We start from the raw sequence: 57,134 nt of genomic DNA, 5'->3' as shown, positions 1-57,134 counted from the left end.
GCTTGGTCACTCCGATGTTGCACCCCGCCGCAAGCTCGATCCGGGCGAAAGATTTCCCTGGAATGACCTCTATGAGGCGGGTATTGGCCATTGGGTCGAGCCTACGCCGATTACCGGTGGACGATTTTTCCAACGCGGGGATCAGGGCCAGCCGGTCGAGGCGCTGCAGTCGATGCTCTCGCTCTATGGCTACGGAACGGAAATTACTGGCGAATTCTCTGACAAGATGGCAGGGGAGCTGGAGGCGTTCCAGCGTCATTTCCGTCCTGAAAAGGTCGATGGGATCGCCGATTTTTCGACGATCGACACCCTTCATCGCCTGCTTGCGACGCTCCCGCGATACGCGTCATAAGGCGGATCTCGCGGTCGGCAACGAATCCCCAGATTTTTGGCGTTTGCTGCGCTGCCACATGATTTCCCTATTATCTCCTCATTGCGATGGTCTAACCCCGGTCGCTGAACGGCGCCAGTTGCTTTGTTTGGGGTAATGGACTGGCGTCAATTGAAACAAAAAAGAATGTCTGTCGTGATCTTTTGTATTCACGCTGATTTTTGCTGGGCCTTTACTTATTTTCGCACCCAGTAATTCTTTTGGTCGGAGTAATTAGACTGAATGAGAAAGATTATTTCTGCTGTGGTGTGCGTGGGCACACTGCTGATGGGATTCAATTGCGCCTTTGCGGGCGAAGCGGGCAATGAGCCGGAAAAGACCGTTCCTCTGAAGACGGTCGATCGCACCAGCGGCTTTGCAATGCCGGTTATCACAACCTCGCAATACTCCGCCATCATCATAAAATACGCCAACGAGTATAATGTTCCCATCGAGCTCGCTCATGCGGTCGTTCGCGTCGAAAGCAACTTCAATCCCAATGCGCGCGGCAGTGCTGGCGAAGTTGGCCTTATGCAGATCAAGCCGGCAACTGCCCGGATGATGGGCTATTCCGGTACCCGCCAGGGCCTGTTCGATCCTGAGACGAACATCAAATACGGCATGAAATACCTTGCTGCGGCGCATGAGCTCGGCGGCGGCGAAACCTGCGGGACCATCTTGAAGTACAACGCAGGGCATGCAGCAACCCGGATGAACCCGGTCTCCAAGGCCTATTGCGGTAAAGTGCTGGCAATGCTCGACTGATTGCCACTAAGTGCTTGTTCTCAAATGTCCTGGAATGTGCACTTAACAATATGATTCAACTTGGCGATCATGCTATCTGGCTTCGAAACGAGGTGAGATATGGCAGTCGATTTCAAGGTGATCGTGATCGGGCGCGGAATGATGGGCGCGGCTGCGGCCCGCCACCTTTCCGCGATGATCGAAGGTGTAGCACTGATCGGTCCGCGTGAACCGGCCGAGCGCAAAAGCCACCATGGCGTATTCGCGAGCCACTATGACGAGGCTCGCATTACGCGAACATTCGACGACAATGTGGTCTGGGCAACACTGGCTGCCCGCTCACTGGATCGATACGCCGAGATCGAGGCGAAGAGCGGCATCTCCTTCTTCACGGAGGCAGGATGCCTGTTCGCCGGCCCGCCTCCGCAATCCGGACAATGCTATCTCGGACGTGCACTGAATATCGCCGCAACGCTGAATGTCGGCGTTGAAACGCTGGAGCCATACGCGTTGCGCGAACGGTTTCCGCAGTTTTCTCTCAACGGATCCTTCAAGGGTTATTTCGAGGAACGCCGAGCCGGCCACGTCAACCCCCGCGCCTTGGTGCTGGCCCAGGTGGCGCTCGCCGAGACCGGCGGCGTTACGGTCCTCGATGCGACCGTCACCGGGGTGAGAGATGCGGGTGCTCATGTCGAGGTAAGCGTTGAAGGCAGGGTCTACACCGCCGAGCGAGTGCTGGTCGCCGCAGGCGGGTTCACGAACTTCAATGGGCTTCTTCCCTCGCCGGTCGACATTCGCGTGGCGGCCCGCACGGTTGTTTTCTACGAGCTCGGTGAGCGCGAAATGGCGCTGTTTGCCGATATGCCGGCGAGCATCGTCTTCGGCGACCGGGACGAGGATCACGTCTACATCCTGCCGCCCGTGCTTTATCCCGATGGAAAAACGTACCTCAAGCTTGGCGGAGACACCGAGGTTGGCGTTTTCGACAGGCTGGAGGATGCAGGCGCCTGGTTCCGGTCGGATGGCGATCCCACCGAGCGCGATCAGCTTGTGACCATTGCCTCCGCACTGATGCCGGCGCTTTCTGGATGCCCGGTTACCGCGGCGCCTTGCGTCGCGACCTTCACGCAGACTGCCTATCCCTACGCAGGCTTTACCGATTCGCCGCGCATCGCGGTGTTGACCGGCGGCAACTTCGTCGCCGCGAAGTCTTCTGACGAACTCGGCCGTCTCGGTGCCGTCGTGATGACGCAAGGCTGGCTCGGCGAAGAGGATTTTGGCCGGGAACTGACGCCGGTTTTCCGATGAGGGTCAAGCAGTGAACAGGGATTTCAAATACATCGTGGTCGGCAGAGGCCTTATGGGTGCTGCGGCTGCAAGGCATCTGGCGCGCGAGACGGATGGCGTTGCGGTGATCGGGCCGGACGAGCCGGTCGACAAGAAGACCCATACGGGCGTTTTCGCCAGCCATTATGACGAGGGTCGCATCACGCGAACAATCGACCCCGATCGTGACTGGGCGCTGCTCGCCAATCGATCGATCGCCCGCTATCGCGAGATCGAGCAAGAGAGCGGCATTTCATTCTACACGTCAGCGGGTTGCCTTGTCGTCGGGCCGGCGCGAGGAGGCGCGGACGATTATGTCGAGCGGACCGTAAACGCTGCCGCATCGCTCGGAGCCGATTCGGCGCTTGTTGACGATGCGGACTTGAAGCGCCGGTTCCCCTACTTCTCTTTTCCCGCGGGCAGCGAAGGTGTCCATGAGGCGACCGGTGCCGGCTATATCAGCCCCCGCAATCTCGTGCGGGCGCAATCATCGGCAGCCGAGAAAGCCGGAGCCGCGATCATCGGCGATGTGGCCGTGTCCATCCGCGAGGAAAGCGGCGTCGTGGCCGTCGAGACAGCGAGCGGCAGCACCTATCGGGGCGAGAAGGTGTTGCTTGCCGCGGGTGGTTTTTCCATTGCGGAGAATCTGCTGCCGCAGCCTGTCGACATGACGGTCTATGCCCGGACGGTCGCCTTTTACGAGGTCGGGGAAGAGACGGCTGAGGCTTTTGCCGGAATGCCATCGTTGATCGTACAAGGGTCGGGCGGGGTCGACGGCATCTATATGCTGCCTCCGATCCGCTATCCCGACGGCAGGCTGTACATGAAGATCGGTGGCGATCCGGATGATGTGAGGCTCGCCAGCGAGCCGGAATTGCGGTGCTGGTTCAGGGCGGACGGGCGACAGGCGGCTCAAGAACACCTGACCCGATTGATGTCGCGCCTGGTCCTTGGGCTGCGGCCGCTTTCGACCTCGAGCGGTTCATGCGTGGTCTCGTTTTCGCCGAGCGGTTATCCGATGGTCGGATATACGTCTTCTCCTCGCATTGCCGTGCTCACCGGCGGCTGCGGTACCGCTGCCAAGAGTTCCGACGAGATCGGGCGGCTTGGTGCAGAGCTGATGCTCGCAGGTCGAATCAAGGAACAGGACTACGCGACGGATTTCAAACCTTATTTCCGTTAGCGGCGATCACATATTTCGATGGTATTCGTCGGCGCTCTCGGTTAATGGAGCCATGCCAGTTGGCCGGGCAGCCGCGCTTTACCAATGCCGAAAGGCGGTAGGGTGAGGAAAGTCCGGGCTCCACGGAAACACGGTGCCGGATAACGTCCGGCGAGGGCGACCTCAGGGAAAGTGCCACAGAAAGCAAACCGCCTGCCTCGGCAGGTAAGGGTGAAAGGGTGGGGTAAGAGCCCACCGCATCTCCGGCAACGGCGATGGCAAGGTAAACCCCACCGGGAGCAAGACCGAATAGGGATGACGTGGGTGGCGCAAGCCATCCGGCCGGTTTCCAGGTCAGTCATCCGGGTGGGTTGCGTGAGGCAGCGCGCGAGCGCTGTCCCAGAGGAATGGCTGCCACGTTCCGGTTTCGGCCGGAGCCATACAGAACCCGGCTTACAGGCCAACTGGCGACTATCTCCATGCGAGCGGCGCGGCCTTGGCTAAACTGCACGCGCTGTCTCAGTGCGAGGTGCGCGGCTCTGCCATGCACTCGTCGCAAACCGTGGTGCTGGACGACAGAACGGACCAGCGCTTGAAGACCGCCCCGCAGGTGAGGCACCGTATGTCTGCCGTCATCCCCTTTTGAGCGGCTGACAGTCCGCTGTCCTGAATTTTTCTGCCGTACAGTATTCCCTTCAACGTGAAGCTCGACATCGTGGACCCCATATCCCGTTAGTGTTCGACCGGAATATGGCTTCGATTCTATATATTTCAATTAGCTAAAATACGCTGTTTGAATGCTCAGCCCATCCGAAAGGGTTCGTCGCGGCTCATCCAAACGGGGAATGTCTTTTCCAGACGATTTTCACAGTGCAGATGATCTCTACGGGATCGCCCAAATGATGGCCCGAACGCGCGACGGGTATGTGACCCGCATTGTCATTCCAGGCCAGTGTTTCGGATCGGGTTCTTGACCGCTGGACGGGCCGGCGGACGTCAATCTGAAGGCGGAGCAGCGTTTAGCCTGATGGTTTCATGTCGTTTATCACGGATGCCGACGTGTTTTCGGATGCCGGCGAGAGCGGACATGTGCCATGCGGGCGCCGGCGATCCTAACTCTTTGTTAAACTTAACAGCTTATAAATTTCCGATACTGCGCTCATCGTGAGACGGGCGTTTCCCATTGACGCCCATATGGTCCCATGCTATCCCATTCATGCACTGCGCAAGGGCAATCAGGTGCCCACCCATCGCAAAGTAAGAGCGTCTTCCTTCTTGGAGGCGTCGAATGGAATTTGCTTCATTCGGCTTGCGAAGCTGTGTCTGAATTTCAGGGTTCCGGGCATTCGATTTTCGCCGGGGCTCTTTCGGGAACGGATGTTTCGTGTCATGAGCCGCTTCCTTTCAAATGCGACCAACCGGATCGATTCCAAGGGCAGGGTTTCCGTGCCGGCGGCATTTCGTTCCGTGCTGGCGCAGCGCAATGTTCAGGAGTTGTATTGCTTCCAGGACTTTGTGTTTCCGGCGATCAGCATCGGCGGCTTGGATCTTCTCGAAAGGTTCGAACGGCAGATTGCTGCGGCAGATCCGTTTTCGCCGGATGCGAACGAGATGTCGCTCCTCATTCACGGGGGCGGCGTCTTCATGAAGCTCGACGCCGAGGGGCGGCTGATGGTCACGGATTTCATTCGCGACTTCACCGGAATCTTGGACGAGGTGACCTTCGTCGGTCGGGCGGATCATTTTCAGCTGTGGCAGCCGCAGGCATTTCAGGCAGCGCAGATGCAGGCACGAGGGGAACGCAGGCTGGCGGGCAGGCGTTCCGAATAGAACGAGGGAACGGAATGGTGGCGAATCCTGGCGGAGGTTCAACTGATGCCGGTGGCGGACCGGTCCGCCACATTCCGGTTCTTCTCCATGAGGTCCTTGCGGCACTTGAGCCGTCTGCGGGCAAGATCGTCCTCGACGGTACCTTCGGCGCCGGCGGCTATACGTCGGCCATTCTCGCAGCTGGTGCCGACGTGATTGCGCTCGACCGCGATCCGACGGCAATCGAAGCCGGTCAGGATCTGGTTGCGGCCCACGGGGGCCACCTCACGCTTGTGCATTCCCAGTTTTCCAGTTTGGCCGATCATGCGCCGGCTGGTGGTCTTGATGGCGTCGTTCTCGATATCGGCGTGTCGTCGATGCAGATCGACGAGGCCGAGCGCGGCTTCTCCTTTCAGAAGAACGGTCCGCTTGATATGCGCATGTCCGCCGCAGGCGTTTCTGCCGCAGACGTGATCAATCGCGCCAAGGTCGCCGAGCTTATCCGTATCTTTCACTATCTGGGTGAAGAAAGCCAAGCGCCGCGCATCGCGCATGCGATCGAAAAGCGCCGCGCCGAAAAACCGTTCGAGACGACGCGTGACCTTGCCGGACTGATCGAGATCGTGACCCCACGCAAGATGAAGGACAAGATCCATCCTGCAACGCGGGTTTTCCAGGCGTTGCGTATTTTCGTCAACGACGAACTGGGCGAGCTGGCACAGGCTCTGTTTGCCGCCGAACGCGCGCTGAAGCCGGGCGGCCGGCTTGTCGTCGTGACGTTTCATTCCCTGGAAGACCGTATCGTCAAGACGTTCTTTTCCGATCGCGCCGGCAAGGCTGTCGGTTCGCGCCACCTGCCTGTTGCGCATGAGCGTGCCGCCACCTTCGAGCGGCTCGGCAAGCCGATGATTTCTGCCAGCGAAGCCGAAGCCGAAGCAAATCCGCGGGCGCGTTCGGCGAAACTGCGCGCCGGTTTGAGAACTCACGCTCCCGTTGAGCCCGCGGATCTATCGATCTTCGGGCTGCCAAATCTTGCAAGTCTCGGAAAGCTCGGAGCCTGATATGCTGAGAACCTTCGACCTCGTGCTTGTGGGTGTCATGACTGCCGCTGCGGCTGTCACCTACACGATCAAGCATCGTGCCGAGCTGAAGCTGGAAGAGGTTCATCGCCTCGAGGCCGAGATAAAACTGGAAAAAGATACCATCGACCTTTTGAAAGCCGACTGGGCATTGCAGTCGCAGCCGAACCGGCTCGAGCGGCTCGTCAACAACTACAATGGCGAGCTTCAATTGCAGCCGACGTCGTCGACCTCGCTGGTTCATGCCAGGGAACTGCCGATGTTGAAGTCGCAGGTTCCCGTGCCCGATGTTACCGTGGCGAAAGCGGGGAGTGGTGCGAAGACCAAGCCGAAGGCTGCCTCAGCTGCACCTGCGGCTGATGAAGACGACATGGCAACGGGATCTGTGGAGTAGAGATGTCGTTTCTTTCACGCATCATGGTTTCGAAGAGCCAGGCACATTTTTCTTCCGGCGTGTACAATCGTTTCGGCGGCCCGTCGGGCAACTCGCCCATCGAGGGCTCGCGAAAGAAGCGGGCGGGTCAGGCAACGAGCCGCGTCGGCCTTTTGATCGTCGGATTCGTCAGCGTCTACTGCGTGATCGCAGGCCGTCTCGTCGAATATGCGGTCCGCGATCCGGATGTCGTTTCCAGCATCTTGCCGGCTGACAGGCTGATGGCGTCGCGTCCCGACATTCTCGATCGGAACGGCGAAGTGCTGGCAACCGACATCCGTACCGTTTCTCTCTTCGCCGAGCCGAACAAGGTCGTCGATGCCGATGAAGCTGTTGAAAGGCTGACCACGGTTTTGCCCGACCTCGACATGAAGGGCACCTACAAGAAGCTCGCAAACCGGACCTCCCACTTTGCGTGGCTGCGCCGCCAGTTGACGCCGAAGCAGCAGAGCCAGATCCTGGCACTCGGCATTCCCGGCATCGGTTTCCGGCCCGAGAAGCGCCGTTTCTATCCCGGCGGCGCGACCGCCGCGCACATCCTGGGCTACGTCAACATCGACAACCGCGGCGTTGCCGGCATGGAGAAGTATATCGACGACCAGGGGCTCGCCGATCTTGCCTCCGTCGGCATGACCAGCGACCAGCCGCTGGAGCCGGTGCGGCTGTCGGTCGATATCCGCGTCCAGAACATCGTTCGCGACGTCGTGGCCAATGCGGTGACGAATTATGAAGCCAAGGGGGCCGGCGCGGTTGTGCTGGACATTCATACAGGCGAGGTGCTGGCGATGGCGTCGGCGCCTGATTTCGACCCCAACAATCCCCTGGAAGGCGCCAAGGAAGGCTGGCTGAACCGCATGTCGAACGGTACGTTCGAGATGGGTTCCACCTTCAAGACGTTCTCGCTGGCGATGGCGCTCGATACCGGCAAGGTCAAGCTCAGCGACAGCTTCGATGCGACCCAGCCGATCCATATCGGCGGCTTCACCATTCACGATTTCCACGGCCAGCGCCGCTGGCTGACGCTGCCGGAAGTGTTCCAGTATTCTTCGAACGTCGGTACGGCCCGCATCATCGATATCGTCGGCATGGAGGCGCAGAAGGATTACCTGACCAAGCTCGGCCTGCTGACAAAGATGCAGACGGAGCTTCCGGAAGTGAAGATGCCGAGCCAGCCGAAAGTCTGGAAGAAGATCAACTCGGTGACCATCTCGTTCGGCCACGGTGTCTCCACGACGCCGCTGCAGACGGCGGTGGCCGGTGCTGCGCTCGTCAACGGTGGCAAACTCATCGAGCCGACCTTCCTGCCACGCTCGCGCGCACAAGCCGACGATGTCGCCGAGCTCGTCGTCAAGAAGAGCACGAGCGACGACGTGCGCTATCTGTTCAAGCTGAACGGCATCAAGGGGTCCGGCCGCAACGCCGATGTGCCCGGGTTCCACGTCGGCGGCAAGACCGGTACTGCCGACAAGGTCGTCAACGGACGCTATGCCTCGAACCTGAACTTCAATGCCTTCCTGGCTGCATTTCCGATTGACGATCCGAAATACGTGGTGCTCACCTTCTGCGACGAGCCGCACAACGGTGAGAAGGGCCAGAATATCGCGGCCTACACGGCAGCGCCGATGGTCAAGAACATCATCGCCCGCGCAGCGCCAATCCTCGGTGTGGAACCTAAGTTCGGTGACGACGGATCGGCCATGTTGGTGTCTTATTGAGTCTGAATGAATGTCGAGGCCGATTCGCCATGGGGGCGCGGTGGCTCGAGAGAGAAATATGCGTTCGATGAAATTGCGAGACATCGCCGGAAATGCGTTTCCGGAACTCAAGGCACAGATGGATGGGCCGGTAGGCGGACTGGAGATTTCCGGCCTTTCTTCCGACAGCAGGAAGATTGCGCCCGGCATGGCGTTCGTGGCCGTCGCCGGCACGAAGGCCGATGGTGCCGGCTTCGTGGCAGACGCTGCGGCAAAGGGTGCGACCGTTGCCGTTGCCGCGCATGCCGTGGATGCTTCCATTCCTGTTCTTGTGGTCAACGAGCCGCGCCGTTTCCTGTCGATCGTCGCTTCACGCCTTTCCGGCAAGCAGCCGGAAACGATGGTTGCCGTCACCGGTACCGCCGGCAAGACATCCGTTGCCTCCTTCACCCGGCAGATCTGGGCCCACGCCGGTCATCCGGCGGCGATGATCGGTACGACAGGCGTCGTCTCGCCGACCCGCAACGAATATGGCTCCCTGACGACGCCAGATCCTGTTTCCCTGCATGCGCTTCTGGCCGAGCTTGCGGACGAGGGTGTCACGCACGCGTCGATGGAGGCTTCCAGCCATGGTCTCGACCAGTGCCGGCTCGATGGCGTCAAGCTCGCGGCCGCCGCCTTCACCAATCTCGGCCGCGACCACATGGACTATCATCCGACCATCGAAAGCTACATGGCCGCGAAAATGCGGCTTTTCGATACGCTGCTGCCGAAGGGATCGCCTGCCGTGATCTTTGCGGATGATCCGTGGTCGGATCAGGCGATCAAGGCTGCGCGTGGTGCAGGCCATGATGTCCGCACAGTCGGGCGCAAGGGTGACTATCTGACTTTGAAGCGTGTCGAGCACTTCCGACACAAGCAGGTTGCCGAAGTTCACTCTGCTGGCGAGATCTTCGAGGTCGATATTCCGCTTGCGGGCGATTTCCAGGTTGCGAACGCGCTGGTGGCCGCCGGACTTGCCATGTCGACCGGGGTTTCGGCCAAGGTTGCCATGGCGGCGTTGGAGAAGCTTCAGGGCGCCTCCGGCCGCCTCGAACTCGTCGGCCATACCAAGGATGGCGCGCTGGCTTATGTCGACTATGCACACAAGCCCGATGCGCTCGCCAATGTGCTGGAATCCGTGCGCCCCTTCACCACCGGCCGGGTGATCGTGGTCTTCGGTTGCGGTGGCGACCGCGACCGCGGCAAGCGTCCCATCATGGGCGAGATCGCCTGCCGGCTGGCGGATGTGGTGATCGTGACCGACGACAATCCGCGTTCCGAAGAGCCGGTGTCGATCCGCGCCGAGATCATGGCGGCGGCAGGCTGCGCGTCTGAAATCGGCGATCGCGCCAAGGCGATCCGCGAGGCGGTCGCGATGCTGGCATCAGGCGATACGCTGATCGTTGCCGGCAAGGGGCACGAGGAAGGGCAGACGATCGGGAGTGTGACCCTGCCTTTTTCGGATCACGCCGAATTGCGCAAGGCTTTGGAGGAGCTGAAATCGTGAACTGGCTTTGGACGACGGAAGACATGATCGCCGCCATGGCGGGCCGGCCGTTCGGCACGCTGCCTGACGGAATCACCGGTATTTCGATCGACAGCCGCTCCATCGGTCCGGGCGAGGTCTTCTTCGCGATCAAGGGCGATCGCGTCGACGGTCATGACTTCGCGTCGATGGCGATGGCCAACGGGGCAGCTCTTCTGGTCGTCAGTGAATCTCGTCTTCCCGCCATGGGACGGCTGACGGTTCCGATGATCGTCGTCGACGACGTGCTGGCCGCGCTCGGCAGGCTAGGGTTGGCCGCACGGGCGCGTTCGCGCGCTCAGATCATCGCCGTGACGGGTTCGGTCGGAAAGACGACCACCAAGGAAATGCTGCGGCGCATGCTGTCGCCGTCCGGCAAGGTGCATGCCTCGGTCGCGTCCTTCAACAATCACTGGGGTGTGCCGCTGACGCTCGCGCGCATGCCGCTCGACACGTATTTCGGTGTTTTCGAAGTGGGCATGAACCATCCGGACGAAATTCGACCGCTGGTCAAGATGATCGAGCCGCATGTTGCGGTCGTCACCACCGTCGCGCCTGCACACCTCGGCAATTTCAAGAGCATCAAGGAAATCGCCACGGCGAAGGCAGAGATTTTCGAAGGCGTGGTGCCCGGCGGGCATGTCGTGCTCAACCGCGACAACGACCAATTCAATTTCCTGGACCGAACTGCGCAATCGTTCGCAATCCAGCATATTCACTCGTTTGGCCAGCATGCGAAGGCGGAGTACCGCCTTGCGGAGTTCAACGGATCGGACCAAAGCTCGACGCTGTGGATCACCATCGACGGCGAGACCAAGGAAGTCGCGATCGGCGCGCCCGGCCGTCATATCGCCGAGAATGCACTCGCCGCGCTCGGTGTCGTGAAGATCGTCGGCGCCGACATGGAACAGGCGATCGCAGCGCTTGCGACGCTGCAGCCGGAAAAGGGCAGGGGCCGCCGTCACAAGCTTTCGATCGCACGCGGGGCCTTTACCGTGGTCGATGAGAGCTACAACGCCAACCCGGCGTCCATGCGGGCGGCGATCGCTGTTCTGGCGAGCGCGGTACCGACCGGATCCGGCCGGCGCGTCGCCGTTCTCGGCGACATGCTGGAGATGGGCGATTACTCGCACAGGGTCCATTCGGATCTCGCCGGACCGATCTTGGCGGCCGGCATCGAACATGTCTGGCTTGCCGGCCCCGAGATGATCGCACTCAAGGGTTCGCTTCCCGAGAGCGTGCATGTCGAGCACCGCGAGACGACGGAAGAACTTATCGAATTCGTATTGAACTCGGTCGCCGCTGGCGACGTGCTGATGGTAAAGTCGTCATTGGGCCTCGGTTTCGGCAAGATCGTTGCCGCGCTCCTTGACAAATTCCCACCATTTGCCGACACGCAACGCGAATTTTGACCGCGTAAACAAGGGGCCCTGAATGCTGATTTGGCTAGTCGAACTGTCGGAACACCTGAAGTTTCTGAATCTCTTCAGGTACATTACTTTCCGCACGGGCGCCTCCCTGTTCACCTCCGCGCTGATCGTTTTCCTGTTCGGGCCGATGATCATCAACTCGCTGCGCATTCGCCAGGGCAGGGGTCAGCCGATCCGCGCCGACGGACCGCAGACGCACTTCAAGAAGGCCGGGACGCCGACCATGGGCGGGCTGATGATCCTGGCCGGCATCGTGGGCTCGTCGCTGCTCTGGGCCGATCTTTCCAACGTCTATGTCGTGGCGACGTTGCTCGTGACCCTCGGCTTCGGGGCAATCGGCTTTTATGACGACTATCTGAAGGTCAGCAAGCAGAGTCACAAGGGCTTCTCCGGCAAGGCCCGCCTCGCCATCGAGTTCGTGATCGCCGGCATCGCGGTGTTTTTCATGATGCGCGCGGCACTTGCCTCCGGTGCTGCCGGTTCGACGTTCGGGTCGTCGGTCGCGTTTCCGTTCGTCAAGGACTTCATGCTCAATCTTGGCATCATGTTCGTCGTATTCGGCGGTTTCGTCATCGTCAGCGCCGGCAATGCGGTCAACCTGACGGATGGCCTCGATGGTCTTGCTATCGTGCCTGTCATGATCGCTGCGGCCTCGTTCGGTGTGATCGCCTACCTGGCGGGCAACGCGGTTTTTGCAAATTACCTGCAGATCAACTTCGTGCCTGGTACGGGCGAACTCTCTGTCGTGCTTGGCGCCGTCATCGGTGCGGGTCTCGGTTTCCTGTGGTTCAATGCGCCGCCGGCGGCTATCTTCATGGGTGACACCGGTTCGCTGGCGCTCGGTGGTACGATCGGCACGGTTGCCGTTGCCACCAAGCACGAGATCGTCATGGCCATCATCGGCGGTCTGTTCGTCATGGAAACGCTGTCGGTGATCATCCAGGTCGGATTTTTCAAGCTCACCGGTCGCCGCGTCTTCCTGATGGCGCCGATCCATCACCATTTCGAGAAGAAGGGTTGGACGGAAAGCCAGGTCGTGATCCGGTTCTGGATCATCGCCGTCGGCCTGGCTCTGCTCGGCCTTTCAACCCTGAAGCTGCGGTGAGACAGTCATGATCCCGGTCACGACGCTTGCAGGAAAGAAGGTGGCGCTCTTTGGGCTTGGCGGTTCGGGCTTTGCCACGGCGCGCGCGCTGATCCTGGGCGGCGCCGATGTCACGGCCTGGGACGACAATCCTGACAGTGTCACAAAGGCGGCCGCCGAGGGAATCCACACGGCCGATCTGAGGACCGTCGATTGGGGCGTCCACTCTCTCCTCGTGCTTTCCCCGGGCGTGCCTCTCACCCATCCGAAGCCGCATTGGACGGTCGAACTGGCGCGTGCCGCAGGCATTGACATCGTCGGCGACGTGGAGCTTTTCGTTCGCGAGCGCCGGGCGCACGCGCCTGATTGCGCCTTCATCGCGATTACCGGCACCAACGGCAAATCGACGACGACGGCGCTGATTGCCCATATCCTGAAGTCGAGCGGGCGAGACACCCAGCTGGGCGGCAATATCGGCACGGCGGTTTTGACGCTGGAGCCGCCGAAGGCGGGGCGTTTTTATGTTGTCGAATGCTCGTCGTATCAGATCGATCTTGCGCCTACGCTCGATCCGTCCGCGGGCATTCTGCTCAATCTGACGCCGGATCATCTCGATCGGCACGGGACGATGCAGCATTATGCCGACGTCAAGGAGCGGCTGGTTGCTGGCAGCGCCGTTGCCGTCATCGGTGTCGACGACAGCCATTGCGAGATGATTGCCGATCGCGTCGAGCGGGCCGGCGGTAAAGTCACGCGCATTTCCACGCGTCATCCGCTTGCCAACGGCATCTATGCGGAAGGGACGAAGCTCGTTCAGGCATCGGAAGGCGCGGCCTTGCCGATCGTGGATCTCGACGGCATCCAGACGCTGCGCGGCAGTCACAATGCGCAGAACGCTGCTGCGGCCGTCGCCGCGTGCCTTGCGGTCGGTGTCGCAGTTGACGACATCCGCGCCGGTCTTGCCTCCTTTCCCGGTCTCAAGCACCGCATGCAACCGGTCGGGCGTCACGGCAACGTCGTTTTCGTCAACGATTCGAAGGCGACCAATGCCGATGCGGCAGCGCCCGCGCTGTCGAGTTATGAGCGGATCTACTGGATTGCAGGCGGCTTGCCGAAGGCGGGCGGCATCTCGACGCTGACGCCGTTCTTCCCGCGTATCGCCAAAGCCTACCTGATCGGCGAGGCGGCAGCCGAATTTGCTGCTACGCTTGGCGGTTCGGTAACCTACGAGATTTCCGGGACATTGGAACGGGCTGTCGCGCATGCGGCTGCGGATGCAGAAAAGAATGAAAGCGGCCCTTCTGCCGTTTTGCTTTCCCCAGCTTGCGCAAGCTTCGACCAATATAAGAATTTTGAAGTCAGGGGCGATGCATTTGTCAGCCATGTGGCAGCGCTAGACGGAATCACCATGCTGATCAGTTCGGCAACAGGAGATAAATGACATGGTAAGCCGCGCGGAACGTGGGCCTCTGGCCGATTGGTTTTGGACGATCGACCGCTTTTTTCTGGCGATGTTCATCTTCCTGATGGGGATCGGCTTCATGCTATCGTTTGCCGCGTCGCCCGCGGTTGCAGAGCGTATCGGGCTGGAGCCGTTCCACTTCGTCAAGCGCCATGCGGCGTTCATGATCCCGTCGATCTCCGTCATGATCGGGCTATCGTTCCTGACGCCGCGGCAGGTGCGCCGAACGGCGATCCTTCTCCTGATCGTCGCCCTGGCAATGATGCTTTTGGCGCTGTTCTTCGGCGTCGAGGTCAAGGGATCGCGGCGCTGGGTCACGCTCGCCGGCATTTCCATCCAGCCCTCGGAGTTCATGAAGCCTGCCTTCGTCGTCGTTTGCGCCTGGCTCTTTGCCGAGCATGCGCGGCAGCCGGAAATTCCGGGCAATCTTTTCGCCATCATTCTCTTCGGCATCGTCGCAGCTCTTCTCGTGGCACAGCCCGACCTCGGTCAGACGATCCTGACAACGGCCGTGTGGGGCGGCATGTTCTTCATGGCCGGCATGCCGTGGCTGTGGATCATTGTCCTCGGAGCGCTCGGCGCCGGCGGTCTTGTCAGCGCCTACTACATCTTCCCGCACGTGGCATTGCGTATCGACAAGTTCATGACCGGGGAAGGCGATACCTTCCAGATCGATACCGCCCGCGAGGCCATCATTCGCGGCGACTGGTTCGGCCAGGGGCCGGGTGAGGGGATCGTCAAGCGCATCATTCCGGACGCGCATACCGATTTCATCTTCTCGGTTGCAGCCGAGGAGTTCGGCGTCGTCTTCTGCATGGCGCTGGTCGCGCTCTTCTCCGTTCTCGTGCTGCGTGGGCTCTCACATGCCTACAAGGAGCGGAACGACTTCAACCGTTTTGCCGTTGCTGGCCTCGTGCTGCAGATCGGCATACAGTCGATCATCAATGTGGGCGTCAACCTCGAACTGTTGCCGGCGAAGGGCATGACCCTGCCGCTGATTTCCTATGGCGGTTCGTCGATGGTGGCCATCTGCGTCACGGCCGGGTTCATTCTCGCCCTGACGCGTCACAGGCCGGAGAAGCGCGCGCAGGACCGGAGCCTGTTCCGTGTCGCGCATGGCATGCCGGCGGAGTAAGGTTTATGAACAAAGGCATCGTCCTGCTCGCCGCCGGCGGAACCGGCGGCCATGTGTTTCCGGCGGAGGCCCTGGCCTACAAGCTGAAGGAGCGCGGCTATTCCGTGCACCTCGTGACCGACAGCCGGGCGGAGCGCTATGCGGGTAAATTCCCGGCCGACGAGATCCATGTCGTGCCTTCCGCGACAATCGCCTCGAAGAATCCCGTCGCGGTGGCGCGCTCGCTGTGGACGCTCTGGAGGGGTATGCGCGCCGCGAAAAAACTGATTGCGCGGCTGAAGCCGGTGGTGGTTGTGGGCTTCGGGGGGTATCCGACCGTGCCGCCCTTGCTTGCTGCAACGCGACTTGGCGTGCCTGCGATGATCCACGAACAGAACGCGGTGATGGGACGCGCCAACAAGGCGCTGGCGAGCCGCGTGCAGGCGATAGCGGGCGGCTTCCTGCCGGAGGACGGCGGTGCGTTTGCCGATAAGACCGTGACGACAGGCAATCCGGTTCGCCCAGCGATCATCGCGGCTGCGAACACGCCCTATACGCCCTCGCATGCCGGCGAACCGTTCAATCTGGTCGTCTTCGGCGGAAGCCAGGGCGCGCAGTTTTTCTCCAAGGCAATGCCGACGGCGATAAGCCTGCTCGACGACGCCCTGCGTTCGCGGCTGCGCATCACGCAGCAGGTTCGCCCGGAAGATATGGAGATGGTCGGCGATTGCGTCGCCAGGCTCGATATGGGCGCAGATATCGCGCCATTCTTCACCGACATGGCAGAACGCCTTGCCAGGGCGCATCTCGTCATCTGCCGCTCCGGGGCGTCCACCGTTTCGGAAATCTCGGTGATCGGACGACCGGCGATCCTCGTGCCCTATCCGCATGCGCTGGACCATGATCAGGCGGCGAACGCGGCCGCGCTGGCGGCGACCGGCGGCGCCAAGGTGATCGCCCAGGCCGAACTCTCCTCCGAGAAGATCGCGGCGATCCTGACCAAGGTGATGAACGACCCGGAAAAGCTCGCCCGGATGGCGGCTGCCGCCAGGCAGGCGGGAAAACCGGACGCTGCGAACTTGCTTGCCGACATGGTTGAGGCTATTGCGGCCCGACGTACAATTGCAGAGTTCAAGGGGAAACGCGCATGAAAATGCCGAAGGCCATCGGCCTCGTCCATTTCATCGGTATCGGCGGCATCGGCATGAGCGGCATCGCCGAGGTATTGCACAACCTCGGCCATCGCGTCCAGGGATCGGATCAGGCCGACAGTGCCAACGTCCAGCGCCTGCGCGACAAGGGCATCGAGGTCTTCGTCGGGCACACGGCGGAAAACCTGGGTGACGCCGAAGTCGTCGTCGTTTCGACCGCGATCAAGAAGAGCAATCCGGAGCTTGTCGCTGCGCGCGAGAAGCTCCTGCCGGTGGTGCGCCGCGCCGAAATGCTGGCCGAGCTGATGCGCTTCCGCAACGCGATCGCGATCGGCGGCACGCATGGCAAGACGACGACCACGTCGCTCGTGGCGACGCTCCTGGAAGCCGGCGGCCTGGATCCGACCGTCATCAACGGCGGCATCATCAATGCCTACGGCACCAATGCACGCATGGGCGCGGGCGAGTGGATGGTGGTCGAAGCCGACGAGTCTGACGGCACCTTCCTCAAGCTTCCGGCCGATGTCGCTGTCATTACGAACATCGACCCCGAGCACCTCGATCACTACGGCAACTTCGATGCCGTGCGTGCGGCATTCCGCCAGTTCGTCGAGAACGTGCCGTTTTATGGTTTCGGCGTCCTGTGCCTCGACCATCCGGAAGTGCAGGCGCTGGTCGGCCGCATCGAGGACCGCAAGATCGTTACCTACGGCGAAAACCCGCAGGCCGACGTCCGCTTCATGAACGTCCGCATCGACGGTCCGCGTTCGATCTTCGACGTCGAGATCCGCCGCCGCCGGACCGGCCAGGTCATCAAACTTGACAACCTCGTGATGCCGATGCCCGGCCGCCACAATATTTCCAACGCGACCGCGGCTATCGCCGTTGCCAACCGTCTGGGCATGTCGAACGAAGATATCGCAAAGGGACTCGCGTCGTTCGGTGGCGTCAAGCGCCGCTTCACGCTGACCGGCGAATGGAACGGCGTGCAGGTTTTCGACGACTACGGCCATCACCCCGTGGAAATCAAGGCGGTGCTGAGGGCCGCGCGCGAGGCTTGCAAGGGCCGCGTGATCGCCGTCCACCAGCCGCATCGCTACTCGCGGCTTGCCAGTTTGTTTGAGGAATTCTCCTCCTGTTTCAACGATGCCGACAGCATCTTCCTGGCGCCCGTCTATGCCGCAGGGGAAGATCCGATCGAGGGCATCGACACCGAGGCGCTGGTTTCGCGCATCAAATCGGGCGGTCACCGTGACGCGCGCTTCCTGCCTTCATCCGAGTTTTTGCCTGAAATGGTCGCCGAGATTGCAAAGCCTGGCGATTTTGTGGTTCTGTTGGGGGCTGGGAGTATCACATACTGGGCGGCAGCACTGCCCAAGCAACTGGAAAGCCTTTCGGGAATATCTGCATGAAACAGGTCAATGGGGAAAAGCTTCTTGCGTCGCTTGGCGACGGTGTCGCGGACATACGCGGGAGGATCACGCCGGATGCGCCGATGGATCGCGTCACGTGGTTCCATGCCGGCGGCCTGGCGGAGCTTATGTTCCAGCCGCACGACGAAGATGACCTCATAGCCTTCCTGAAGCTGCTTCCGGAGGATGTCCCGCTCACGATCGTTGGCGTGGGTTCGAACATCCTGGTGCGCGATGGCGGCATTCCCGGCGTTGTCCTGCGTCTTTCGGCAAAGGGCTTCGGTTCGGTCGAGCTTGCCGGTGAAAACCGCATTCGCGCGGGCGCAATCTGCCCGGACAAGCATGTCGCCGCGATGGCGATGGACAACGGCATCGGCGGCTTTCACTTCTACTACGGCATCCCCGGCAGCATCGGTGGTGCGGCGCGGATGAATGCGGGCGCCAATGGTGCCGAGACGCGCGAGCGCGTCATCGAGGTCAACGCCGTCGATCGCAAGGGTCGCAGACACGTGCTTTCGAATGCCGATATGGGTTACGCCTATCGCCATTCGTCCGCTGCGAGCGACCTGATCTTCACCTCCGTGCTTTTCGAGGGATATACAGAGGACCGTGCGAAGATTCGCGCCGACATGGATGCCGTGCGCAATCATCGCGAGACAGTGCAGCCGATCCGTGAGAAGACCGGGGGCTCGACCTTCAAGAATCCCGACGGTCATTCGGCCTGGAAGCTGATCGACGAGGCAGGCGGCCGTGGTCTGGTGATCGGCGGCGCGCAGATGTCCTCGCTACACTGCAACTTCATGATCAATACCGGACAGGCAACCGGCTACGATCTGGAATATCTCGGCGAGCAGGTTCGTGGCCTCGTCTTCGAGAATTCCGGCATCAAGCTTGAATGGGAGATCAAGCGGCTTGGCATCTTCATGCCGGGACGCGAGGTGCGTCCGTTCCAGGGCTTGACCACGCAGTAGTTCCTATCCCAGTTGCTTGGCGAAGGCGGTCGTGAAGGTCACGCTGCCGTTGTCGTCGATAACATCGCCGATAGCCACGTCCATCCTGTCGTTTGTGACACGCACAAGGCAGAGGCCGCCCATGTAGGCGGCTCTCGCCTTGAACACGTCGATATTGCCCGCACGGTATGCCATCGGCGTATCGTGCTCGTGGCCGTGAAAGATCCCGATTACGTTGTAGCCGCTGAGGGTTGCGAGCAATTCCTGCCTTTCTGATTCACCCCACCAGTGCGGCGCGCCGCTGCCTTCGTCGGTGAAGGTCTTCTTCTGCGGATCCCAGCGCTCCAGCGAGAATTTGTCCCATCCATAGTGCTGGAAGATCACAACCGGTCGGCCATCGGCGGCGTAGGCGGCAAGATCGCGCTTCATCCAGGCAAGGCTGCTCGCCGCTCCCCTGGTGTCGTCGCCGCCATATCGCTGGGCCTGGATGAGATGGAGTCCGCCCCAGTTCCAGGAATAGTTGTCCGATGCTTCGTCGTAGTTGCCGACGGGAACGACCGGCTTGAAGAAGACGCTGGGCTTGTGGTTCATCTGGACATAGTCGCGCAGTTCGTTGCGGTACCAGTCTACCTGCGGCGGTCGCCCGTCCTGATCGAGATCGTGGTTGCCGAGACCGACGTAGACCGGGAAGTGGACGCGATCCGGCCCCGGACCCTTTTGGTAGCGGTGTGAGAATTGCAGCAATTGCGACCCCTCGGCAAGTTCCGCCATCTGGCCGCCGCCATCGTCGGTCACGTCGCCGCACACGATGATGCCCTGGGGTTTTGCGATCGGCTGACCGGCGACGCTCAGGCCGCTTTGCTTGCCGCCGATCTCCTCCGGCCATGTCCGGTGATGGATGCTGTTCAGCGCACGGATGTGGCGCAGCAGGTTTGCGTCTGTCTTTCCCTCGGCCTGGCAGCCGGGGCTGAGCCCGTCGCCAACGTGGCACGCATGAATGTCGTTGACGACAAGGAAGGTCACATCGACGGCGGGAATGTTTGCGGCCCGGACAATCGAAGGCAATGTCAGGGAAAAGCCGGCCCCTAATGCGCGCGCGAGCACGGTTCGTCTTGTGAGCATTCCGGCCTCCGGTTCCTCGTGGCGGAAAAATAGAGCCATTGCGTTAACAGGCAACAACGAAAAGGGCCGCGACGGTTGTCCGTCGCGGCCCTTCGGTCGGGTTGCTTGTCGGGCTCAGACTTCGTCGCGACCGGATGCCAGGATGCAGGCCAGCGTAACGACCGCGGCGATGCCGAGATAGTAGCCGACGAAGGTCATGCCGTAGTTTGCCTGCAGCCACGTGGCGATATAGGGCGCCAGCGAGGCGCCGAAGATGCCGGCGAGATTGAAGGTGATCGACGAACCGGTGTAGCGGACCGCCGTCGGGAAGGGTGCCGCCAGCGCGGTGCCGATCAAGCCATACGTCATGCCCATCAACGCCATGGCCAGAATTGCGAAGACGACGATGCTGCCTTCACCGCTGGTCATCAGGCCGGGCAGGAAGAAGGAGAAGACGCCGATCAGGACTGTTGTGAGGATCAGCACCTCGCGGCGCCCGAACCGCTCGGCGAGTTTGCCTGATATCGGGATGAAGATACCGAAGGCGACGGAACCGACGATCTGGATTTCGAGCGCGTCCAGGAACGGGATCTTCAGGACCTTGACGTTGTAGGACAAAAGATAGGCCGAGCCGATGTAGAACAGAACGAAGGTAGCGAGTGCGACGAAGGTGCCGAGGAAGAGGCTGCGCTTGTGCTTGCGGAACAGTTCCGCGACCGGCACGGCGACACGCTCCTGCTTGTCGATTGCCTTCTGGAAGGCCGGCGTTTCGGTGATCGACAGACGAACCCACAGGCCAATCACGATCAGGATGATCGAAGCAATGAACGGGACACGCCAGCCCCAGCTCAAAAGCGCGTCCTGAGACATGACCTGCAGCAGCAGCCAGAAGATGCCCGATGACAGGAAGAGGCCGACGGGGGCGCCGAGCTGTGGGAACATGCCGTACCAGCTGCGCTTGCCTTCCGGCGCGTTCTCGGTTGCGAGAAGCACCGCGCCGCCCCATTCGCCACCGAGGCCGAAGCCCTGGCCGAAACGGCACAATGCGAGCAGCAGCGGCGCCAGGACGCCGATGGAGTTGTAGGAGGGCAAGAGGCCGATGACGACCGTCGAGATGCCCATCGTCAACAGGGCTGCCACCAGCGTCGTCTTGCGGCCGATCCTGTCGCCGAAGTGGCCAAAAACCACCGCGCCGAGCGGACGGGCGAAGAATGCGATCGAGAAGGTTGCGAAGGAAGCGAGCAGCGCGGTGGTCGGATCGCTGTTCGGGAAGAACAGCGTCGGGAAGACCAGCACGGCGGCGGTCGCATAGACATAGAAATCGAAGAATTCGATCGTGGTGCCGACGAGGCTCGCGATCAGAACGCGCGCCGGCGAATTCACTTGCGCACTGTTCGATGAACCGGAGGTCGGCGATACTCTGGATATCGCGTCTGACATTTTCATTCCAATCGGGATTTTATTGAGTGCCTGGGAGGCATCCGGCTCTTAACGCAATTTTAATTCGGCGCAAATGCAAAACGCGCAATAAACGGACAAAAATTAGGGTACTTCCTTTTGCCCGGATCCGGTCAGCAACTCTGCATGCTTGACCAGAATCAATATGAGCGGAATCCTCAGTAACGCTCTGGTTGAGCGCAGGAGGAAACTATGCAGAAGAGTCTTGTTGCAGAATTTCTTGGTACTTTCTGGCTCGTGTTCGGCGGATGCGGAAGCGCCGTACTCGCTGCGTCTTTTCCAGAGCTGGGGATCGGCTTCGTAGGCGTCGCGTTTGCTTTTGGTCTTACCGTGCTTACCATGGCTTTTGCTGTCGGCGGCATTTCCGGCGGCCACTTCAACCCGGCGGTTTCGCTCGGTCTTGCCGTTGCCGGAAAGTTTCCTGCCGGTCGTGTGGTTCCCTATATCCTTGCTCAGGTCGTCGGTGCGATCGTTGCTGCGGGCGTTCTTTATGTCGTCGCCAGCGGTAAGGCAGGCTTCGAACTCGGCAGCTTCGCCTCCAACGGCTATGGCGAGCACTCGCTTGGCGGGTATTCGCTCGTTTCCGCTCTTGTCATCGAAATCGTGCTGACGCTGTTCTTCGTCTTCATCATTCTTGGCTCCACGAGCAGCAGGGTACCGGCAGGATTTGCGCCGATTGCCATCGGGCTGGCGCTGACGCTGATCCACCTGATCTCGATCCCGGTGACCAACACGTCCGTCAATCCTGCCCGGTCGACGGGGCAGGCTCTTTTCGTGGGCGGATGGGCTCTGCAGCAGCTGTGGCTGTTCTGGGTCGCTCCGCTGATCGGTGGTGTTCTCGGTGGCGTTGTCTGGAAGGCGGTTGGTGAAGAAACCTGAGGCCCACCCTGGCGTTTCGAGGAAAATCCCTACCGGCCACCGTGCGGGAATATTGCGTTTTTGGTCGCCAAAATCTGTTCGGTCGACCGACTTCCTGAGCTGGAAGTTAACGAAAGTAAACGCTTCGTTAACTATAATGCTGCTCTAATACACCTGCGCCAAGGGCTCGGATTCGGAGCCAAGCAAGCTTGGGGCAAGCATTGGAATGCCAACTACCAGTTATTTTTGGGGGTATTTATGAGTCGCAAGCATGTCGCTGTCCTGATGGGCGGGTTTTCCTCGGAGAGGCCTGTCAGCCTTTCCTCCGGGACGGCATGCGCGGATGCTCTCGAGGCCGAAGGCTTTCAGGTGACGCGCATCGATGTTGATCGCGACGTCTCGGCAAAGCTTTCTGCCCTGCGTCCCGATGTGGTTTTCAATGCCTTGCATGGCCCTTTTGGCGAGGACGGCACCATTCAGGGCATTCTCGAGTATCTCGAAATCCCCTATACGCATTCCGGCGTTCTCGCCTCTGCGCTTGCAATGGACAAGAGCAAGGCGAAGGGCGTTGCCGCCGCTGCCGACATTCCGGTTGCGCAGTCGCAGGTGATCAATCGATTCGCCTTCCCGGCGGAGCATCCGATGACGCCGCCCTATGTCGTGAAGCCTGTTCGCGAGGGTTCCAGCTTCGGCGTGGTGATCGTTCAGGAGGATCAGAAGCATCCGCCCCAGATCATCGGTTCGCCGGAATGGCGTTACGGCGAAGAGGTTATCGTCGAGCGCTATGTCCATGGTCGCGAGCTGACGTGCGGCGTCATGGGCGATCAGGTGCTTGGCGTTACCGAGATCGTGCCGCAGGGCCACAGTTTCTATGATTATGATTCCAAGTATGTCGCCGGTGGGTCAAAACACGTCATCCCGGCGAAAATTTCACCGAATATTTACCAAAAAATACAATCATTGTCGTTAAGGGCTCATCAAGCAATCGGTTGCCGTGGGGTCAGTCGCTCCGACTTTCGTTACGATGACCGCTTCTCCGAAGATGGTGAAATCATCTGGCTGGAAATCAACACTCAGCCGGGTATGACGCCAACCTCTCTTGTGCCTGAAATGGCCGGCCATGCCGGCTACACGTTCGGTGAATTTCTCCGTTGGATGGTGGAGGACGCTTCTTGTTCTCGGTGACGGTCAAAAGGATGGGGCGCCCCAGCCATCATGTCGAGCCTCCGTATGCGGAAGGCGACGGACGGATGGTATTGCCGCGCCCGCTGCGACGGGTCGTGCGCTTCCTTGTCAGTCTCGGCAGTGGCCGTATCCACGTTCCGGCCCATACAGGCACGGTTTCCGCTTTGGCGTTTTTTGCTGCGACCGGTTTCTATGGCATGTCGCTGGGCGGCCATACGGAAGTCGTTGCCCAGGCGACGACGACGGCTGCCGGCTTTGCGATTGAGGATGTTAAGGTTTCGGGCAATTCCGAGACCTCCGAAGTCGACATTCTGCAGCTTATCGGCCTCGATGGTACGACGTCCCTCGTTGCTCTTGATGTGGATGCGGCCCGCCAAAAGATTGCGAAGCTGCCGTGGGTCGAGAGTGTCGAAGTTCGCAAGGTCTACCCGAAGGCAATCGAAGTGAAGCTTCAGGAGCGCCAGGCCTATGCGATCTGGCAGCACGGACAGGAACTCTCTCTCGTCGAGAAGAGTGGGGCGGTGATCGCGCCGCTTCGCGACAACAAGTTCTCGCAGTTGCCACTGGTGGTCGGCCGCGGTGCCGAGGTGGCGGCGGCTTCGCTGGAAGGCGAGTTTGCAAAATGGCCGGATATCAAGGCGCGAGTGAAGGCCTTCGTGTGGGTCTCCGGACGTCGCTGGGATCTGCACATGGATAACGGCGTCGTTATCAAGCTGCCGGAAGACGATGTCGATCTGGCGCTGGCAAGGCTCTCGAAGTTCAACCAGGAGCAGGATCTTCTCGACCGCGATATCGCGGCCGTCGATCTCAGGCTTTCCGACCGCACGGCCATTCAGCTGACGCCGGAGGCAATGGCCCGGCGCCAGCTCGTGCTTGACCAGCGTACCAAGGATTTGAAGAAGGCGGGGCAGAATATATGAGCTTGTTCGGTTCGTCCCATTTTGGATTGCCGCGCCTTAAGCCGCTTTCGTCGAAGCGGTCGCATGTCGTTTCCGTGCTCGATATCGGGTCGACGAAGGTGGTCTGCATGATCGGCCGGTTGACGCCGCGCGAGGAAAGTCAGGTCCTGCCCGGTCGTACCCACAACATCGAAATCATCGGTATCGGCCACCAGCGTTCACGCGGCATCAAGACCGGCGCGATCTCCGACCTTGATGCGCTGGAGAGCGTCATCCGCCTGGCCGTCGATGCAGCCGAGCGCATGGCCGGCCTGACGGTCGAAAGCCTGATCGTCAACCTGACGGCCGGACGTCTCGCCAGCGACATCTACACCGCGACGATCGATCTCGGCGGTCAGGAAGTCGAGCTGAACGACCTCAAGAAGGTGCTGTCCGCCGCCTGCCAGCAGTCGCTGCGCCAGGATCGCGCAGTGCTCCATTCACTGGCCACCGGCTTCTCGCTCGACGGCGAGCGCGGCATCCGCGATCCGCTGTCGATGTACGGCGACGTCCTTGGCGTCGACATGCATGTCGTTACGGCCGAGCGTACGGCGCTGAAGAACCTCGAGCTCAGCGTCAACCGTGCGCATCTTTCGGTCGAAGGTATCGTTGCCACGCCTTATGCATCCGGTCTTGCTGCGCTCGTCGACGACGAGGTCGAGCTCGGCTGTGCCGCGATCGACATGGGCGGCGGCACGACCACGATCTCGGTGTTTGCCGAAGGCAAGCTCGTGCATACCGACGCCGTCAGCCTCGGCGGTCATCATGTCACCACCGATCTGGCACGCGGACTTTCGACCCGCATAGAAGATGCCGAGCGACTGAAGGTCGTTCACGCTTCGGCAATGCCGAATTCTTCCGATGAGCGCGAACTGATCTCGATCCCGCCGATCGGCGAGGACGACCGGGATCTGCCGACGCAGGTGCCGCGTGCGCTGGTTTCGCGCATCGTGAGTGCCCGCATCGAGGAAACGATGGAATTGATTCGCGACCGCATCCAGCGCTCGGGCTTCAGTCCGATCGTCGGCAAGCGGGTCGTGCTGACGGGCGGCGCCAGCCAGTTAACCGGTCTTGCCGACGTGGCGCGCCGCATACTTGCCCGCAACGTTCGAATCGGCCGTCCGATGGGCGTCTCGGGGTTGCCGACGGCGGCAAAGGGCCCGGCCTTTTCGACGGCTGTCGGTCTGATGATCTATCCGCAGGTCGCGGACATGGAAACACATGCGTCACAGAGCGGCCTGCTCATGTCGCTTGGGGGAAATACCAGCCGCATCGCCCGCATGGGGCAGTGGCTGAAGGAAAGCTTCTGAAATTGTATGAATTGGCCGGCGTGGCGATGCGGCCATAAAGAGAAGGAACAGGTACAATGACTATCAAGCTGCATAAGCCTGACATCACAGAGCTGAAGCCGCGGATCACCGTGTTCGGTGTCGGTGGCGGCGGTGGCAACGCTGTCAACAACATGATCTCTGCCGGCCTCCAGGGCGTCGACTTCGTCGTCGCCAACACGGATGCGCAGGCCCTGACGATGACGAAGGCAGAACGGATCATCCAGCTCGGCGCCAGCGTCACGGAAGGTCTTGGCGCGGGTTCGCAGCCGGAAGTCGGCCGTGCAGCCGCTGAAGAATGCATCGACGAGATCGTCGACCACCTCAACGGCACCCACATGTGCTTCGTCACCGCCGGCATGGGCGGTGGTACGGGTACGGGTGCGGCGCCGGTGGTTGCCCAGGCTGCCCGCAACAAGGGTATCCTGACGGTCGGCGTGGTCACCAAGCCGTTCCACTTCGAAGGCGGTCGCCGCATGCGCCTGGCCGAATCCGGCATCCAGGAACTGCAGAAGTCGGTCGATACCCTGATCGTCATTCCGAACCAGAACCTCTTCCGCATTGCCAACGACAAGACCACCTTCGCCGACGCTTTCGCGATGGCTGACCAGGTTCTCTACTCGGGCGTCGCCTGCATCACCGACCTGATGGTGAAGGAAGGTCTCATCAACCTCGACTTCGCCGACGTCCGTTCGGTCATGCGCGAAATGGGCCGTGCGATGATGGGTACAGGCGAGGCATCCGGCCAGGGCCGCGCAATGCAGGCTGCAGAAGCTGCAATCGCCAACCCGCTGCTGGACGAGACCTCGATGAAGGGTGCTCAGGGCCTCCTGATCTCCATCACCGGCGGTCGCGACCTCACCCTCTTCGAAGTCGATGAAGCGGCGACCCGCATTCGCGAAGAAGTCGATCCGGATGCGAACATCATCCTCGGCGCGACCTTCGACGAATCGCTCGAAGGCATCATCCGCGTCTCCGTCGTTGCAACCGGCATCGACCGTGCAATGAACGAAGCTGCCGGCAAGAACTTCCAGCAGATCGCAAAGCCGATTATCCGTCCCTCTGCGGCCGTTGCTCCGGCACCGGCCGCAGTCCAGCCTGCACCCATGATGCAGCAGGCACCGAAGACCGTCGATTCGGTTGCACAGACCATCCGCATGGCTGAAGCCGAGATGGAACGCGAACTCGAAATCCACGCTCCTCGCGCGCCGGCACCGGTTCAGCAGCCGGTCCAGCAGGAAACGTTCCGCCCGCAGAGCAAGATCTTTTCAGCGCCGGAAGCCGGTCCGGTCATCCGTCCGGCTCCCGTCCAGCAAGCTCCCGTGCATGCGCCTGTCGTCAGCCAGCCTGCTCCGGCGCCGGTCATGCAGCAGCCTGCGCCTGTCATGCAGCAGCAGCCGGTTCGGATGCCGAAGGTCGAAGACTTCCCGCCAGTCGTCCAGGCCGAGATCGACCATCGTTCCCAGCCGACCGCCGCATCGCACGCCCACGAAGAGCGTGGTCCGATGGGGCTCCTGAAGCGAATCACCAATTCGCTCGGTCGCCGCGAAGAGGAAGTCGTTCCCGAGATGACGTCGGCTCCGGCTGCCGCGTCTCAGCAGCGCCGTCCGCTGTCCCCGGAAGCAAGCCTCTATGCACCGCGCCGCGGAAACCTCGACGATCAGGGCCGCAGCGTACCGCAGGCCCGGATGATGCAGGAAGACGACCAGCTCGAGATCCCGGCGTTCCTGCGCCGGCAGTCGAACTGAGGCAACACGGAATCGCCACGACAATGCCCGGGAGTTCGCTCCCGGGCATTGTCGTTTCAGGCTATGAAATTCGAGCCAGATTGCGCAGCGATTTCAAAGTCATGATTTCGTAACAAAGCGAAAGAAACAGTGATTTGGATTGCAGCGTGGGCGCACGTATGTATGGGCTCAATGAGCTGTCTTCGTGTGCTTCATGGCAGGACTTTGACGGAGTGTAATAAGCCTTAGCTGGTGGGTTTCGACATGTAGGTCGGAGCGGATCGCTAATGTATAATAAAGGCAAGATTTATGGTTATTGGCATGTTGGGTTTTCAGACGACGGTATCACGTCCGGTCAGCCTTTCGGGGACCGGCGTTCATTCGGGTGCTGACGTTTCGATCACTTTCAACCCAGCTGAAGCCGACACTGGTGTCGTATTCAATCGCATGCACGAAAACGGCGAAGTGACCGAACTTCGCGCTGTTTCTTCACAGGTCGGCAACACCGATCTCTGCACGGTTCTCGGTTTTTCTCCGGCGCGCTCCGTTGCGACGGTCGAACATGTCATGGCGGCCGTCTATGCGCTTGGACTGGACAATGTTCTGATCGAGGTTCATGGCGCCGAAATGCCGATCATGGACGGCAGCTCCATGCCCTTTATCGAGGCGATCGAACAGGTTGGTCTGGTGTCGCTCGGCGTCAAGCGCCGCTATATCCGCGTCACCAAGCCGGTTCGCATCGAGCATGGCGGCTCGTGGAGCGAGTTCCGTCCCCATGACGGCATGCGTTTTGAAGTGGAGATCGATTTCGATTGCCCGCTGATCGGCCGCCAGAAGTGGGAAGGCGACATGACTGCTGCGACCTTCAAGGCGGAATTGTCGCGCGCCCGCACCTTCGGCTTCATGCGCGATGTCGAGCGCCTCTGGGCTTCGGGTCATGCGCTCGGATCTTCGCTTGAGAACTCCGTTGTCATCTCCGACGATAATACCGTTATCAACGTCGAGGGCCTGCGTTACGCCAAGGATGAGTTCGTCCGTCACAAGGCGCTCGATGCCGTCGGCGATCTGGCGCTTGCCGGCGTTCCCTTCATCGGCTGCTACCGGTCCTACCGCGGCGGCCACAAGATGAATGCCAATGCCCTTAAGGCGTTGCTCAGCGATCCGACGGCTTATGAAGTCGTCGAGACGTCTGCGCCGCGCCCGCGTGTTGCGCCGCGCGATTTCATTCGCGTGAACGCTCCGGAATTTGCTCCCTGGTCGGCTTGACCTCCGTCACTTTTTTTAGGCCAGGGCCGCCTCCTTCGGGAGGCGGTTTCTTTTTGGGAAGCGCTCCACCCGCGATTCCCGATAGATGTTTTGCAGCAGATGTTTAGCGGCAACAGGTGCGCCTTTAACGGGGCAAAACCGGAGATTATGACCTGAGCCGCCACAAAAATGCGTTAATGCATCATCATTGCGTTGCTCTGGCCATGAATTTGTGGCTAGAAACGCCAGCGAGGCGTGGCTGCTGTTGAGGGATGGCGGTCGTTGGGATGTTCCGATGGGTTATGCAGGGTCTGAAAGTATGATGAAGACAGCGCGCGCTATGTTCGCATCGCTCCTGGTGCTGAGCGCAGGCGCCTTAATTTCTGGCTGCCAGTCCGACCCCGATATCGACATCACCAAGCTCGGCCTCCAAAACGATCCGCCGGACGTTCTCTACAATCAGGGCCTTGCCAACATGAAGGCGGGCAACATGGCGGAAGCCGCCCGCAAGTTCGACGCCATCGACCGCGAAAACCCGTTCTCCGAATGGGCGCGCAAGGCGCTCGTGATGAGCACTTTCGTCAAGTACCGCCAGGGCCGTCTCGACGATGCGCTTGCCTCCGGCAACCGCTACATGGCGCAGTATCCGAAGTCGAAGGACGCGGCCTACGTTCAGTATCTGATCGGCCTCACCTATTCGAAGCAGATCGTCGATGTGACGCAGGATCAGCGCGCCGCAGGAAGGACCGTCGAGGCCATGCAGGCGGTCATCGACAACTATCCGGATTCCGAATACGTCGATGATGCGCAGGCGAAGATCCGCTTTGCGCGCGACCAGCTCGCCGGCAAGGAAATGCAGATCGGACGCTACTATATGGAGCGCAAGGAATACCTTGCTGCCATCTCGCGCTTCCGCACCGTCGTCGAGAAATATCCAAACACGAACCAGATCGAAGAAGCGCTCGCGCGCCTCGTCGAAGCCTATTATGCAATGGGCATTGTCGAGGAGGCGCAGACGGCCGCCGCTGTTCTTGGCCACAACTATCCAGACAGCCAGTGGTATGCGGATTCCTACAAGCTTCTGAAAAGCAACGGCGCCGAGCCGCGTGAAAATCAAGGCTCGTGGATTTCGGCCGCCGGCAAGAAACTCCTGCTCGGTTCCTGAGGCCAATGCTCATCCAGCTTTCGATCCGCGATATCGTCCTGATCGAGCGGCTGGATCTTGCCTTCGAGACCGGCCTGTCGGTGCTCACCGGTGAGACGGGCGCAGGCAAATCCATCCTGCTCGACAGCCTCTCGCTGGCGCTTGGCGGGCGTGGTGACGGCGACCTTGTCCGACATGGCGAAGACAAGGGGCAGGTGACTGCCGTCTTCGACGTGGGGATGGACCATGGTGCCCGCAGGCTGCTTCGCGACAACGGCATAGACGATGATGGCGATCTCATCTTCCGCCGCGTCCAGACATCCGACGGCCGCACCAAAGCCTATGTCAATGACCAGCCCCTTAGCGTGCAGTTGATGCGTCAAGCCGGTCAGATGCTCGTCGAAATCCACGGCCAGCACGACGATCGTGCGCTTGTCGACACCCATGCCCACCGGATCCTGCTCGATGCCTTTGGGGGTATAAGCGAGGATGTCGCTGGCGTTTCCCAGCTCTACCGCGTTTGGCGCGATACCGAACGCACGCTGAAGAAGCATCGGGAAAAGGTCGAGAACGCCGCACGCGAAGCCGATTATATTCGGTCTTCCGTCGCAGAACTCGAGAAGCTGTCGCCTCAGGACGGCGAAGAGGACGATCTTGCCGACCGCCGTCAGAAGATGATGAAGGCCGAGCGAATCGCGGGCGATATCGCCGAAGCGTCCGAGTTCCTGAATGGCAATGCCTCACCCGTGCCGCATATCGCCTCCCTGGTGCGTCGCCTGGAGCGCAAGAGCCATGAGGCGCCCGGACTGCTCGAAGACACCGTGGCGCTTCTCGATGCCGCTCTCGACCAGCTTTCCAATGCACAGATGGAAGTCGAGGCAGCGCTGCGAAAGACGGAGTACGATCCCAAGGAGCTGGAGCGCGTCGAAGAGCGGCTATTTGCGCTGCGTGCCGCCTCCCGGAAGTATTCCGTTCCGGTAACCGAACTGCCAGCACTGGCCGTTCGCATGATCAGCGACCTTGCCGATCTCGACGCGGGCGAGGAGAAGCTGACGAAGCTCGAGGCCGAGGTCGGCGTTACCAGGGCGAGTTATGAGGCGGCGGCGCGTTTACTGTCGGAAAAGCGACATCATGCGGGCGAGGCGCTCGCGGCTGCCGTCATGTCCGAACTGCCGGCGCTGAAGCTGGAGCGTGCGCGCTTCATGGTGGAGATCACCACCAGTGCGGACGAGGCGACGGCGGAAGGAATCGACATCGTCGAATTCCACGTCCAGACCAACCCCGGCACGCGGCCGGGTTCGATCATGAAGGTCGCGTCGGGCGGCGAGCTTTCGCGTTTCCTGTTGGCGCTGAAGGTCGCGCTTGCCGATCGCGGCTCTGCGCCGACGCTCGTCTTCGATGAAATCGATACCGGCGTCGGTGGCGCCGTTGCAGATGCGATCGGCCAGCGGTTGAAGCGGCTCTCCGACCGCGTGCAGGTGCTGTCGGTGACGCATGCGCCGCAGGTTGCCGCCCGGGCGGCAACGCATCTTTTGATCTCGAAGGGACCGGCTTCCGAGGGCTCCGAGAAAATCGCGACGCGGGTCGCCACCATGGAACCCAAGGACCGGACAGAAGAGATCGCCCGCATGCTGGCCGGCGCGTCGGTGACCGAAGAGGCGAGGGCGGCAGCCGCCCGGTTGCTGGCCGGCAACGGCTGAGTTACACCCCCTGAGCGGATTTTATTTTGCTCATGTTCATCCGGTGAACGTCTTCATAAGGTTCGAAATAGACAAGTGCGCTGGACGCCAGATCGTGCGCAATAAAATCCTTCAACGACATTGCCTCGGCTCTTTCTCGCGTTTGAGGATCGGCCAGCCGCTGCAGGTAGCGGCGGTTTGCATCGATCAGCGTGGCAGCATAACCGCCGGCCGCTATCCGCTCCGGATCGCCATGGTTGGGCAGGATCCGGTGGATCGGCCATCCCTGCATTCGGATGAGCTCGCTTGCGTGCGTCGTCAGGTGCTCCGGCTCGGACACATAGGTCACCGTGTCTTCGAGCGTATCGCCGGCCAGTAGCAGCCTTTCCTCTGGAAGCCAGAGGACGTTTCCATCCGCGCTGTGAATGTCGAAATGATGGAGTTCCACCCGGCGTCCACCGACCACAAGATCCAGCCGCTCTTCGAAAAGTCGGTTCGGCATCACGACGGGGAGGATTTGCGGATCCCCCGTTTCGAGTTCCCCGCGATTCTGGACGAGGGCTTCGGCGGTCAGCCTGAGTGCAATGATCTCGCAATCGGCAAAGACTTCATTGCCGGCAATATGGTCCGTATGCCAGTGACTGAGCGCGACATTAATCGAGGTCACGCCGAGGCTGTCGATGTGCGCGCGGATCGCTCTTGCATGCGGCAACGACATGTGGGTGTCATATACCAGCGCATGGCCGGCGTCGACGATGGCATAGGAGGCAATTCCGAGCGAATAGGCTCCATCATCGAGCCAGTTCGGAGCGTTTGAATGCAGGCGCCTGCCTTCGATGCGTCCGTCGTAATAGGCAAACACGCCGGGATATGGCTCAAGGATTCTGAGCGTAGAGGTGATGTCAGGCATGGCATTCCCTTATTGCTGGCGAATGTGTGGAGCTGTCGTTTCTTTTCGGCCGATGATGTCGTGTTTGCAATGGGGCCGGCCGACTGCACCCTGATTTGTCGTGGTCGCGTGAGCTTGCGGCATTGGCGTCGCTTGCCGCTTTCCGGTTTTGCGTTTTCGTCATTTCGGCTAAAACCTCTGGAGATTCCCCCGGAGTGATCTCAATGTCGGCCGCGCCAACAACCGTAGAAAATATGACGATCGAAGATGCCGCTGCCGAGCTTGAGCGGCTGGCAAGGGAGATCGCCCGCAACGACGAGCTTTATCACGGCAACGATCAGCCGGTGATTTCGGATGCGGATTATGACGCGCTGAAACGGCGCAACGATGCGATAGAAGCGCGTTTTCCGGAGCTGATCCGCGAGGATAGTCCCTCGCGGCGTGTCGGCGCCGCCCCATCCGTGACGTTCGCTCCCGTCGTCCACGCGCGGCCGATGCTTTCCCTCGACAACACGTTTTCGCAAGAGGACGTGCAGGATTTCGTCGCCAGCGTCTATCGCTTCCTCGGGCGCCTGCCGGACCAGTCGATCGCCTTTACCGCAGAGCCGAAGATCGACGGACTGTCGATGTCGATCCGCTATGAAAACGGCAGGATGGTCAGCGCCGCGACCCGTGGCGACGGAACGACGGGCGAAAACGTCACGGCCAACATCCGCACCATCAGGGAGATCCCGAACGAGCTGCCGAAGGGCGTGCCCGCCGTCGTCGAGGTGCGTGGCGAGGTCTATATGGCCAAGAGCGATTTCCTGGCCCTCAACAAGCAGATGGAAGCCGAGGGCAAGCAAACATACGTCAACCCGCGCAACACGGCGTCAGGCTCGCTGCGGCAACTCGATCCGAAGGTCACGGCGAGCCGCAAGCTGAAGTTCTTCGCCTATGCCTGGGGTGAGATGTCGGAGATGCTCTCGGATACGCAGTTCGGGATGATCGAGACCTTCAAGAGCTGGGGGTTCCCGGTCAATCCGCTGATGAAGCGGCTGAATTCTGTTGCCGATATCCTTGCCCACTACGATGACATCGGGCTGAAGCGGCCTGATCTGGATTACGATATAGACGGCGTCGTCTACAAGGTCGACAGCCTCGAGCTGCAGGCTCGTCTCGGCTTCCGCTCGCGCAGCCCGCGCTGGGCGACCGCACACAAGTTCCCGGCGGAACAGGCGTTTACGACGGTCGAGAAGATCGAGATCCAGGTTGGTCGCACCGGCGCTCTGACGCCCGTCGCGCGGCTGACGCCGATCACAGTCGGCGGTGTCGTCGTCACCAATGCGACGCTGCACAATGCGGATTACATCAGGGGGATCGGCAATTCCGGGGAACGGATCCGCGAGGAGGACCACGATATCCGCATCGGCGATACCGTGATCGTGCAACGCGCCGGTGACGTTATCCCGCAGGTGCTCGACGTGGTGATGGAGAAGCGGCCGGCGGATTCCGTTTCTTACGAATTCCCGAAGGCTTGCCCGGTCTGCAGCAGCCATGCCGTGCGCGAGGTCAACGAGAAGACCGGCAAGGTGGATGCGGTGACCCGCTGCACCGGCGGTTTCATCTGCCGTGCACAGGCGACCGAGCATCTCAAGCACTTCGTCTCACGCAACGCCTACGACATCGAAGGTCTCGGCTCCAAGCAGGTGGACTTCTTCTTCGAGAGCGACGACCCGTCACTGCAGATCCGCACGGCGCCCGATATCTTCACGCTGGAGAAGCGCCAGGCGGGATCGGTGCTGACCAAGCTCGAGAACATCGACGGCTTCGGCAAGGTCAGCGTCGGCAAGCTCTATACGGCGATCAACGAGCGCCGCAGCATCGCGCTCCACCGCTTCATCTTCGCGCTCGGCATCCGTCACGTGGGCGAGACGACCGCCAAGCTTCTGGCGCGCTCCTATGGCACCTACGAGGCTTTTGAAGCGGCCATGCGGGACGCCGCGCCGCTGTCGGGCGATGCCTGGAACGATCTCAATGCAATCGAGGGCATCGGCGAGATCGTCGCCCGCGCCATCGTCGAATTCTACAAGGAGTCCCGCAACGTCCAGGTTATTTCGCGCCTGCTCGCCGAGGTGACGCCCGGGATGGCCGAGCAACCGATCACAACAGGCAGCCCTGTCACCGGCAAGACCGTCGTCTTCACCGGCTCGCTCGAAAAGTTCACGCGCGACGAGGCAAAGGCGAGGGCCGAAAGTCTCGGCGCCAAGGTGGCAGGTTCAGTTTCCAAGAAGACCGACATCCTCGTTGCCGGCCCGGGCGCCGGCTCAAAGCTCGACAAGGCACGCGAACTCGGCGTCCAGACGATGGACGAGGATGAGTGGCTGGCACTGATCGGGGGGTGACGTGCCGGGCGCCAGGTGCAACTGACCGGGCATGCACTCGCCGTCGCCTGACGCCGGATGGATGACCGCCGATCTTCGGCGATCATTGCGCGCATTCACGCTCTCACCCGCCCCATCGCATAGGCATCGACATAGGTCCCTGCTCGGAAGCCGAAGGCCTTGAGGATGCCCTCCTGTTCGAAGCCGAATTTTTTGTAGAGGCCGATGGCGATGTCGTTGTCGGTATAGACCGTCAGTTCCAGCCGCTTGATGTCAAGCCAGTTATCGGCAGAATCGACGATCGCCGCGAGAAGCGCGCTGCCGATTCCTCTGCCGGTGAAGTCGTCGTGCACGCCCATGCCGATGCTTGCCGCGTGATTGCGTCGTCCGCGGTAACGCGTCATGCCGATATCGCCGACGACCATGTCGTCGATCATTGCCACGAGGCGCATTGCGTCAGGATTGCTGCCCTCGATGTGGCGGCGCGTTTCCTCGATGCCCTGGTAGGGAGGACGCAAGGTTCCGGCGCGAAAGCCCGGGAGATTGACAAGTACCGTCAATGCGTCGGCATCCGACGGGCGTATTGCCCGGATGTGGAGGCCCTTCGGCAACTGGGTTTTCCGAGGCTTTGGCTCTGCTGGTGACATTTCAACTCTCCATTTGATGCGGGAGGAGAGCTGGTTGCCAAACCCTGCTCACCTCGGCAGGGTTCTCGGGATGATCGGTATGGTGTCAGCGCACCATTTCTCCCGCGTACCCAGCAGGGGTCGTGGTGATATGAAGCATCGACATGGCGATAGAACCGGTCATGGCCGCAACCTTCGATATTCACCTCCATTTGTCAACCGAAACGTGCAATTTGCCTCGGCGATGGCGGGCCGCTATGCCTGATCAAGAAAATCGAATCGGACGTCGCCTTGAAGACCATTGCCATTGACTTTGAAACGGCCAACGAGCAGCGCGCCAGCGCCTGCTCGGTCGGCCTTGCCTGGATCGAGGAGGGCAGGGTCACCCGCGTCGAGGAGCGGCTGATCCGCCCGAAGGACATGCGCTTCTCCGGCATGAACATCGCCATTCATGGCATCCGGCCCGAGCATGTCGAGAATGCGCCGCAATTCCCCGAGGTGATGGACGAGTTCCACGAGGATTTTCGCGGTGCGACGATGATCGCGCACAACGCCGCCTTCGATTTCAGCGTCTGGCGCTCGAGCCTCGATCTCTACCGGCAGTCCTATCCGGAGCTGACCTACCTCTGCAGCCTCAAGATGTCGCAGCGCATATGGCCGCATTTTCTCTCGCATCGCCTGAACATGCTTGCCGAACATCTCGGCCTTCGCTTCGTGCACCACAATGCGGCCGAGGATGCCGCCGTTTGCGCGCAGGCGGCCATCGAGATGGCCAAGGCGATCGGTGCGGCGGCGGTTCATGCTGTTCCAGCCCTGATCGGCATGAAGCCTGGGCGTCTGATGGCGAGCGGCTACGAGCCCTGTACCTGCCGGAAAGCCTGAACCTTTCTTGCAAAGGCGCCCTGCGCACTTATCTCTAAATTTGCGGAACATACAGGGAGCCAACATGTCCAGAACACGCAACATCGTGCTTGCCGCTGCCTCGCTGATTGGTCTTTTCGCCGGTTCGGCATCTGCCGACGTCGTCGGGAAGGTGGGCGTCGATTGGATCGGCAACGATATCATCGTAGAGGCGTTTGCCGATCCCGCCGTGAAGGGTGTGACCTGCCACGTCACCTACTTCGACCGCAGCGTCATTGACCGCGTCAAGAACGGCAACTGGTTCGAAGACCCTTCCAACGGCGCGATTTCGTGCCATCAGACGGGATCGGTCGAGATCGGTGATATCGATCTGTCGAAGGGCGGCGATGAGGTTTTCAAGTCCGGCATTTCGCTGGTCTGGAAGAAGTTTGTCGTCACCAGGATCTACGACAAGCAGAACGACACGCTGATCTACCTCGCGCATTCGCGTGAGTTGACCGAAGGTTCGGCGAAGATGGCGATCTCGACGGTTTCGCTCTACGGGCAGAGCGTCACCTGGAAAAACGGCAAACCGCAGTAGAGCCTGCGAGATCAAGCAACTCCTGGCAAAGGAAAGGTCTTCCGCCTGCCGGATGGAAATCGACGGCCGGCGCGGATATGGTCCGATGCCCTATCAATGAGAAGAGGACGTTCGATGCCAAGCCCCGCACGAATCGCAAATCAATATCTGACGGTCGATGTTTCTTCCCTCGGCGCCGAGATGCAGGCGCTGACAACCAGCGACGGGCGGTCTTGGCTGTGGAACGGCGATGCGGCATTCTGGGGAGGGCGCTCGCCTGTACTGTTCCCGATGGTCGGCAGGGCGCCAAACGATACGATCGCAATCGATGGTCAGAGCTATCCGATGAGCCAGCACGGCTTTGCCCGCAGGGCCGAGTTTGCTCTTGCGGCCTCGACCGCGACGATGTGCCGGTATGAGCTTGCGGCCTCGGAGGCGACAAGAGCGGTCTATCCGTTCGACTTCCTGCTTGCGGTCGAGCATGCGGTCGAGGGGCGCACGCTGACAGTCGCGGCCGAGGTTGCCAATCGCGACCAGCGGGCAATGCCCTTCGGCATTGGCTTTCATCCGGCCTTCGTCTGGCCTCTGCCCGGTGCCGCGGGACGCGACCATGCCGTCACGCTCGACAATCAGGGCGAGCCGGAGCTGGTGCGAGTGGAGGAAGGGTTGATTTCTCCCGCGAAACTGGCCTCGCCCTTCAAGGCAGGACGGTTGGTGCTGGACCATGCGATGTTCGAACAAGACGCCATGATCTTTCCGGAAGGTGCGGGCAAGGGGCTGCGCTACGGTGCGCACGGCGGGCCGACGATGCAGTTCCGTTTCGACAACCTGCCCAATCTGGCGCTGTGGCAGAAGCCCGGGGCACCGTTCATCTGCATCGAGCCGTGGCACGGGACAGCGGCGGAAAAGAACGGCTCCAACGACCTTGCCAAGCGGCCGTTCAGCCAGGTTCTTGCGCCCGGAGCGTCGGTCCGCGTCGCATTTTCGGTCGAGGTTGTCGGATAGCTGGCGGCCCCAGCAACCGTCGCGTTGTTTCAGCCATGAAAGAACGCCCGCAACGGTCCGTTGCGGGCGTTCTGCATTTTGCGGATCAACGATCTCAGGCAGCCTGTGCCAGCTCGTCGGCAATGACGGTGTCGAGGTTCAGGAAGCAGACCATGGTCTTCTCGAGCGCCACGATGCCGCGGCAGAAGGCGCGCTGGGCTTCCGGGATGATTTCCGGGGCCGGCTGCAGGTCCTCGCTCTTGATGGTCATCATGTCGGAAACCTGCTCCACCAGCAGGCCGACAAGCTTGCCGGCGATGTCGGTGACGATGATGGCGGAGCGCTCGGAAGGCTCCGTCATCTTCATCCCGAGGCGGCAGGCCATGTCGATGACCGGAATGACCGCGCCGCGCAGGTTGATCAGGCCGAGAACATATGGCGGCGTATGCGGCATCGGGGTCACCGGTGCCCAACCGCGAATTTCACGGATCGCCATGATGTCGATGCAGAACTCCTGCTCACCGAGGTGGAAGGAGACGATTTCGAGGTGCGCGCCTGTCTGGTTGATAACGGTGTTGTTCATGATCAGAATTCTTCCCAAGTGTCTCCGGCCGGAGCGGCCATGGCTCTGGCGGCAGCGCCGCCGCTGAATGCGCCCGCGACCTTGCCGATGAGGCTTCTGGCGGGGGATGGTTTCGGATGCGAGACTGCGGTTGCTTCCCGCGGCGTTGAACGGGCATTCATGCCCTCGCCGATCTTGAACGTCTGGATCATGTGGATGAGGTTGTCGGCGTCGGTGGCAAGTGTGTGGCTTGCCGCGTTCGTCTCTTCCACCATGGCCGCGTTCTTCTGCGTGACCTGATCCATCTGGCTGATGGCCGTATTGATTTCGTTCAGTCCGACCGATTGTTCACGCGCAGAAGTTACGATTGATTTAACATGCTCGTCGATACGCGAAACATCCTCGCCGATCTGTCGTAGCGCCTCGCCGGCTGCGGTCACAAGTTCGCCGCCGATCTTCACTTCGGCGCCCGATTTTCCGATCAGGGCCTTGATGTCCTTGGCGGCACCTGCTGCGCGACCGGCCAGTTCACGCACTTCCTGGGCGACGACTGCGAAGCCCTTGCCAGCTTCGCCGGCGCGCGCCGCCTCGACGCCGGCGTTGAGCGCCAGCAGGTTGGTCTGGAAGGCTATCTCGTCGATGACGCTCAGGATCGTGCCGATCTCGCGGGAAGCTCCCTCGATCCGCTGCATGGCGGCCATGGCGTCGGTGACGACGATGTCGGACTTCGTCGTGTTTTCGCGTGTGTGGGCAACCATCTTGCCGACTTCCTCGGCGCGGTTTGTCGCGCTGCGGACCGTCGCCGTGATCTGGTCGAGCGCGGCGGAGGTTTCCTCCAACGAGGCTGCCTGCTGTTCGGTGCGCTTGGCAAGGTCGTCGGCGGCTGAGCGCATCTGCTGGCTGTTTGCCTGGATCGAAGTGCTGTTGTGGGCAATGTCGACCATCGTCCGGCGAAGTGTCGAGGTCGTCAGGTTGAAGTCGCTGCGCAGGCGTTCAAGTTCCGGGGTGAAGGGCTGTTCGATCGTCGCCGTCAGGTCGCCGCCGGCGAGGCGGGTCATACCCTGGCCGAGCGCGTTGACAGCACTGTTCAACGCCTCCGTGTCGGCAAGCTTGGCGGCCTCGCGGCTGCGGCGTTCGGCGTCGCGCTGCTGTCGCTCGCTCTCGCCGCGGGTCTCCAGCGAGAGCTTCTCGATCGCGGCCATGCGGAAGCCCTCGGCGGCGCGTGCCATGTCGCCGATCTCGTCGCCGCGATCGGTTGCGGGGATGTGGCTGTCCAGGTCGCCGTTCATGATCCGCTGCATGCTGTTGCGGACTGATTGGATGCCGCGCCGGATCGATCCGCCGTGAATATACTGGAGGGCGGCCAGGCAAAGGATGGCGATGACGGCAAGCACGACCTGGATATAGACTGCGTGCCGGGATATCTCGTCTGCGTGGTCGATCCGCTGCTTGGCGACAGCACCGCCATCCACGGCCAGTTGGACGAGCGTGGAGGTCAGCTTGTCGCCGCCTTCGTCGATGCCGTCGTCGAGCTTGTCGAATTCGCTATCAGGTGCGCCAGACTCGACGGCAGCCTTGAGGTCTCCGACGATCCTCTGCTTCAGAGAGGCAACATCCGCGTCGTAGCTGGACAGCAATGCTGTTGCATTCAATTCTTCTGCCAGGATGCGCATGTCCTTCGAGCCGTTCGAAAGTTGCTCGACCGAATCGTTCATGAGCTTCAGGCGTTCCGGCGCGACCGCCTTGTCCGCCCGGTCTACGATGGTATCCATCGCCGCGAGGATGAGCGTCAGGTTTGCCGCGCGCATTTCGTTGATATGATCAACGCTTGCCTGAATTTCATTGGCCCGCTGCAAAGCGCCGCCGACAACCGTGTTCTGGTACCAGCCGAACGCAAGCATCGTGCCGAAACCGATAAATGCCGCCGCTCCCAGCGTCCCAAGCCTCTGACTGACAGAAAGGCCTTTGCGCACCGTCGTATGTGTCATGTGAAGACTGTCCCCCTCCGCGACAAGCGCGGCCGTCTCTTTTGCGCGCATGCGGATATCCGGCCATCAGGCACCAGGAGACGTCATGTCATCGAACGTTGAGCGTTCCATCCATAGCTATATATACATATGATTTTTTAAGTCTTTCCTAACGATGTTGCTGTTGCCAAGCACTTTGGCCCTGCGGACCATCTCACGGGAAATAAATGAGGTATTCCGTCCGATCCGTGTTTCTTCTCTAACTTTGGGTGGGGCAATTCAGCACAGGCAAGAAAACGCGTTGTTGAATTGCGTGTCGGGGTGCGAAGCGATATCAGGCGAGGTGGGGCAATTCCCGTCTGCAAGGAATTTGATCGATGAAGACTGTCCGCATAGCGGTCTGGGTGGCTGTGCTCCTGATGGCCGGTATCCTTGGTTGGCTGACGCTCAACGTCACCCAGACCAAGCAGACCTTTTCCGAGGGACCGTTTGGGGTGCCGTTCACGCTGGTCGCGCAGAATGGGCAGCCGATTACCGAGCAGGCGTTCCGCGGCAAGCCGACGGCGCTGTTCTTCGGATTTACCCATTGCCCGGAAGTCTGCCCGACGACGCTGTTCGAGCTGAACGGCTGGCTGGAGAAAATCGATCCGAAGGGCGACAGGATGCAGGCCTATTTCGTCACCGTCGACCCGGAGCGCGATACTCCCGATGTGATGAACCAGTATGTCTCCAATGTCTCCAAGCGGATCGTTGGAATTTCCGGCGCCCCCGACAAGGTCGCCGATGTGATCAAGGGCTACCGCGTCTATGCCAAAAAGGTTCCGGTCGACGAGAACAATCCGAACGGCGACTACACCATGGATCACACTGCCTCGGTCTTTCTGCTCGATTCGGCCGGGCGGTTCGCCGGCACCATCGCCTATGGCGAAAATCCCGATACGGCGGTAAAAAAGCTGGAGAACCTCGTCAACAAGGGATGACGTCATGGCGCCGGGGCACCGCAGCATTCTCATTGCCGGAGCCGGCGCGACCGGGTTGACAGCTGCGCTGGAGCTTGCCCGACGCGGCTTGCGTCCGCGGATCGTCGACAGAGATTCCGGACCCGTTCCGCTTGTCGAAAGCCGCGCACTGGGTGTCAATGCACGAACGCTGACGCTGCTTTCGCCTTCGCGTGTCACCGATGCGATCTTGCAGGAGGCGCAGCAAATCGCGCAGTTTCGCATCGTTTCAAAAGGACGCCGGCTCGCCGAACTCGATACGACCACGATTGACGGTCCTTACAGTGCGCTCCATGCCCTGTCACAGGGGCATACCGAGCGCCTGCTGCTCGGCGAGCTCTCCGACTACGAGGTCGTGCCGGAATGGCAGACTGCCGTCGAGGAGGTCTCCGGCGACCTCAACAAGCCGCGAGTGATGCTTCGAAGGCCGGATGGTTCGGTGGAGACCGTCGACTTCGACATGGTGATCGGCGCTGACGGCGCGCATTCCATCGTGCGCAAGGCGGTCGGGATCGGCTTTCCCGGCGAGGCGCTGGAGACCAGCTTCTATCTGGCCGACTTCCGCTATGCGCAGCCGGTCGATTCGCATTTCGCCGAGATAAACCTGTTTGATCCCGGCATGATCGGCAGGTTGCCGCTTGAGCGCGACGTGCTCCGCTACATTTCGACGCTTCCGGATTTCGAAAGCCGCATCGAGCATCCTGCCCCGATTGCCGAGCGCGTGTGGGCATCCAGCTTTCGCGTCCATTTCCGCCGTGCCGACACGATGGCAAAGGGAAATGTGTTTCTCGCCGGCGATGCCGCTCACATCCATTCGCCGGCGGGCGCCCGGGGCATGAACCTCGGGATTGAGGACGCATGCTGGCTCGCCTGGCTGGTTTCGGAGGGACGGGAGCGCGAATATGCAAGACTTCGCAGGCCGGCGGTGGAGACCGTGCTGAAGCAGACACGAAAGCTCACCTCACTGATCACGATGAGCAATCCCGTGGCTATCTCGATCCGCAATCTTGCGGTGCCGGTGCTTTTCGGAATACCTGCATTTTCACGAAAGTTGCTTCGCGGCATTGCCGGATATGATACGCCGTCACCGCCATGGATCGATGGCGCGCTATAACGGGAAAGACCGACCTTGAGTGAAATACGCCTTTATGTGACGACAACCGAAGTGCTGGCCGGGCAGATCCTCGATCTGTGGTCCGAAGTGCTCGGCGAAGAAGATTTCGCGATCGCGACCAACGAGATCGATGAGAAGAAGGACATTTGGGAAGCGTCGGTCTACATGATGCGTGCTGACGAGGCACAGGTGCGGACCCGTGTCGAAGAGGCCCTGACGCACTCCTTTCCCGAAGCAAAGGTCGAGCGCGAAGTCATTCCCGTCATCGATTGGGTCGCCAAGTCGCTGGAGGGCCTGAAGCCTGTGCGGGCAGGTCGCTTCCTCGTGCATGGCTCGCACGACCGCGACAAGGTTCGGACCGGCGACATCGCCATCGAGATCGATGCTGGTCAGGCGTTCGGGACCGGCCATCACGGGACGACGGCGGGCTGCCTGGAGACGATCGACCGGGTAGTCCGTTCCCGGCGGGTGCGCAATGCACTGGACCTCGGTACCGGCAGCGGGGTCCTGGCGATTGCCGTCCGCAAGCTGAAGAACATCCCGGTGCTGGCGACTGATATCGATCCGATCGCGACACGCGTTGCTGCCGAAAATGTTCGTCGCAACGGCATAGCATCGGGGATTGCCACCGAGACGGCACCCGGGTTTCATTCGACGGCTTTCTCGGCCCACGGTCCTTTCGATCTGATCATCGCCAACATTCTGGCGCGACCGCTGATCAAGATGGCGCCGCAGCTCGTCAATCATCTGGCGCCAGGCGGCTCGGTGATCCTGTCGGGTATTCTCGCGTCGCAGCGCTGGAAGGTGCTGGCGGCTTACAACGGCGCGCATCTGCGCCATGTTCGCACCATCTGGCGCAACGGCTGGGTCACCATTCACCTCGACCGCCCCTGAGGGGCCGACCAAAAGAAAAGGCGGTGCCAATGGCACCGCCTTAAGACCGGTTTCCCGGCCTGTACCCGCGAGCTCGAAGGAGGAGGGACGCTCGAGCGGGTTTCTACTTGTCCTGATCGCCGGTCCGGTGAGGGAGGAGGAGAGCGGAGCGGCGAGTTGCTCAGAACGCGTAGCTGGTTGCGCCCTGGTGGCGCGTAACCTTGTGGCCGGCGCCACGCATCGTGAGGGTGTCCCCATTCAGCGGGCGCAGCGAGCCGAGAACGTGACGCACGGTCTGGCGCTCGCCAGCCTGCACCGGGCTGCTGTAAGCGGAGCGCGACAGAGAGGCAGTCATTTCTAAATTCCTTTTCGTTTGAGGTTCGTCTCGAACCCGTCTGATAGCGCCTATATAGTCATTCCGAAAAGCTGAGGCAGAGGGTTTCGTTCATGGGAGCCATGCAGACAATGCATAAAGCGTGCCAGTTTATGAAGTAGCGCCTCATTTCCGCCAAAATATTGGGCGGACCAAGGGCCGGGCGGCGCGGCTGTTTTTCTCCCGTTTCTCAGAAATTCCGGTAACATAGCTGTATTCCCGTCTACCGGATTCGTACCAAACACTAGGTTTTTTGAGAATGTTCCAGTCCTTCGAAGTCACCTCCACGCCGCAATTCGGCCGCGATCGCGTTTCTGCATTGCGGACAAGTTTTGATGCGTTGGGCATCGATGCATTCCTTGTGCCGCGCGCCGACGAGTTCAACGGCGAATATGTGCCCGCATGCGCAGAGCGATTGGCTTGGCTGACCGGTTTTACCGGCTCTGCGGGGGTGGCGCTGATAACGCGTTCGCAGGCGATTGTTTTCGTCGACGGGCGATATGTCACGCAACTCGCCGAGCAGGTGGATGGTTCCGTCTTTGCCGGCGGTGATCTCGTCAACGAGCCGCCGCATGTCTGGATCGGCACGAACGCAAGCAAGGGCTTGCGGCTCGGCATCGATCCGTGGCTCCACTCCGGCGTCGAGGTCCGGCGCCTCGAAAAGGCGCTCGCAGGGATCGGCGGTTTGCTCGTCATTCTGCCGCACAATCCGCTCGACAGGCTCTGGAGCGACCGGCCGCAGGAGCCGCTGGGGGCGGTGGCAATCCAGGACATCGGGCAGGCGGGTGTGCTGGCGACCGACAAGATCGCCAGCATTGCGGCCGATCTCGCAGCCAAGAACCTCAAGGCGGTGCTGATCGCCGATCCTTCCTCCGTCGCGTGGACATTCAACATCCGCGGAGCCGACGTGCCGCACACGCCGCATCCGCTGGCGCGCGCGATCGTCTATGCGGACGGCAAGGCCGACCTGTTTCTCGACAAGCGCAAGACGGGTATCGAGGCCGAGGCGTATCTGGCGCAGATGTGCATGCAGCTTGCGCCCTCGGGGCTGGAAGAAAGGCTTGAGACCGTGTCGAGAGATGGCGGCCGGGTTCTGGTCGATCCTGATCTTACCTCCTACGGGCTTGCCGAGATCATCCGCAAGGCCGGTGGCGAGGTGGTCGAGGGCAATGATCCGGCGAAGCTTCCGCGCGCCGTCAAGAACAGCGTCGAAATCAACGGCTCGGCTGCGGCGCACCTCCAGGACGGAGCTGCGATGGTGGAGTTTCTGTGCTGGCTGGCGCAAACGAAGCCCGGTACCGTCACCGAAATCGACGTGGCCGAGAAGCTCGAGGCGGCGCGTGCGCGGGTTGGCCAGAGCATGCAAAATCCGCTCAAGGACATTTCCTTCGACACCATCTCCGGCGCCGGCGAACATGCGGCGATCATGCATTACCGTGTGACGACGGAAAGCAATCGCAAGCTCGAAGCGGGCGAACTCTTCCTCATCGATTCCGGAGCCCAGTACATCAACGGCACCACCGATATTACCCGTACCGTCGGCATCGGAGCCGTTTCCGAAGAGCAGAGGCGCTTCTTCACCCTGGTTCTCAAGGGCATGATCCAGATCAGCACGGCGCGATTTCCGAAGGGGACGCGCGGTTGTGATCTCGACCCGCTGGCGCGTATCGCGCTCTGGCGCGCCGGCGTCGACTTCGGGCATGGTACCGGCCATGGCGTCGGATCCTACCTGTCGGTGCATGAGGGGCCGCAGCGTATTTCCAGGCTCTCGACGCAGGAGCTGCTGTCCGGCATGATCCTCTCGAACGAGCCCGGATACTACCGGCCAGGCGCCTTCGGCATCCGCATCGAGAACCTCATCTATGTACGCGATGCCGAAGCGATTGAGGGCGGCGATATGCCGATGTTTGGCTTCGAGACGCTGACGTTCTGCCCGATCGACCGCAGCCTTGTCATTCCCGAGCTTCTCACCCACGACGAGCTGCATTGGTTCAACGACTACCACGAGCGGACGCGCGAGGCGCTGATGCCGCTGATCCATGACGGCGACGTCAAGGCGTGGCTGGAGAACGCAACGTTGCCGCTGGAATCATGAGACGCATCGATCCGGGAAATCGTATCGGCTGCCCGTTTTGGTGGTGTGGGCATCACATCCCCATGGTGTGGAAATTTGGCTTGAGATCAATGGCTTGTGCAAGTGAGCCACAGTGATTTTCCCCGGATTATCACCCTCCTTACGCATGCATCCGGTGTCATAATGCGGCGCATGTCCGATAATCCCGCCGCCCGACAATTCGAAAGCATCGTTCACGGCCGGATCGCCACGACCGGCCAATCGCTGTGCTCGATTGCCCGCGAAAGCCATGTCAGCCCCGCCACGCTGTCGCGCGCCAAGGCCGGCGGAGTGCCGACAACCTAGCGCCGAGATCTTCCCGCGTGTCGAACGGCTTCGGAAAGCTGCCGGGGAACCAACCGTGACGTAGCGGTGCCCCGTAGCCATCGATGGCAGCTTTCGGGCCCGAAGCGGCTTCCGAAAACAAAAGTTTGGCAGCTGCGGACAAGCTTCCATCGCGGCAGCTTGCTATCTGAACGGACAATGCACGAAAAAATCTCAATGCGTGCAATCAGGCAGAAGGGTAAAAAAGTGAAAAAGCTCTTGTTGGCGGTGCTGCTAATTGCCGGCGCGCTCGGCTACGCACAGCGTACGGTGGCAGTCAGTGGAGTACGCGATACCGCCCAGAAGCTTTTCAACGAGAAGATCGAGGCCAATGCCCTCAAGGTCGGGTATGTCGACGCGCCGACGTTGGCGCAGATACCGATCATCGGCCAATCCACATGGCGTTCCTACTTCTTCATTACCGATATGAAAGGCGATCCTGTCGACCTGAAAAAGTGCCCCGGCATTACCGACTACGAAGTACAGTTCTCGGACCAAGGGCTGCTCGTTACGGTGTTCAGCATGGACGAGCTTCGGGAATGCTCACAGGCACTACGGGCGAAAGGGTGATTGCATCCCCTGGGAAAAGGCCGGCAAGCCCACGGCCCATGTCTTGAAGTGAAGACGTGGAGAACGGAAGGGCACCGTTCCCCGTCCCGATAGCGCCGCCGAGCGGCGTACCGGCGGCGTTGCAATGACGCTCGTCGTCCGCCCCGAGCCTGAGATGGGGTCGAACGCTCTGGACGGACCGTTCGAAGGGCGGCACGATCCTTAAGACCACGTCGGGCAAATAATATCATGAGAAGTCACTCACGAAGCAAATGGGGGTTTGCTGCGAGCAAGCCGGTTTACCGTCCGGGTTCACTCTTCACGGCCTGAGAAAAACATACGCCAACGAAATCGCCGAAGGTGCCGCTGCTCCCTTCGCGCTACAAAAGGCAATGGGCCACGCTCATATCTCGACGACGCAAATCTACCCTCAACGCCGATGGCATTCCGTGCCGTCGAAGCGGCGGAACGTCGAGCGGCCCAAATCCGCGAGCTGCGGGAAAGTGAGAAGTAACCCAATTCGTGAGTCACTCATTCATTTGTGGATCGCTTGTTCAAGCTATTGATTTCAATTTGGAAATATCACACCCCGATGGTGTGACGCCACACCATCACGACCAGCCAGGCAGCCACCAGCATCCATAGATGCGAAATGCGCAGGGCAACCAGAAGGGCCGCGACAAGAGCAAGTTTCATATCCCAGCCGCCATTGTAGAATGCGGGGGCCACCAGCGTCGTCAGAACGGCGGCGGGAACTGCCGCAAGCGCGGCTTCCATGCGCGGAGGGATGCGCTTCATCGTGGTTATGAGGATATAGCCGCCGATGCGTGTGGCGTAGGTCGCAACCGCTGCTGCCAGAATGACGAGGGCCATGTGCAGATCGAAAGACATGGTCAGACCTCGTGCAGATCGGTTTCGAGTTCCTGCACGAGCGGCGGGGGCGGGAGGAGCGCGGCAAGAACGATGCCGGCTGCAGCCCCCAGGCTCACGTGCCAGGGCGAGCCGACATAGCGATAGGCGACGATCGAGGCGACGGCACTGACGGCGGCGACCGGCACGAAGTTGTTGCGGTGGCGAAAGTCCAGCACGATCCCGAGGAAATAGGCAGGCAACAGGATATCCAGGCCGATGGATTTCGGATCGCCGATGAAGCTGCCGAGCAGTCCGCCGATCAGGCTGATGATCACCCACGGCACATAGATGATGATGCCGAAGCCGAGATACCAGGCGAAGGTGACGGGCTTGCCTGCTTCGCCGCGCTTGACCGTTTCGGCAAACTGCGGATCGACGAGCAGGAAAAAGGTGAAGAACTTCTGGATGGCAGAGAAGTGCCTGATATAAGGCGCGATGGCCGCCGAATAGAGGACGTGGCGGAAGTTCACTGCGAGGATGGATGCCACGATCAGCCATGCCTGGACATTGTGGCCGAAGAGCTCGATGCCCACCATCTGGCTGGCGCCAGCATAGACCGTGCCGCTCATGAAGGTCAGTTCGGCAAGCGACATGCCGTTATCGGCAGCAAGCGCGCCGAACAGCGCGCCGAACGGCGCAGAGGCGAGGGTCACGGGAAAGCCGCCGCGCAACCCCTCGATAAAATTCGCGCGACTCATCGGCGATCATCCTTCTGGAATTTCGAGTTCCCTCTAAGGTGGCGGGCCGTGGGCTGCAAACGATTTTCCTTGATCGACCGATCGATTTCGCTGAACGGTGCCATTCTAACCAAGCTGTCTGTGAGGGGGACGATGAAGCCCATAGAGTTTTCCAAGGACGAGAAGGCCGCGCTGGTCTCACGCATCCAGCATTATTTCGACCAGGAGCTCGATCAGTCGATCGGCTTCCTGAAAGCGGAGCTCGTCCTGGATTTCTTCGCCAAGGAAGTCGGAGCCGCCTACTACAAGCAGGGGCTCGAGGATGCGCAAATCGCGCTGTCCAGACGCCTCGACGATTTCTCCGAAGACGTCTACCAGCTGCAGCGAGACGCCACCGACTGATCAGCCGGAAAGCACCTGCTTGCTGGTGATGATGCCGATGCCGTGCTCGCGCATCTCCTCGATCGCTGCGGCAACGCCCTCCGGGGTGATGCCGCGGCTCGCATCCTCGATGAAACGAACCTTGATGCCGGGCATCATTTCCAGCGCGTCCAACGCCGAAAACTTGACGCAGTAGTCGGTCGCGAGACCGCAGACGTCGAGGTCGGTTACCTCCTGTCCTTCGAGGAAATCGGCAAGACCTGTTTCGGCATCCCGATCATTGTCGCGGAAGGCCGAATAGCTGTCGACCTCGCGGTTTCCACCCTTTTGCAGGATGAGGTCGATATCGTCGATCCTGAGTGCCGGGTGCAGTTCGGCATCGACAGTGCCCTGGACGCAATGGTCCGGCCACATCATTTGCGGCTTGCCGGCAAGTGTGCCGAGTTCGAACGGTTTGCTGCCGGGATGGGAGGAGGCAAAGCTGCCATGGTCTGCCGGGTGCCAGTCCTGCGAAGCGACCACCAGATCGTATCTGCCGCTTTCAATCAACCGGTTTGCGACTGGAACCACCTTGTCGCCATTGGGAACGGCGAGGTTGCCGCCAGGGCAAAAGCCATTCTGAATATCGACCAGCAGCAGCGCTTTCATAGGCACGTCTCCCCCTGTTGTTGCACCGCAAGATGCCAAGGTGACATGGAAGGCGCAAGAGGTGAAAACGCTTCGCCGCTGAAGCAGCGAAGCGTGGCTGCAAAATCAGCGGGCCCGGTGGCCCTTCAGTCCGTAGAAGGCGATATAGACGTAGCAGACGATCGGCATCAGGAAGCCGAGATGAATGCCGACGGTGTCGGCAAGTCCGCCCTGGACGAGCGGGAGCAGTGCGCCGCCGACGATTGCCAGGCAAAGGATACCCGATCCCTGGCTCGTATATTTTCCAAGGCCATACAGCGCCAGGCTGAAGATCGTCGGGAACATGATCGAGTTGAAGAGCCCGATCGACAGCACGGCCCACATGGCGACACGGCCGCCCGAGAAGACGGTGAGCAGCAGCAGCGCGATCACGACGACGGCGTTGAAGGCAAGCGCCTTGCCGTCATCGACGTAGCGCATCACGACCGCGCCGATGAAGCGGCCGATCATCGCGCCGCCCCAGAAATAGGCGACGTGGTGGGCCGCGTCCGCCTCAGAGAAGCCCGCGATGTCGGGCTGGCTCATGAAATTGACAAGGAAGCTGCCGATGCTGACTTCTGCGCCGACGTAGAGGAATATGCCGACCGCGCCAAGCACCAGATGGCGATACTGCCAGGCGGAGCCGCCGCCTGTAATAGGCTCGATGTCCGCGGCGTCTTCGACCAGCGGCAGCTTCAGCGCTGCGAAGAGGGCTGCGAGCAACAGGAACGCGATCGCCAGCAGCAAGTAGGGAAACCTGACCGCGCTCGCCTCTGTCAGCCTGATCGCATCGAGCTGTTCAGGCGTTGCACCGACAACGGCGGCTGTGGTGGCCGAGAGGATCAGCAGGGCGCCGAACATCGGAGCAAGTGTCGTGCCGAGCGAGTTGAAGGCCTGAGTGAGTGTCAGGCGGCTGGCAGCGGTATCCGGCGGGCCAAGCACGGTCACATAGGGATTGGCCGCGACCTGCAGGAGAGTGATGCCGCAGGCGAGAACGAACAACGCGGCAAGGAAGAGGGCGTAGACCCTGTACCCGGCCGCGGGAACGAAGAGCGCGCAGCCGATCGCGGCGATCACGAGGCCGAGCACGATGCCCCACTTGTAGCCGATCCGCTTGACCAGCCCGCCGGCAGGCAGCGAGGCGATGAAATAGGCGCCGAAGAAGCAGAACTGGATCAGCATCGACTGCGTGTAGTTCAGCTGGAAGACATTCTTCAGGTGCGGCACCAGGATGTCGTTCAGGCAGGTGATGAAGCCCCACATGAAAAACAGCGATGTCAGGGCCACAAGGGCAAACCCATAATTCGCGGCGGGGGAAGATGCGGACGAAGCCGGGCGTGTCGTCGCGGCGTTGTTGGTGATGATACCAGCCACTTTTTATACCTCTTTTTCTTGTTGGCGCCGGGTAATTTCCTTTGAAAGCCGTCGGGAGGACGGGCCGGCGGCGGCTCGGCGGGGCGCTACTTGGGAGGAAGCGTGCAGCAAGCCACAGGGCTGATATATGCCGCCGATCAGGATTTCGATAGTATTCAAACGATTTTTATTGTGCCTTGCGGTAAAAAATCTCGCGACTGCGAACGGCTGGCGGTTGGTGGAGGCATGCTTGGTGGAGGCATGGTGGTCTTCCGGCACGGGGTGCCGGGCGGCCATGCCGCGGAAATTGTCGACCCGGGTCTGGGGTCTGGGGTCTGGGGTCGGGGATCGGGGTCCGGGTCCGGGTTCACGGGTCCGGGGAGCGGATTTTGCGTAAGTTGCTGAATTTGCTCATCTGTCTCCGTGTTATCATCCCGCACCCTCATTCCGGTGCGCGTCACGGGAACCCAGTGCGCCCAAGTCCTTGGATGCGGGAGCTCATTCGTCCAACCATTCCTTTGACGAACACAGGAATGAGGAGGTGGCCGTACCAATCGAAAAATAGATTGCGCCCAAACCGCTGACTTTACTCTCATCCGCCCCAGAGCACGAGGTCTTCAGGACGAGCCGAACCTGGCTTCGGCGAGGTCCGCTTCGCGCACCAGCTTGCGCAGAACGTCGTCGGACAGCTTGCGCGACTTGCCGAGACGGAAGAATTCCGCTCGTTCCGCCTTGACGCCTGCAAGCCGAAGCTTGCGCTCGATTTCGTCGATGCGACGGGCGAGCTCCGCGTCGTCGCCGGTCTTGGAGCGGCCGTCGATGCGCTGGCGGTAGAACTCCATTAACCGCGCACCTGCTTCCACATAGATGTCGGCATCCGGGCGACCTTCGCCCATGTCGTGCTGCAGCGCCTCGATCGCGCGTATCGCTGCTTGCGCTCCCTTGACGCGTGCCTCGTCTTCCTCGCGCTGGTGCGATGGCTCCGGCGGTATCTGAAGATCCTTGAGAAGGATGGGCAGGCCTGCGCTTGCAACGACCAGCGAGACGATGATGACGCCGGCAGCGAGGAAAATCGCAAGGTCGCGTGCCGGAAAGGGCGAACCGTCCGACATGGTCAGCGGCAGGGTCAGGACACCCGCAAGCGTGATGGCGCCTCGCACGCCGGCAACCGAGGTGGCCGCGACCAGGCGCCACCCGGGCTTGTGCATGACCCGGCCGCTTTTGGCGGCGCGGTAGAGGGTGAAACGAAGCGAGACCCAGACCCAGGCAAACCGGAGGATGCCGAGTGCCAGATTGATGGCGACGACATAGGTGATCAGCCAGATCGGGTCGTGATGGCCCGTCTCCCGGACGATCCGCGCAGCACCGGATGCGATCTGCGGCAGTTGTTCGCCAAGCAGGACGAAGATGATGCCGTTCATGGCGAACTGCACCGTATCCCACACCGCGGCGCGGCGCACGCGGGTGACGGCGAGCGCGCGGCCGCTTTGCTCGCCATAGCTCATCGTGATCCCGGCCGCGACCGCAGCCAGGATGCCGGAGCATCCCAGATGCTCGGCGACGAGATAGGCGGCGAAGGGCATCAGAAGGCTGATGAGGATCTGCCCGCCCGTTTCCTCGCCGAGGCGGCGGGTGAAGAATCCCTTCACCCACACGATGATCCAGGTGAGCGCGACGCCGATCAGGATGCCGCCGGCGGCGACCCAGAAGAAGGCGCCGACCGCCTCGAAGAGCGAGAAGGTGCCGGTCAGCGCGGCGGCGACCGCAAAGCGCATGCAGACCAGACCGGATGCGTCGTTGAGGAGAGCTTCGCCTTCAAGGATGTGCATCAGGCGATTCGGAATGGGAACGCGGGCGGCAATGGCCGAGACAGCGATGGGGTCCGTCGGCGACACGACTGCGGCAAGCGCGAAGGCGACTGCCAGCGGCATGGACGGTATCAGCCAGTGGACCAGCAGGCCGACGCCGAGAACGGTAAAGACCACGAGGCCGAGCGCAAGCTCGAGGATGACACCCTTGTCGCGGAAGAGCCCTTCCTTGGGGATTCGCCAGCCGTCGAGAAAGAGAAGCGGCGGCAGGAAAAGGAGGAAGAACAGGTCCGGATCAAGCGTGACGCCGAGATCCGCGACAGCGGTGATCGCTGCCCCTATCGCGATCTGCACGATGGGTTGCGGCACCGGTATCGGGGAGAGCCTTGTGAGTGTTCCGCTGACAACGACCGCAAAGAGCAGGAGCAACGAAACGCTGATGCTTTCCATGAATTGCCGATCCTCCGTCTTCGCGTCGATGGTTCGGTTTTGCGTCTTTTCGGAGGTCGGCGCAACCGCGCTGCATGGCCTTCACGGCAAAGCGGCTTGCCGCAAGGCTGCTTGCGCGAGGCCGACGAATGGCATCGCTGATGCCCTGGCGACGATGCTCCGCTCTCCCCAAAACACCGGGTTGGCGGCGGCAGTTTCGGCTCCCCCGGCGGAGCCTTGTATCAATCGCCCATCAAGCGGTCTGGACGTCGTCTGCGGTGTCGGCTGCTGGCGATGCGCCGTAGGTCGCCTGGTAGGCGCGGATCGCGGTTTGCATGTCGTCTAGAACCTGCGTCAGGATAGGATCGTCGGCGCTGGATGCACCGCCGGCGATACCGGACGGATCGGCCGAGAGGATTTCGTCGGAGGTGAGCTTGCCGTCGCCGTTTGCATCCAGCGAGGCGAGGATGCCCTTGGAGCCGTTGCTGTCATCGCCGCCGCTGCTGTCGTCGCCGGCGCTCGACTGCTGCATCTGCAGCATGATCGACAGTATGTCGGCGGCGATCTTCTGGGCGATCTTGGTGCCGTCGTCGCCGTCTTCCGATGTCGAGGGCTTGGTCGCGGTTGTGGTTGCGGCGGCGAGTTCGTCGGCGGATATGATGCCGTCGCCGTTCTTGTCGAGGCTGGAAAGGGAGGTCTGGTACTGGCTGGACGCGCTGCCCAGGGAGGAAACACTGGTCACTCGAAGCTCCTTTGCGAGTTCATCGTGAGATCCGCCGTTCATGGGCGGACGCAAAGCAGCTAGGACAAATCGCGCAGCCGGTCAAAAGGCGAAAGTCGTGATGAACTTCAGCCGATTGACGGGCGTGGCCGATAAGGATTAACCTTTCGTTTACGCTTTTTACGTCCTTGAAATTGTTAGGGTCTTGCGCTGGTGATTTGGTCGGCGCGACACTTCGTGCCGGGCCTTTCAGGCCCTTTTTTGGCGCTCGGCCGGCAACACGCCGCTCGAGGCGTCGACCGCCCCTGCGACATTTCGACCGCACCGGCTTTCCGGTCACGTGCGTCCGCCAGATCAACTGGCGGCGCGAATATGCCCGCCGGTCCCGGGCGGCCACTCCGACCCCATGCTAGATATCGATCGCGTCGGACGAATTGCGCGTCGCCAGGATCTTGTCGATCCGCATTCCGTCCATATCCAGCACTTCAAACTTCCAGCCGTCGAACTCGAAGGTCTCGCCAGCCTGCGGGATGTGCTGGAGCACGTGCAGCGCGAACCCCGCGAGCGTGTGGAAATCCGCATCCGGCCTGTCTCGCAGGCCCAGCCTCTCGAATGCGTCGAATGCCGGCATCATGGCATCGATCAGCAGCGAGCCGTCTTCCCTGATCACGATTTCCGGGTCTTCGCCATATCCAGGGAGGTCTCCGGCAATGGCTTCGAGCAGGTCGGTCTGGGTGACGATGCCTTCGAGGCTGCCATACTCGTCGATCACGATGGCAAGCCTGACCGGCGAGGCCTTGAAGCTGTCGATCACCCTGACAACCGACGTCCCCTCGTGCAGCACCAGCGGTTGCCTGATCACCTCCATCGGCTTGACCTTGCCGCCGTCCAGCACCTGGTCGAGCAGGTCTTTTTTCAGCACCATGCCGATCGGTTCGTCGATCGAGCCGTGGCCCACGAGAAGCTGCTCGTGGCTGCACTCGCGGATCGTCTTTAGAATATCGGCCTCGCTGTCATCTGCGTCGATCCATTCCACATCGAGCCTGGGCGTCATGATGTCCGAAATCGGTCTTTCGCCGATATTGAAGACACGCTCGACCAGCTGCTGCTGCACCTGATTGAGAAGACCGGCCTCCTGGCTTTCCGCCACCAAGAGCTTCAGCTCCTGCGGCGAGTGAAACGAGGATTCACCGGTGCCGGGATGCAGGCCGAAGGCGCGAAGCACCAGGTTGCCCATGCCGTTGAGCGCAGAGATTGCCGGCTTGAAGACGATCAGGAACAAACGGAGCGGGCGGACGACCGCAAGCGAGGTTCCCTCGCTGCGCTGAAGCGCAAGGCTCTTCGGGGCGAGCTCTCCAAGCACGATATGCAGCGAGGTGATGATGACGAAGGCTATCACGACCGCGATGGTGTGCGAGCCGGCCGTCGCCCATTGGCCGGGAAGCCAGGCCAGCAGCGGCTCGATCAGGTGAGCAAGGGCAGGCTCGCCGACCCAGCCGAGCGCCAGCGAGGATATCGTGATGCCGAGCTGCGTGGCGGCGAGATTTGCGTCGAGATTATCCACCGCCCGTTGAAGCGCCGTGGCGTTCATACGCCCTGCGGCAACCAGTTCGGTGACGCGGCTGCGTCTGACTGAAACCAAGGCGAACTCGGCGGCGACGAAAAAGCCATTGGCGGCTACGAGAAGAAAGACAGCGAGAATCCCTGCATAATCGAGAATACTGCCGTTCTGGCCTGACATGCGATGATAACCCCGGCTATTGAGAAGGGAGCCAGCCTAGCATGGAGAAAATCAATGTGGCAGGGGCGAACTTGTCGTCGGTTCGCGCCAGCGGTGGATTCTGCCTCAATTTCTCTTCCTGAGTGTACCGCTGGCGCACGACCGATGCCAGGATCAGATCAATCGCCGTGGGTCTCGTGGAAATCGGCCTGGCCGCGCTTCCAGTAGCCTGCTGCCTTGATCCAGGCTTTCGGATGCCGGCGCTCATCCACCATGACGGCGCGCAGGCGCTTGGCGACGACGGTTTCGCAGGCGATCCAGACATAGCCGTCGCCTTTCGGTAGCGGGATGTCGCGCAGTGCCCCGTCGAGCGCATCCGTGGTGCCGGCCGGGCAAGCGCCGCGATGCAGCCAGAGGATGGAAAGCGCGGCCCTGCTGGCGAGCGTCAGTTCCTCTTCGGGGCCCGCAACTTCCACGACGACCAGTGCGCGGGCGCCGGCCGGCAGTTCTTCCAGCCGGCGTGCGATGGCAGGCAGGGCGGTCTCGTCGCCGGCGAGCAGATACCAGTCGAAGTCCGTGGCAACCACGAAGGAGCCGCGCGGGCCGCCGACGCCGAGCTTGTCGCCGGGCTTTGCGCGCAGCGCCCATTCGGTCGCGGGGCCGGCATCATGCAGCGCGAAATCCAGATCGAGTTCGGCCGCGACCGGGTCGAAACGCCGGGGCGTATAGTCGCGCAGTGCCGGCCGGTTTGCCGGATCGATCATCGGCTTGCCGTCGGCGCCGATCTCCGGAAAGGCGGGCTCCTCTCCGGGGCGCGGAATGAGTATCTTGACGTGATCGTCATGGCCGAGGCTGGTGAAGCCCTCAAGGTCTGCTCCGGTCAGTGTGACCCGGAGCATCTGCGGCGAAAGCTGCGTGACGCGGCTGACCGTCAGCAGACGCCGCTTGAGCTCGTGGCGGACGCGTTCGATCAGGTGGCGGTTGTCAGAGGGGTTCGGGGTCGTGTGTGCCGTCATCAAAAGTTCCTTCGTTCGGAACCCGGGATACGCGTAACGCAGGCATGCCGCGCCGCTCGTACCCCGTGGTCCGGGTTCGATCAGCGCGTTGATTGACGTTAACGCTTACGTGCAGCGCCGAAGACGCGGCAGATGCTTCGTGTCTAACGGCCACCCGGCGGCTTGGCAAGGATAAAACATGATTTTTAAATGAAGGTTTTGTAATGCTTGTCATGCCTGTCCGCGTGCCACAGTTCTGAAGAACGGTTGGCGAAAACGCCGCGGCGCTCTGGATATCGCGTCCCGGCCAGGCAAGGAGGTCATGATGCCGATCAGCGTCGTAAAGCTGGGGACGCCGCGGCTTGAGGACGAAGGTGTCAGGATCGGCACCGTCCGCCGGCCGCCGCGCGGGGTGCCGAAGGAGGAGTTTTCCAGCCGCAACTACTACGATGTCTGGCTGCCGATCCTGGCGCCGAGCCAGGGCCTGGTCACGGAAGCAAAATCAGCCGTCACCGAAGCCGACTGGAACCGCTTCGTCAGCGCCTATACGAAGGAAATGAAGGCGTCTGACGCAAGCCATGTACTCGATCTGCTGGCAACCCTTTCCCATGCCAGCGCATTTTCTGTCGGCTGCTATTGCGACGACGAGAGCCGCTGCCACCGGAGTGTCCTTCGGCGCCTGCTTTGGGAAAGAGGGGCGCAGTTCAGGGCCGTGGCCTGCATCTAGCCGCGCGCCTGCTCTTGCCCATCCATGCGATTTCTGCCTTTCTTGAAAAGAGGACATCAGCCGGAAATCGAAGCCATGCCGGAGCCGGATCCAGAGGAGAAGATCGACGCGACCTTCCGCAACGGCTCGCTGACGGCGGC

At 61.2% G+C, this 57,134-nt stretch carries 54 protein-coding genes and 1 other RNA gene (2 of these 55 only partly in view); 39 read left to right on the top strand and 16 right to left on the bottom strand.

Going from position 1 to position 57,134, the window contains the following annotated elements; translation table 11 throughout:
• From AC1D2R_RS16540 to rnpB, 5 genes are all read left to right on the top strand, one after another.
• Positions 1-352 carry the final stretch of an N-acetylmuramoyl-L-alanine amidase gene (locus AC1D2R_RS16540; RefSeq protein WP_477968433.1) on the top strand. The gene continues 413 nt to the left of window position 1, outside the view, so the window shows 352 of its 765 coding nt (coding positions 414-765); its start codon lies off the left edge, out of view; it ends in the stop codon at positions 350-352.
• 261 nt (positions 353-613) lie between these two features.
• On the top strand, positions 614-1,135 hold the full coding sequence (locus tag AC1D2R_RS16535; protein WP_477968431.1) for a lytic transglycosylase domain-containing protein: 522 nt from the start codon (positions 614-616) through the stop codon (positions 1,133-1,135).
• A gap of 99 nt (positions 1,136-1,234) precedes the next feature.
• Positions 1,235-2,422 carry an NAD(P)/FAD-dependent oxidoreductase gene (locus tag AC1D2R_RS16530; RefSeq protein ID WP_477968429.1) on the top strand — a complete coding sequence of 396 codons (1,188 nt, stop codon included), beginning with the start codon at positions 1,235-1,237 and terminating at the stop codon, positions 2,420-2,422.
• Positions 2,423-2,432: 10 nt separating this feature from the next.
• The gene (locus AC1D2R_RS16525; RefSeq protein ID WP_477968428.1) at positions 2,433-3,623 is read left to right on the top strand and encodes an NAD(P)/FAD-dependent oxidoreductase; all 1,191 of its coding nucleotides are present in this window, start codon (positions 2,433-2,435) and stop codon (positions 3,621-3,623) included.
• A gap of 55 nt (positions 3,624-3,678) precedes the next feature.
• An RNA gene (rnpB, locus tag AC1D2R_RS16520) (RNase P RNA component class A) lies at positions 3,679-4,074 on the top strand.
• Positions 4,075-4,121: 47 nt separating this feature from the next.
• Here rnpB and AC1D2R_RS16515 read toward each other — a convergent pair.
• Positions 4,122-4,316 carry a hypothetical protein gene (locus AC1D2R_RS16515; protein ID WP_477968426.1) on the bottom strand — a complete coding sequence of 65 codons (195 nt, stop codon included), beginning with the start codon at positions 4,314-4,316 and terminating at the stop codon, positions 4,122-4,124.
• 675 nt (positions 4,317-4,991) lie between these two features.
• Between AC1D2R_RS16515 and mraZ the strand changes: the two genes are divergently transcribed.
• The 12 genes from mraZ to murB all read left to right on the top strand — a co-directional run bounded on the left by mraZ (position 4,992) and on the right by murB (position 18,808).
• Positions 4,992-5,432, top strand: coding sequence for a division/cell wall cluster transcriptional repressor MraZ (mraZ, locus tag AC1D2R_RS16510; protein WP_477968424.1), 441 nt, complete (start codon positions 4,992-4,994; stop codon positions 5,430-5,432).
• A 14-nt stretch (positions 5,433-5,446) separates the two neighbouring features.
• The gene (rsmH, locus tag AC1D2R_RS16505; RefSeq protein WP_477968422.1) at positions 5,447-6,472 is read left to right on the top strand and encodes a 16S rRNA (cytosine(1402)-N(4))-methyltransferase RsmH; all 1,026 of its coding nucleotides are present in this window, start codon (positions 5,447-5,449) and stop codon (positions 6,470-6,472) included.
• Position 6,473: 1 nt separating this feature from the next.
• Entirely contained in the window at positions 6,474-6,884 is a 411-nt protein-coding gene (gene ftsL / locus AC1D2R_RS16500) for a cell division protein FtsL (RefSeq protein WP_477968420.1), read from the top strand.
• 2 nt (positions 6,885-6,886) lie between these two features.
• Positions 6,887-8,638 carry a peptidoglycan D,D-transpeptidase FtsI family protein gene (locus AC1D2R_RS16495; protein ID WP_477968418.1) on the top strand — a complete coding sequence of 584 codons (1,752 nt, stop codon included), beginning with the start codon at positions 6,887-6,889 and terminating at the stop codon, positions 8,636-8,638.
• Positions 8,639-8,705: 67 nt separating this feature from the next.
• Complete coding sequence (locus tag AC1D2R_RS16490; protein WP_477968557.1) at positions 8,706-10,166, top strand: UDP-N-acetylmuramoyl-L-alanyl-D-glutamate--2,6-diaminopimelate ligase; 1,461 nt, start codon at positions 8,706-8,708, stop codon at positions 10,164-10,166.
• Positions 10,163-11,596, top strand: a complete 1,434-nt coding sequence (locus tag AC1D2R_RS16485; protein ID WP_477968416.1) for a UDP-N-acetylmuramoylalanyl-D-glutamyl-2,6-diaminopimelate--D-alanyl-D-alanine ligase — start codon at positions 10,163-10,165, stop codon at positions 11,594-11,596. Before AC1D2R_RS16490 ends, AC1D2R_RS16485 begins: the two co-directional genes overlap by 4 nt.
• A 22-nt stretch (positions 11,597-11,618) precedes the next feature.
• A complete protein-coding gene (gene mraY, locus AC1D2R_RS16480) occupies positions 11,619-12,719 on the top strand; it encodes a phospho-N-acetylmuramoyl-pentapeptide-transferase (protein ID WP_477968414.1) in 1,101 nt (366 codons plus the stop codon).
• A 7-nt stretch (positions 12,720-12,726) separates the two neighbouring features.
• On the top strand, positions 12,727-14,139 hold the full coding sequence (murD, locus tag AC1D2R_RS16475; protein WP_477968412.1) for a UDP-N-acetylmuramoyl-L-alanine--D-glutamate ligase: 1,413 nt from the start codon (positions 12,727-12,729) through the stop codon (positions 14,137-14,139).
• Between the two features lies 1 nt (position 14,140).
• Positions 14,141-15,295: a putative lipid II flippase FtsW gene (gene ftsW / locus AC1D2R_RS16470; protein WP_477968410.1), complete on the top strand. Its 1,155-nt coding sequence runs from the start codon at positions 14,141-14,143 to the stop codon at positions 15,293-15,295.
• A gap of 5 nt (positions 15,296-15,300) precedes the next feature.
• Entirely contained in the window at positions 15,301-16,425 is a 1,125-nt protein-coding gene (gene murG, locus AC1D2R_RS16465; RefSeq protein WP_477968408.1) for an undecaprenyldiphospho-muramoylpentapeptide beta-N-acetylglucosaminyltransferase, read from the top strand.
• Positions 16,422-17,837 carry a UDP-N-acetylmuramate--L-alanine ligase gene (murC, locus tag AC1D2R_RS16460; protein ID WP_477968406.1) on the top strand — a complete coding sequence of 472 codons (1,416 nt, stop codon included), beginning with the start codon at positions 16,422-16,424 and terminating at the stop codon, positions 17,835-17,837. Before murG ends, murC begins: the two co-directional genes overlap by 4 nt.
• Complete coding sequence (murB, locus tag AC1D2R_RS16455; protein WP_477968404.1) at positions 17,834-18,808, top strand: UDP-N-acetylmuramate dehydrogenase; 975 nt, start codon at positions 17,834-17,836, stop codon at positions 18,806-18,808. Before murC ends, murB begins: the two co-directional genes overlap by 4 nt.
• Before the next feature lie 3 nt (positions 18,809-18,811).
• Here the strand turns inward: murB and AC1D2R_RS16450 are convergent, their stop codons facing one another.
• Together AC1D2R_RS16450 and AC1D2R_RS16445 are read right to left on the bottom strand one after the other, a co-directional pair.
• The gene (locus tag AC1D2R_RS16450; RefSeq protein ID WP_477968402.1) at positions 18,812-19,909 is read right to left on the bottom strand and encodes a metallophosphoesterase; all 1,098 of its coding nucleotides are present in this window, start codon (positions 19,907-19,909) and stop codon (positions 18,812-18,814) included.
• Positions 19,910-20,023: 114 nt separating this feature from the next.
• The gene (locus AC1D2R_RS16445) at positions 20,024-21,328 is read right to left on the bottom strand and encodes an MFS transporter (protein ID WP_477968400.1); all 1,305 of its coding nucleotides are present in this window, start codon (positions 21,326-21,328) and stop codon (positions 20,024-20,026) included.
• A 210-nt stretch (positions 21,329-21,538) separates the two neighbouring features.
• Here AC1D2R_RS16445 and aqpZ point away from each other — a divergent pair, with 210 nt between their 5' ends.
• The 8 genes from aqpZ (at position 21,539) to recN (ending at position 31,471) form a co-directional block, all read left to right on the top strand.
• The gene (gene aqpZ, locus AC1D2R_RS16440) at positions 21,539-22,225 is read left to right on the top strand and encodes an aquaporin Z (RefSeq protein ID WP_477968398.1); all 687 of its coding nucleotides are present in this window, start codon (positions 21,539-21,541) and stop codon (positions 22,223-22,225) included.
• 237 nt (positions 22,226-22,462) lie between these two features.
• A complete protein-coding gene (locus AC1D2R_RS16435; RefSeq protein ID WP_477968555.1) occupies positions 22,463-23,389 on the top strand; it encodes a D-alanine--D-alanine ligase in 927 nt (308 codons plus the stop codon).
• Entirely contained in the window at positions 23,377-24,309 is a 933-nt protein-coding gene (locus AC1D2R_RS16430) for a cell division protein FtsQ/DivIB (protein ID WP_477968396.1), read from the top strand. Before AC1D2R_RS16435 ends, AC1D2R_RS16430 begins: the two co-directional genes overlap by 13 nt.
• The gene (gene ftsA / locus AC1D2R_RS16425; protein ID WP_477968394.1) at positions 24,306-25,637 is read left to right on the top strand and encodes a cell division protein FtsA; all 1,332 of its coding nucleotides are present in this window, start codon (positions 24,306-24,308) and stop codon (positions 25,635-25,637) included. Before AC1D2R_RS16430 ends, ftsA begins: the two co-directional genes overlap by 4 nt.
• Positions 25,638-25,693: 56 nt before the next feature.
• On the top strand, positions 25,694-27,403 hold the full coding sequence (ftsZ, locus tag AC1D2R_RS16420; protein WP_477968392.1) for a cell division protein FtsZ: 1,710 nt from the start codon (positions 25,694-25,696) through the stop codon (positions 27,401-27,403).
• Between the two features lie 288 nt (positions 27,404-27,691).
• Entirely contained in the window at positions 27,692-28,648 is a 957-nt protein-coding gene (lpxC, locus tag AC1D2R_RS16415) for a UDP-3-O-acyl-N-acetylglucosamine deacetylase (RefSeq protein ID WP_477968390.1), read from the top strand.
• A gap of 274 nt (positions 28,649-28,922) precedes the next feature.
• Positions 28,923-29,792: an outer membrane protein assembly factor BamD gene (locus AC1D2R_RS16410; RefSeq protein ID WP_477968388.1), complete on the top strand. Its 870-nt coding sequence runs from the start codon at positions 28,923-28,925 to the stop codon at positions 29,790-29,792.
• 5 nt (positions 29,793-29,797) lie between these two features.
• Entirely contained in the window at positions 29,798-31,471 is a 1,674-nt protein-coding gene (gene recN / locus AC1D2R_RS16405; protein WP_477968386.1) for a DNA repair protein RecN, read from the top strand.
• Between the two features lies 1 nt (position 31,472).
• On the opposite strand, the gene AC1D2R_RS16400 is transcribed toward recN, so the two are convergent.
• Entirely contained in the window at positions 31,473-32,360 is an 888-nt protein-coding gene (locus AC1D2R_RS16400; RefSeq protein WP_477968384.1) for an MBL fold metallo-hydrolase, read from the bottom strand.
• 203 nt (positions 32,361-32,563) lie between these two features.
• Here AC1D2R_RS16400 and ligA point away from each other — a divergent pair, with 203 nt between their 5' ends.
• Positions 32,564-34,723: an NAD-dependent DNA ligase LigA gene (gene ligA, locus AC1D2R_RS16395; protein ID WP_477968382.1), complete on the top strand. Its 2,160-nt coding sequence runs from the start codon at positions 32,564-32,566 to the stop codon at positions 34,721-34,723.
• 95 nt (positions 34,724-34,818) lie between these two features.
• On the opposite strand, the gene AC1D2R_RS16390 is transcribed toward ligA, so the two are convergent.
• Positions 34,819-35,349: a GNAT family N-acetyltransferase gene (locus AC1D2R_RS16390; protein WP_477968380.1), complete on the bottom strand. Its 531-nt coding sequence runs from the start codon at positions 35,347-35,349 to the stop codon at positions 34,819-34,821.
• Between the two features lie 270 nt (positions 35,350-35,619).
• Between AC1D2R_RS16390 and AC1D2R_RS16385 the strand changes: the two genes are divergently transcribed.
• The 3 genes from AC1D2R_RS16385 (at position 35,620) to AC1D2R_RS16375 (ending at position 37,753) form a co-directional block, all read left to right on the top strand.
• Positions 35,620-36,210 carry a 3'-5' exonuclease gene (locus tag AC1D2R_RS16385; RefSeq protein WP_477968378.1) on the top strand — a complete coding sequence of 197 codons (591 nt, stop codon included), beginning with the start codon at positions 35,620-35,622 and terminating at the stop codon, positions 36,208-36,210.
• A 64-nt stretch (positions 36,211-36,274) separates the two neighbouring features.
• On the top strand, positions 36,275-36,769 hold the full coding sequence (locus AC1D2R_RS16380) for a CreA family protein (RefSeq protein ID WP_477968376.1): 495 nt from the start codon (positions 36,275-36,277) through the stop codon (positions 36,767-36,769).
• Between the two features lie 114 nt (positions 36,770-36,883).
• Entirely contained in the window at positions 36,884-37,753 is an 870-nt protein-coding gene (locus AC1D2R_RS16375) for an aldose 1-epimerase family protein (RefSeq protein ID WP_477968374.1), read from the top strand.
• Positions 37,754-37,847: 94 nt separating this feature from the next.
• Here AC1D2R_RS16375 and AC1D2R_RS16370 read toward each other — a convergent pair whose 3' ends face one another.
• Entirely contained in the window at positions 37,848-38,315 is a 468-nt protein-coding gene (locus AC1D2R_RS16370) for a chemotaxis protein CheW (RefSeq protein WP_057469118.1), read from the bottom strand.
• A gap of 2 nt (positions 38,316-38,317) precedes the next feature.
• The gene (locus AC1D2R_RS16365; protein ID WP_477968553.1) at positions 38,318-40,282 is read right to left on the bottom strand and encodes a methyl-accepting chemotaxis protein; all 1,965 of its coding nucleotides are present in this window, start codon (positions 40,280-40,282) and stop codon (positions 38,318-38,320) included.
• 356 nt (positions 40,283-40,638) lie between these two features.
• Here AC1D2R_RS16365 and AC1D2R_RS16360 point away from each other — a divergent pair, with 356 nt between their 5' ends.
• The 3 genes from AC1D2R_RS16360 to AC1D2R_RS16350 are packed head-to-tail and all read left to right on the top strand — an operon-like array spanning position 40,639 to position 43,267.
• Positions 40,639-41,241: an SCO family protein gene (locus AC1D2R_RS16360; protein ID WP_477968371.1), complete on the top strand. Its 603-nt coding sequence runs from the start codon at positions 40,639-40,641 to the stop codon at positions 41,239-41,241.
• A gap of 4 nt (positions 41,242-41,245) precedes the next feature.
• The gene (locus tag AC1D2R_RS16355; protein ID WP_477968370.1) at positions 41,246-42,373 is read left to right on the top strand and encodes an FAD-dependent oxidoreductase; all 1,128 of its coding nucleotides are present in this window, start codon (positions 41,246-41,248) and stop codon (positions 42,371-42,373) included.
• A gap of 15 nt (positions 42,374-42,388) precedes the next feature.
• The gene (locus tag AC1D2R_RS16350; protein ID WP_477968368.1) at positions 42,389-43,267 is read left to right on the top strand and encodes a 50S ribosomal protein L11 methyltransferase; all 879 of its coding nucleotides are present in this window, start codon (positions 42,389-42,391) and stop codon (positions 43,265-43,267) included.
• 160 nt (positions 43,268-43,427) lie between these two features.
• Here the strand turns inward: AC1D2R_RS16350 and AC1D2R_RS16345 are convergent, their stop codons facing one another.
• Positions 43,428-43,601: a hypothetical protein gene (locus AC1D2R_RS16345; RefSeq protein WP_196246779.1), complete on the bottom strand. Its 174-nt coding sequence runs from the start codon at positions 43,599-43,601 to the stop codon at positions 43,428-43,430.
• 277 nt (positions 43,602-43,878) lie between these two features.
• On the opposite strand from AC1D2R_RS16345, the gene AC1D2R_RS16340 reads away from it, so the two are divergent.
• The 4 genes from AC1D2R_RS16340 to AC1D2R_RS16325 all read left to right on the top strand — a co-directional run bounded on the left by AC1D2R_RS16340 (position 43,879) and on the right by AC1D2R_RS16325 (position 47,171).
• Complete coding sequence (locus AC1D2R_RS16340) at positions 43,879-45,714, top strand: aminopeptidase P family protein (RefSeq protein WP_477968366.1); 1,836 nt, start codon at positions 43,879-43,881, stop codon at positions 45,712-45,714.
• A gap of 171 nt (positions 45,715-45,885) precedes the next feature.
• Positions 45,886-46,038: a hypothetical protein gene (locus AC1D2R_RS16335; protein ID WP_477968364.1), complete on the top strand. Its 153-nt coding sequence runs from the start codon at positions 45,886-45,888 to the stop codon at positions 46,036-46,038.
• Between the two features lie 225 nt (positions 46,039-46,263).
• Positions 46,264-46,626: a hypothetical protein gene (locus tag AC1D2R_RS16330; RefSeq protein ID WP_477968362.1), complete on the top strand. Its 363-nt coding sequence runs from the start codon at positions 46,264-46,266 to the stop codon at positions 46,624-46,626.
• Between the two features lie 251 nt (positions 46,627-46,877).
• Entirely contained in the window at positions 46,878-47,171 is a 294-nt protein-coding gene (locus AC1D2R_RS16325; RefSeq protein ID WP_477968360.1) for a tyrosine-type recombinase/integrase, read from the top strand.
• Positions 47,172-47,187: 16 nt separating this feature from the next.
• On the opposite strand, the gene AC1D2R_RS16320 is transcribed toward AC1D2R_RS16325, so the two are convergent.
• Positions 47,188-47,496, bottom strand: a complete 309-nt coding sequence (locus AC1D2R_RS16320; protein WP_477968358.1) for an AzlD family protein — start codon at positions 47,494-47,496, stop codon at positions 47,188-47,190.
• Between the two features lie 2 nt (positions 47,497-47,498).
• The gene (locus tag AC1D2R_RS16315) at positions 47,499-48,215 is read right to left on the bottom strand and encodes an AzlC family ABC transporter permease (protein ID WP_477968356.1); all 717 of its coding nucleotides are present in this window, start codon (positions 48,213-48,215) and stop codon (positions 47,499-47,501) included.
• 132 nt (positions 48,216-48,347) lie between these two features.
• Here AC1D2R_RS16315 and AC1D2R_RS16310 point away from each other — a divergent pair, with 132 nt between their 5' ends.
• Entirely contained in the window at positions 48,348-48,596 is a 249-nt protein-coding gene (locus AC1D2R_RS16310; RefSeq protein ID WP_477968354.1) for a DUF2164 domain-containing protein, read from the top strand.
• Here the strand turns inward: AC1D2R_RS16310 and pncA are convergent, their stop codons facing one another.
• The 6 genes from pncA to AC1D2R_RS16280 form a co-directional block, all read right to left on the bottom strand.
• Positions 48,597-49,223 carry a bifunctional nicotinamidase/pyrazinamidase gene (gene pncA, locus AC1D2R_RS16305; protein WP_477968352.1) on the bottom strand — a complete coding sequence of 209 codons (627 nt, stop codon included), beginning with the start codon at positions 49,221-49,223 and terminating at the stop codon, positions 48,597-48,599.
• A gap of 105 nt (positions 49,224-49,328) precedes the next feature.
• Positions 49,329-50,603: a sugar MFS transporter gene (locus tag AC1D2R_RS16300; RefSeq protein ID WP_477968551.1), complete on the bottom strand. Its 1,275-nt coding sequence runs from the start codon at positions 50,601-50,603 to the stop codon at positions 49,329-49,331.
• Positions 50,604-51,211: 608 nt separating this feature from the next.
• Positions 51,212-52,852, bottom strand: a complete 1,641-nt coding sequence (locus AC1D2R_RS16295; RefSeq protein ID WP_477968350.1) for a Na+/H+ antiporter — start codon at positions 52,850-52,852, stop codon at positions 51,212-51,214.
• A gap of 232 nt (positions 52,853-53,084) precedes the next feature.
• On the bottom strand, positions 53,085-53,573 hold the full coding sequence (locus AC1D2R_RS16290; RefSeq protein ID WP_477968348.1) for a hypothetical protein: 489 nt from the start codon (positions 53,571-53,573) through the stop codon (positions 53,085-53,087).
• Between the two features lie 388 nt (positions 53,574-53,961).
• Entirely contained in the window at positions 53,962-55,293 is a 1,332-nt protein-coding gene (locus AC1D2R_RS16285; RefSeq protein ID WP_477968346.1) for a hemolysin family protein, read from the bottom strand.
• 158 nt (positions 55,294-55,451) lie between these two features.
• Positions 55,452-56,288 (bottom strand): siderophore-interacting protein, encoded by an 837-nt coding sequence (locus tag AC1D2R_RS16280; RefSeq protein ID WP_477968344.1) that lies wholly within the window; start codon positions 56,286-56,288, stop codon positions 55,452-55,454.
• Between the two features lie 304 nt (positions 56,289-56,592).
• On the opposite strand from AC1D2R_RS16280, the gene AC1D2R_RS16275 reads away from it, so the two are divergent.
• A complete protein-coding gene (locus AC1D2R_RS16275) occupies positions 56,593-56,994 on the top strand; it encodes a DUF488 domain-containing protein (RefSeq protein WP_477968342.1) in 402 nt (133 codons plus the stop codon).
• Positions 56,995-57,069: 75 nt separating this feature from the next.
• Positions 57,070-57,134: the start of a hypothetical protein gene (locus AC1D2R_RS16270; protein WP_477968340.1), read on the top strand. Its footprint extends 283 nt past the window's final position; only the first 65 of its 348 coding nucleotides appear in the window; the start codon lies at positions 57,070-57,072; its stop codon lies off the right edge, out of view.

The sequence above is a fragment of the Rhizobium sp. P1_C7 genome (assembly GCF_056406295.1).
The sequence above is the reverse complement of the archived record's forward strand: the minus strand, read 5'-3'. Positions and strand labels throughout refer to the sequence as shown.

Coding starts and splice junctions, on each gene's coding strand:
- AC1D2R_RS16535 (WP_477968431.1), top strand. CDS start 614: ATGAGAAAGATTATTTCTGCTGTGGTGTGCGTGGGCACACTGCTGATG.
- AC1D2R_RS16380 (WP_477968376.1), top strand. CDS start 36,275: ATGTCCAGAACACGCAACATCGTGCTTGCCGCTGCCTCGCTGATTGGT.
- mraY (WP_477968414.1), top strand. CDS start 11,619: ATGCTGATTTGGCTAGTCGAACTGTCGGAACACCTGAAGTTTCTGAAT.
- AC1D2R_RS16295 (WP_477968350.1), bottom strand. CDS start 52,852: ATGGAAAGCATCAGCGTTTCGTTGCTCCTGCTCTTTGCGGTCGTTGTC.
- lpxC (WP_477968390.1), top strand. CDS start 27,692: ATGGTTATTGGCATGTTGGGTTTTCAGACGACGGTATCACGTCCGGTC.
- AC1D2R_RS16325 (WP_477968360.1), top strand. CDS start 46,878: ATGGGGGTTTGCTGCGAGCAAGCCGGTTTACCGTCCGGGTTCACTCTT.
- rsmH (WP_477968422.1), top strand. CDS start 5,447: ATGGTGGCGAATCCTGGCGGAGGTTCAACTGATGCCGGTGGCGGACCG.
- AC1D2R_RS16370 (WP_057469118.1), bottom strand. CDS start 38,315: ATGAACAACACCGTTATCAACCAGACAGGCGCGCACCTCGAAATCGTC.
- AC1D2R_RS16450 (WP_477968402.1), bottom strand. CDS start 19,909: ATGCTCACAAGACGAACCGTGCTCGCGCGCGCATTAGGGGCCGGCTTT.
- aqpZ (WP_477968398.1), top strand. CDS start 21,539: ATGCAGAAGAGTCTTGTTGCAGAATTTCTTGGTACTTTCTGGCTCGTG.
- mraZ (WP_477968424.1), top strand. CDS start 4,992: ATGAGCCGCTTCCTTTCAAATGCGACCAACCGGATCGATTCCAAGGGC.
- ligA (WP_477968382.1), top strand. CDS start 32,564: ATGTCGGCCGCGCCAACAACCGTAGAAAATATGACGATCGAAGATGCC.
- AC1D2R_RS16400 (WP_477968384.1), bottom strand. CDS start 32,360: ATGCCTGACATCACCTCTACGCTCAGAATCCTTGAGCCATATCCCGGC.
- murB (WP_477968404.1), top strand. CDS start 17,834: ATGAAACAGGTCAATGGGGAAAAGCTTCTTGCGTCGCTTGGCGACGGT.
- AC1D2R_RS16285 (WP_477968346.1), bottom strand. CDS start 55,293: ATGTCAGGCCAGAACGGCAGTATTCTCGATTATGCAGGGATTCTCGCT.
- AC1D2R_RS16445 (WP_477968400.1), bottom strand. CDS start 21,328: ATGTCAGACGCGATATCCAGAGTATCGCCGACCTCCGGTTCATCGAAC.
- AC1D2R_RS16515 (WP_477968426.1), bottom strand. CDS start 4,316: ATGTCGAGCTTCACGTTGAAGGGAATACTGTACGGCAGAAAAATTCAG.
- murC (WP_477968406.1), top strand. CDS start 16,422: ATGAAAATGCCGAAGGCCATCGGCCTCGTCCATTTCATCGGTATCGGC.
- AC1D2R_RS16390 (WP_477968380.1), bottom strand. CDS start 35,349: ATGTCACCAGCAGAGCCAAAGCCTCGGAAAACCCAGTTGCCGAAGGGC.
- ftsA (WP_477968394.1), top strand. CDS start 24,306: ATGAGCTTGTTCGGTTCGTCCCATTTTGGATTGCCGCGCCTTAAGCCG.
- murG (WP_477968408.1), top strand. CDS start 15,301: ATGAACAAAGGCATCGTCCTGCTCGCCGCCGGCGGAACCGGCGGCCAT.
- AC1D2R_RS16275 (WP_477968342.1), top strand. CDS start 56,593: ATGCCGATCAGCGTCGTAAAGCTGGGGACGCCGCGGCTTGAGGACGAA.
- ftsW (WP_477968410.1), top strand. CDS start 14,141: ATGGTAAGCCGCGCGGAACGTGGGCCTCTGGCCGATTGGTTTTGGACG.
- AC1D2R_RS16490 (WP_477968557.1), top strand. CDS start 8,706: ATGAAATTGCGAGACATCGCCGGAAATGCGTTTCCGGAACTCAAGGCA.
- AC1D2R_RS16355 (WP_477968370.1), top strand. CDS start 41,246: ATGGCGCCGGGGCACCGCAGCATTCTCATTGCCGGAGCCGGCGCGACC.
- AC1D2R_RS16320 (WP_477968358.1), bottom strand. CDS start 47,496: ATGTCTTTCGATCTGCACATGGCCCTCGTCATTCTGGCAGCAGCGGTT.
- ftsZ (WP_477968392.1), top strand. CDS start 25,694: ATGACTATCAAGCTGCATAAGCCTGACATCACAGAGCTGAAGCCGCGG.
- AC1D2R_RS16365 (WP_477968553.1), bottom strand. CDS start 40,282: ATGACACATACGACGGTGCGCAAAGGCCTTTCTGTCAGTCAGAGGCTT.
- AC1D2R_RS16310 (WP_477968354.1), top strand. CDS start 48,348: ATGAAGCCCATAGAGTTTTCCAAGGACGAGAAGGCCGCGCTGGTCTCA.
- recN (WP_477968386.1), top strand. CDS start 29,798: ATGCTCATCCAGCTTTCGATCCGCGATATCGTCCTGATCGAGCGGCTG.
- ftsL (WP_477968420.1), top strand. CDS start 6,474: ATGCTGAGAACCTTCGACCTCGTGCTTGTGGGTGTCATGACTGCCGCT.
- AC1D2R_RS16495 (WP_477968418.1), top strand. CDS start 6,887: ATGTCGTTTCTTTCACGCATCATGGTTTCGAAGAGCCAGGCACATTTT.
- AC1D2R_RS16410 (WP_477968388.1), top strand. CDS start 28,923: ATGGGTTATGCAGGGTCTGAAAGTATGATGAAGACAGCGCGCGCTATG.
- AC1D2R_RS16280 (WP_477968344.1), bottom strand. CDS start 56,288: ATGACGGCACACACGACCCCGAACCCCTCTGACAACCGCCACCTGATC.
- AC1D2R_RS16340 (WP_477968366.1), top strand. CDS start 43,879: ATGTTCCAGTCCTTCGAAGTCACCTCCACGCCGCAATTCGGCCGCGAT.
- AC1D2R_RS16360 (WP_477968371.1), top strand. CDS start 40,639: ATGAAGACTGTCCGCATAGCGGTCTGGGTGGCTGTGCTCCTGATGGCC.
- murD (WP_477968412.1), top strand. CDS start 12,727: ATGATCCCGGTCACGACGCTTGCAGGAAAGAAGGTGGCGCTCTTTGGG.
- AC1D2R_RS16315 (WP_477968356.1), bottom strand. CDS start 48,215: ATGAGTCGCGCGAATTTTATCGAGGGGTTGCGCGGCGGCTTTCCCGTG.
- AC1D2R_RS16375 (WP_477968374.1), top strand. CDS start 36,884: ATGCCAAGCCCCGCACGAATCGCAAATCAATATCTGACGGTCGATGTT.
- AC1D2R_RS16435 (WP_477968555.1), top strand. CDS start 22,463: ATGAGTCGCAAGCATGTCGCTGTCCTGATGGGCGGGTTTTCCTCGGAG.
- pncA (WP_477968352.1), bottom strand. CDS start 49,223: ATGAAAGCGCTGCTGCTGGTCGATATTCAGAATGGCTTTTGCCCTGGC.
- AC1D2R_RS16345 (WP_196246779.1), bottom strand. CDS start 43,601: ATGACTGCCTCTCTGTCGCGCTCCGCTTACAGCAGCCCGGTGCAGGCT.
- AC1D2R_RS16530 (WP_477968429.1), top strand. CDS start 1,235: ATGGCAGTCGATTTCAAGGTGATCGTGATCGGGCGCGGAATGATGGGC.
- AC1D2R_RS16335 (WP_477968364.1), top strand. CDS start 45,886: ATGTCCGATAATCCCGCCGCCCGACAATTCGAAAGCATCGTTCACGGC.